General features: G+C 65.3%; 48 protein-coding genes (2 of these 48 cut by a window edge). 19 read left to right on the top strand and 29 right to left on the bottom strand.

All coding sequences use genetic code 11. From position 1 onward, the window contains the following. Positions 1 to 354: the final stretch of a class I SAM-dependent methyltransferase gene (locus tag ACXJMY_RS10125; protein WP_456619177.1), read on the top strand. It extends 444 nt beyond the left edge of the window; 354 of the gene's 798 nt are visible here — the last part of the coding sequence; its start codon lies off the left edge, out of view; the stop codon is at positions 352 to 354. A gap of 16 nt (positions 355 to 370) precedes the next feature. Here ACXJMY_RS10125 and ACXJMY_RS10120 read toward each other — a convergent pair whose 3' ends face one another. Then, a complete protein-coding gene (locus ACXJMY_RS10120; protein WP_456619176.1) occupies positions 371 to 1,204 on the bottom strand; it encodes a hypothetical protein in 834 nt (277 codons plus the stop codon). 77 nt (positions 1,205 to 1,281) lie between these two features. Next, a complete protein-coding gene (locus tag ACXJMY_RS10115; RefSeq protein WP_456619175.1) occupies positions 1,282 to 1,779 on the bottom strand; it encodes a hypothetical protein in 498 nt (165 codons plus the stop codon). Positions 1,780 to 2,240: 461 nt separating this feature from the next. On the opposite strand from ACXJMY_RS10115, the gene ACXJMY_RS10110 reads away from it, so the two are divergent. The 6 genes from ACXJMY_RS10110 (at position 2,241) to ACXJMY_RS10085 (ending at position 8,415) form a co-directional block, all read left to right on the top strand. Next, positions 2,241 to 2,474, top strand: coding sequence for a hypothetical protein (locus ACXJMY_RS10110; protein WP_008553259.1), 234 nt, complete (start codon positions 2,241 to 2,243; stop codon positions 2,472 to 2,474). 193 nt (positions 2,475 to 2,667) lie between these two features. Further along, on the top strand, positions 2,668 to 3,552 hold the full coding sequence (gene hpnC, locus ACXJMY_RS10105) for a squalene synthase HpnC (RefSeq protein ID WP_456619174.1): 885 nt from the start codon (positions 2,668 to 2,670) through the stop codon (positions 3,550 to 3,552). Then, positions 3,542 to 4,381, top strand: coding sequence for a presqualene diphosphate synthase HpnD (gene hpnD / locus ACXJMY_RS10100; protein WP_456619173.1), 840 nt, complete (start codon positions 3,542 to 3,544; stop codon positions 4,379 to 4,381). The genes hpnC and hpnD overlap by 11 nt, the downstream gene beginning before the upstream one ends. Then, a complete protein-coding gene (hpnE, locus tag ACXJMY_RS10095) occupies positions 4,381 to 5,637 on the top strand; it encodes a hydroxysqualene dehydroxylase HpnE (RefSeq protein ID WP_456619172.1) in 1,257 nt (418 codons plus the stop codon). Before hpnD ends, hpnE begins: the two co-directional genes overlap by 1 nt. A gap of 64 nt (positions 5,638 to 5,701) precedes the next feature. Next, positions 5,702 to 7,669, top strand: coding sequence for a squalene--hopene cyclase (gene shc, locus ACXJMY_RS10090; RefSeq protein ID WP_456619171.1), 1,968 nt, complete (start codon positions 5,702 to 5,704; stop codon positions 7,667 to 7,669). Beyond that, a complete protein-coding gene (locus tag ACXJMY_RS10085) occupies positions 7,666 to 8,415 on the top strand; it encodes a phosphorylase (protein ID WP_456619170.1) in 750 nt (249 codons plus the stop codon). The genes shc and ACXJMY_RS10085 overlap by 4 nt, the downstream gene beginning before the upstream one ends. Positions 8,416 to 8,526: 111 nt before the next feature. On the opposite strand, the gene pbfA is transcribed toward ACXJMY_RS10085, so the two are convergent. The 8 genes from pbfA to ispH all read right to left on the bottom strand — a co-directional run bounded on the left by pbfA (position 8,527) and on the right by ispH (position 18,495). Further along, on the bottom strand, positions 8,527 to 9,855 hold the full coding sequence (pbfA, locus tag ACXJMY_RS10080; RefSeq protein ID WP_456619169.1) for a (R)-1-hydroxy-2-aminoethylphosphonate ammonia-lyase: 1,329 nt from the start codon (positions 9,853 to 9,855) through the stop codon (positions 8,527 to 8,529). Between the two features lie 31 nt (positions 9,856 to 9,886). Then, positions 9,887 to 10,708 carry a phosphonoacetaldehyde hydrolase gene (gene phnX, locus ACXJMY_RS10075; RefSeq protein WP_456619168.1) on the bottom strand — a complete coding sequence of 274 codons (822 nt, stop codon included), beginning with the start codon at positions 10,706 to 10,708 and terminating at the stop codon, positions 9,887 to 9,889. Further along, positions 10,705 to 11,856, bottom strand: coding sequence for a TIGR03364 family FAD-dependent oxidoreductase (locus ACXJMY_RS10070; protein ID WP_456619167.1), 1,152 nt, complete (start codon positions 11,854 to 11,856; stop codon positions 10,705 to 10,707). The genes phnX and ACXJMY_RS10070 overlap by 4 nt, the downstream gene beginning before the upstream one ends. Further along, on the bottom strand, positions 11,853 to 13,571 hold the full coding sequence (locus ACXJMY_RS10065) for a putative 2-aminoethylphosphonate ABC transporter permease subunit (RefSeq protein WP_456619166.1): 1,719 nt from the start codon (positions 13,569 to 13,571) through the stop codon (positions 11,853 to 11,855). The genes ACXJMY_RS10070 and ACXJMY_RS10065 overlap by 4 nt, the downstream gene beginning before the upstream one ends. 15 nt (positions 13,572 to 13,586) lie before the next feature. Further along, positions 13,587 to 14,690 (bottom strand): putative 2-aminoethylphosphonate ABC transporter ATP-binding protein, encoded by a 1,104-nt coding sequence (locus ACXJMY_RS10060; RefSeq protein ID WP_456619165.1) that lies wholly within the window; start codon positions 14,688 to 14,690, stop codon positions 13,587 to 13,589. A gap of 113 nt (positions 14,691 to 14,803) precedes the next feature. Then, on the bottom strand, positions 14,804 to 15,841 hold the full coding sequence (locus ACXJMY_RS10055) for a putative 2-aminoethylphosphonate ABC transporter substrate-binding protein (RefSeq protein WP_456619164.1): 1,038 nt from the start codon (positions 15,839 to 15,841) through the stop codon (positions 14,804 to 14,806). 531 nt (positions 15,842 to 16,372) lie between these two features. Then, on the bottom strand, positions 16,373 to 17,533 hold the full coding sequence (gene hpnH, locus ACXJMY_RS10050) for an adenosyl-hopene transferase HpnH (RefSeq protein ID WP_456619163.1): 1,161 nt from the start codon (positions 17,531 to 17,533) through the stop codon (positions 16,373 to 16,375). Between the two features lie 35 nt (positions 17,534 to 17,568). Beyond that, positions 17,569 to 18,495 (bottom strand): 4-hydroxy-3-methylbut-2-enyl diphosphate reductase, encoded by a 927-nt coding sequence (gene ispH / locus ACXJMY_RS10045; RefSeq protein ID WP_456619162.1) that lies wholly within the window; start codon positions 18,493 to 18,495, stop codon positions 17,569 to 17,571. Between the two features lie 453 nt (positions 18,496 to 18,948). Here ispH and hpnN point away from each other — a divergent pair, with 453 nt between their 5' ends. Continuing rightward, positions 18,949 to 21,537, top strand: coding sequence for a hopanoid transporter HpnN (gene hpnN, locus ACXJMY_RS10040; RefSeq protein WP_456619161.1), 2,589 nt, complete (start codon positions 18,949 to 18,951; stop codon positions 21,535 to 21,537). Here the strand turns inward: hpnN and ACXJMY_RS10035 are convergent. Then, complete coding sequence (locus tag ACXJMY_RS10035) at positions 21,505 to 22,164, bottom strand: DUF2147 domain-containing protein (RefSeq protein WP_456619160.1); 660 nt, start codon at positions 22,162 to 22,164, stop codon at positions 21,505 to 21,507. The genes hpnN and ACXJMY_RS10035 overlap by 33 nt on opposite strands. Positions 22,165 to 22,305: 141 nt before the next feature. Between ACXJMY_RS10035 and hpnO the strand changes: the two genes are divergently transcribed. Both hpnO and ACXJMY_RS10025 read left to right on the top strand, forming a co-directional pair. Beyond that, entirely contained in the window at positions 22,306 to 23,697 is a 1,392-nt protein-coding gene (gene hpnO / locus ACXJMY_RS10030; protein ID WP_456619159.1) for an aminobacteriohopanetriol synthase HpnO, read from the top strand. 116 nt (positions 23,698 to 23,813) lie between these two features. Next, positions 23,814 to 24,218, top strand: a complete 405-nt coding sequence (locus tag ACXJMY_RS10025) for a GFA family protein (RefSeq protein WP_456619158.1) — start codon at positions 23,814 to 23,816, stop codon at positions 24,216 to 24,218. Between the two features lie 142 nt (positions 24,219 to 24,360). On the opposite strand, the gene ACXJMY_RS10020 is transcribed toward ACXJMY_RS10025, so the two are convergent. After that, positions 24,361 to 25,269: a cupin domain-containing protein gene (locus tag ACXJMY_RS10020; RefSeq protein WP_456619157.1), complete on the bottom strand. Its 909-nt coding sequence runs from the start codon at positions 25,267 to 25,269 to the stop codon at positions 24,361 to 24,363. 128 nt (positions 25,270 to 25,397) lie between these two features. Between ACXJMY_RS10020 and ACXJMY_RS10015 the strand changes: the two genes are divergently transcribed. Next, positions 25,398 to 25,778, top strand: a complete 381-nt coding sequence (locus ACXJMY_RS10015; RefSeq protein WP_456619156.1) for a nuclear transport factor 2 family protein — start codon at positions 25,398 to 25,400, stop codon at positions 25,776 to 25,778. A gap of 120 nt (positions 25,779 to 25,898) precedes the next feature. On the opposite strand, the gene ACXJMY_RS10010 is transcribed toward ACXJMY_RS10015, so the two are convergent. From ACXJMY_RS10010 to ACXJMY_RS09985, 6 genes are all read right to left on the bottom strand, one after another. Beyond that, positions 25,899 to 26,663: an anti-sigma factor family protein gene (locus ACXJMY_RS10010; RefSeq protein WP_456619155.1), complete on the bottom strand. Its 765-nt coding sequence runs from the start codon at positions 26,661 to 26,663 to the stop codon at positions 25,899 to 25,901. Further along, positions 26,660 to 27,208, bottom strand: a complete 549-nt coding sequence (locus ACXJMY_RS10005; RefSeq protein WP_456619154.1) for a sigma-70 family RNA polymerase sigma factor — start codon at positions 27,206 to 27,208, stop codon at positions 26,660 to 26,662. The genes ACXJMY_RS10010 and ACXJMY_RS10005 overlap by 4 nt, the downstream gene beginning before the upstream one ends. A gap of 127 nt (positions 27,209 to 27,335) precedes the next feature. Beyond that, positions 27,336 to 27,662, bottom strand: coding sequence for a cupredoxin domain-containing protein (locus ACXJMY_RS10000; RefSeq protein ID WP_456619153.1), 327 nt, complete (start codon positions 27,660 to 27,662; stop codon positions 27,336 to 27,338). A gap of 36 nt (positions 27,663 to 27,698) precedes the next feature. Then, a complete protein-coding gene (locus tag ACXJMY_RS09995) occupies positions 27,699 to 28,637 on the bottom strand; it encodes a metallophosphoesterase family protein (RefSeq protein WP_456619152.1) in 939 nt (312 codons plus the stop codon). A gap of 171 nt (positions 28,638 to 28,808) precedes the next feature. Continuing rightward, positions 28,809 to 29,699 (bottom strand): alpha/beta fold hydrolase, encoded by an 891-nt coding sequence (locus ACXJMY_RS09990; RefSeq protein WP_456619151.1) that lies wholly within the window; start codon positions 29,697 to 29,699, stop codon positions 28,809 to 28,811. A 110-nt stretch (positions 29,700 to 29,809) separates the two neighbouring features. Then, positions 29,810 to 31,429, bottom strand: a complete 1,620-nt coding sequence (locus ACXJMY_RS09985) for a GMC family oxidoreductase (protein WP_456619150.1) — start codon at positions 31,427 to 31,429, stop codon at positions 29,810 to 29,812. 174 nt (positions 31,430 to 31,603) lie between these two features. Between ACXJMY_RS09985 and ACXJMY_RS09980 the strand changes: the two genes are divergently transcribed. Continuing rightward, positions 31,604 to 32,776 carry a M20 aminoacylase family protein gene (locus ACXJMY_RS09980; protein WP_456619149.1) on the top strand — a complete coding sequence of 391 codons (1,173 nt, stop codon included), beginning with the start codon at positions 31,604 to 31,606 and terminating at the stop codon, positions 32,774 to 32,776. Positions 32,777 to 32,848: 72 nt separating this feature from the next. Here the strand turns inward: ACXJMY_RS09980 and ACXJMY_RS09975 are convergent, their stop codons facing one another. Both ACXJMY_RS09975 and ACXJMY_RS09970 read right to left on the bottom strand, forming a co-directional pair. Beyond that, positions 32,849 to 34,477, bottom strand: coding sequence for an inorganic phosphate transporter (locus tag ACXJMY_RS09975; protein WP_456619148.1), 1,629 nt, complete (start codon positions 34,475 to 34,477; stop codon positions 32,849 to 32,851). Between the two features lie 98 nt (positions 34,478 to 34,575). Next, positions 34,576 to 35,985: a UdgX family uracil-DNA binding protein gene (locus ACXJMY_RS09970; RefSeq protein WP_456619147.1), complete on the bottom strand. Its 1,410-nt coding sequence runs from the start codon at positions 35,983 to 35,985 to the stop codon at positions 34,576 to 34,578. A 166-nt stretch (positions 35,986 to 36,151) separates the two neighbouring features. Between ACXJMY_RS09970 and ACXJMY_RS09965 the strand changes: the two genes are divergently transcribed. From ACXJMY_RS09965 to ACXJMY_RS09955, 3 genes are read left to right on the top strand one after another with little or no spacing between them, the layout of a single operon-like run. Next, on the top strand, positions 36,152 to 36,922 hold the full coding sequence (locus ACXJMY_RS09965) for an ImuA family protein (protein WP_456619146.1): 771 nt from the start codon (positions 36,152 to 36,154) through the stop codon (positions 36,920 to 36,922). Beyond that, positions 36,822 to 38,468 carry a Y-family DNA polymerase gene (locus ACXJMY_RS09960; protein ID WP_456619145.1) on the top strand — a complete coding sequence of 549 codons (1,647 nt, stop codon included), beginning with the start codon at positions 36,822 to 36,824 and terminating at the stop codon, positions 38,466 to 38,468. The genes ACXJMY_RS09965 and ACXJMY_RS09960 overlap by 101 nt, the downstream gene beginning before the upstream one ends. Further along, on the top strand, positions 38,465 to 41,839 hold the full coding sequence (locus tag ACXJMY_RS09955) for an error-prone DNA polymerase (protein ID WP_456619144.1): 3,375 nt from the start codon (positions 38,465 to 38,467) through the stop codon (positions 41,837 to 41,839). Before ACXJMY_RS09960 ends, ACXJMY_RS09955 begins: the two co-directional genes overlap by 4 nt. 184 nt (positions 41,840 to 42,023) lie before the next feature. On the opposite strand, the gene ACXJMY_RS09950 is transcribed toward ACXJMY_RS09955, so the two are convergent. Continuing rightward, complete coding sequence (locus ACXJMY_RS09950; protein ID WP_027544123.1) at positions 42,024 to 42,311, bottom strand: hypothetical protein; 288 nt, start codon at positions 42,309 to 42,311, stop codon at positions 42,024 to 42,026. A gap of 54 nt (positions 42,312 to 42,365) precedes the next feature. Between ACXJMY_RS09950 and ACXJMY_RS09945 the strand changes: the two genes are divergently transcribed. The 3 genes from ACXJMY_RS09945 to ACXJMY_RS09935 all read left to right on the top strand — a co-directional run bounded on the left by ACXJMY_RS09945 (position 42,366) and on the right by ACXJMY_RS09935 (position 48,320). After that, positions 42,366 to 43,766 carry a CoA transferase gene (locus tag ACXJMY_RS09945; RefSeq protein ID WP_456619143.1) on the top strand — a complete coding sequence of 467 codons (1,401 nt, stop codon included), beginning with the start codon at positions 42,366 to 42,368 and terminating at the stop codon, positions 43,764 to 43,766. 156 nt (positions 43,767 to 43,922) lie between these two features. Continuing rightward, entirely contained in the window at positions 43,923 to 45,167 is a 1,245-nt protein-coding gene (locus tag ACXJMY_RS09940) for an efflux RND transporter periplasmic adaptor subunit (RefSeq protein WP_456619142.1), read from the top strand. Positions 45,168 to 45,203: 36 nt separating this feature from the next. Then, complete coding sequence (locus ACXJMY_RS09935) at positions 45,204 to 48,320, top strand: efflux RND transporter permease subunit (RefSeq protein WP_456619141.1); 3,117 nt, start codon at positions 45,204 to 45,206, stop codon at positions 48,318 to 48,320. A gap of 5 nt (positions 48,321 to 48,325) precedes the next feature. Here the strand turns inward: ACXJMY_RS09935 and ACXJMY_RS09930 are convergent, their stop codons facing one another. Then, positions 48,326 to 49,288, bottom strand: a complete 963-nt coding sequence (locus tag ACXJMY_RS09930) for an amidohydrolase family protein (RefSeq protein WP_456619140.1) — start codon at positions 49,286 to 49,288, stop codon at positions 48,326 to 48,328. A 204-nt stretch (positions 49,289 to 49,492) separates the two neighbouring features. On the opposite strand from ACXJMY_RS09930, the gene ACXJMY_RS09925 reads away from it, so the two are divergent. After that, positions 49,493 to 51,091: an FAD-binding oxidoreductase gene (locus ACXJMY_RS09925; protein WP_456619139.1), complete on the top strand. Its 1,599-nt coding sequence runs from the start codon at positions 49,493 to 49,495 to the stop codon at positions 51,089 to 51,091. Between the two features lie 52 nt (positions 51,092 to 51,143). On the opposite strand, the gene ACXJMY_RS09920 is transcribed toward ACXJMY_RS09925, so the two are convergent. The 7 genes from ACXJMY_RS09920 to ACXJMY_RS09890 form a co-directional block, all read right to left on the bottom strand. Then, positions 51,144 to 51,482, bottom strand: coding sequence for a hypothetical protein (locus ACXJMY_RS09920; protein WP_456619138.1), 339 nt, complete (start codon positions 51,480 to 51,482; stop codon positions 51,144 to 51,146). Further along, positions 51,460 to 52,560: a hypothetical protein gene (locus ACXJMY_RS09915; protein WP_456619137.1), complete on the bottom strand. Its 1,101-nt coding sequence runs from the start codon at positions 52,558 to 52,560 to the stop codon at positions 51,460 to 51,462. The genes ACXJMY_RS09920 and ACXJMY_RS09915 overlap by 23 nt, the downstream gene beginning before the upstream one ends. Next, positions 52,553 to 52,972, bottom strand: a complete 420-nt coding sequence (locus ACXJMY_RS09910; RefSeq protein ID WP_456619136.1) for a hypothetical protein — start codon at positions 52,970 to 52,972, stop codon at positions 52,553 to 52,555. The genes ACXJMY_RS09915 and ACXJMY_RS09910 overlap by 8 nt, the downstream gene beginning before the upstream one ends. Positions 52,973 to 53,006: 34 nt before the next feature. Then, the gene (locus ACXJMY_RS09905; protein ID WP_456619135.1) at positions 53,007 to 53,975 is read right to left on the bottom strand and encodes an alpha/beta fold hydrolase; all 969 of its coding nucleotides are present in this window, start codon (positions 53,973 to 53,975) and stop codon (positions 53,007 to 53,009) included. Between the two features lie 103 nt (positions 53,976 to 54,078). Then, complete coding sequence (locus ACXJMY_RS09900) at positions 54,079 to 55,476, bottom strand: TolC family outer membrane protein (protein WP_456619134.1); 1,398 nt, start codon at positions 55,474 to 55,476, stop codon at positions 54,079 to 54,081. A 247-nt stretch (positions 55,477 to 55,723) separates the two neighbouring features. Next, positions 55,724 to 56,503 carry an enoyl-CoA hydratase gene (locus tag ACXJMY_RS09895; RefSeq protein WP_456619133.1) on the bottom strand — a complete coding sequence of 260 codons (780 nt, stop codon included), beginning with the start codon at positions 56,501 to 56,503 and terminating at the stop codon, positions 55,724 to 55,726. A gap of 126 nt (positions 56,504 to 56,629) precedes the next feature. Further along, positions 56,630 to 57,105 carry the 3' portion of a hypothetical protein gene (locus tag ACXJMY_RS09890; protein WP_456619132.1) on the bottom strand. Its footprint extends 190 nt past the window's final position, so 476 of the gene's 666 nt are visible here — the last part of the coding sequence; its start codon lies off the right edge, out of view; the stop codon is at positions 56,630 to 56,632.

Raw genomic sequence — 57,105 nt, 5'->3', positions numbered from 1 at the left:
GAACTCGACGGCGTGCGCCTTGCGCTCGACCTCTGGCAGCGCTGGTACGAGCACGATGATCCGCAGGCGCTTCGCTTCGGCCGCAGGCAGAGCTCCATCCTTCGCGCGCACGGGTTCACGCCGGTCTGGGCCGGCGCAAGCTACGTCAATCACAGCGCCGACGCGGCGAGCCGCGCGGAGGCGGTCGCGGATGCCAGGCGGAGCCTTCTCGGCCTCGGGCCGCGGCTCGCGAGCAAGGCGCTCGCCACCGACGGCGAGATTCAGGCGGCGCTCGCCGGCTGGGACGCCTGGGGACGCGATCCGGATGCGGTGTATTTCAGATGCCGGTGCGAATGCGTCGCGCGCAAGGACTGATCCGGCGGGCTTCAGCCTAGGCCTCGATCCGGACGATCCCGTACGGATTGAACTTGAAGTCGTCCTCGGCGTAGTCCTGCTCGCGCGAGAGCGCAAGCTTGCGATCGCGCAGCGTCGCTTCGATGCCGCGCTCGGCCATGGCGTTGGCAATCTCCTCCATGAGCATCACCGCAGACCATTCGTTGCCGCGCGATTTAGCGACATAGATCTCCGGCAGGCCGACGAGGTGATAGCCGACAGTTTCGTTGTAGCGATCGCCGCCGAGCGGGCGCTTGGCGAACGCAAGACGGCACGCCTTGGCGACGGCAAGTGTCATGCCGAGGCCCTCGCTGGTCCTGGCGCCCTTGCGCGCCTGATCGGCGAGACTGCGCCACCGCTCGAGGCCGTGGGCGACGCCTGCGCTTTCGCCCTTCACGGCGGTGGCGCCGGCCTCGATCATCTCCTCGACGATGCGCAAGGCCGCCGCCGAATAGGCCACCGCCTTCTGCTGCTCCAGCGGCGGGCTCAGCAAATAGAGCACCGCTTTGTGGTTGGCCACGGCCGCTTCGTCCACGGCAGACCAGGCTTTCGGAAAGACGCGGTCCCAGCACACGCCGAACGACCGCTCCATGTGTGGATCGGGTGTGGCTTGCGAATAAATGCGGTCGATCTCGAAATTGAAATCCGCGATCGTCTTGGCCACCGCCTTCGGCGGATGCAGCAGGCTTTCGTCCTTGCCAAGGAAGCAGAGCACGTGACGCGGCTTTACCGACGAAGGCTGCATGCTCGTTCCCTTCTGGTCATTGGCGAAGGCGCGGCTGGCCGCCAAGAGTCCGGCGGCCTTGAGCAGGTGTCTGCGAATTGGGTCCATGTCCGCAACAATGTCAGCAAAAAGCCCCCGGCTCGCGAGAACCGGGGGCGTGTTCCTTTCGACGCGGGATAAGGCGATCAGCCCTTCGTCATCGTGATGCTGACGCCGCGGATCTCGCCCTTGGAGCTGATCTGCACCGTCTGCTTGGTGCCGTTGGTGCGCAGCGACAAATTGGCGGCAAAGCCGTTGGCCTCGACGAACACCTCGATCTGGCCGCCGCCAGCGGTGCCCTGGAGGTTGCCGAAGATGTTGCGGCTCGCCTCGCTCCAGTTGCCGGAGATGCGGTCGCCCTGGCTCGTCACGTCGCTGGTGAGGTCGAACTTGTAGCTGTCGCTGGCGCAGTGCAGGGCCTGCTTCAGGTTGAGGCCGCTGCCCGCAACCTTGTAGTCCGCCTTGCAACGGATGCGCTCGGTGGAGCCGTCGGACAGTGACACGGTGCCGGTACCCGTCCACGCGCCGTCGAAACCGGCAAACGGTCCGGCCGACTGAGCGTGGCTTGCCGAGACCGAGAAGAGCAGCGCAGCCCCAACGCCCGCCGCCTTGATCGCCTGTCCAGATCGCCCAAAGAATTTCATCTCAAATATCCCGTTTTGGAACGACGTCCGCTCAAGCCGGGGACGTCTCGCCACATCGAAGGTTTAGTGTTCCGAGCCCGTGTCAGGTTCAAAGCCTATCCGGCACAGAGGTCGGCATCGCGGGGCGCACCCGCCATGGTCTGCCCCGGGATTTCCCGTGTTTCGGCTTGTTTCCGGCGCAAAAGGCGGGACCGACAGATGCAGCTCTGCAACAGGTGCCCAGCAAAACGCGGCGTGCCAGAATTATGACGTAGTATCAATCTCTTACATCTGCCAAGGAAGATCGAGAGAAAGCCTGTTTTGGTCGGCGCGGCGCCAATTTGGCCGCATTTACCAGCGCTTGTGCCTTCTCCGAATGCCGTGCTTTCCGCGGCAACTCGCCACCAGGACAATCCGTTCCCGCCGTCCGCCCTGTGCTGTCCGGGATCGGTGCGATTCTGCCGTCAGAATGAAGGAATACAATGCGTAAGCTTCTCGTCGCTCTCACCCTGCTGTCGGCATCCCTTTCCACGGCGGCGTTCGCCCAGCAAGGGCGTGGCACGGACGCCGAGCAGAAAGCCTGCACGCGCGATGTGCAGAAGTTCTGCCGTCCGGTCATCGACCAGGGCGATTTCACCATCCTGGCCTGCCTCAAGGAGAACCGGGCCAAGATCTCGCAGGCCTGCGACCAGGTCCTGAAGAACCACAACCAGTAAGCTCGGCCGCTGGCCCACAAAAGGCGGATCCCGGGCCGCCTTTTCGGGCTCGATCCGGAAGGGCAGCCATCGAGAGACAGGATTGGTTTTGCGGCCGTATTCCCCTATATGGGGGCCGCGGCGGCATCGCCGGCATGAGCCCGCGCGAGCGAAAAAAGCCCTTCCTGTCCCAACGATTGTTAACCAGCCCTCGATGACCTCAGCGAGCGAATTGCGATCCGGCAAAGGCGACCGCGACGAGAATTTTCCCGTCGCGTCGTGGATCATTCATCCGCGTCATCGCGCGCTGATCCTGGCGTACTACAATTTCGTCCGCACCGCCGACGACATCGCCGACCACGCGACGCTGCCGGCCGACCAGAAGCTCGCCTATCTCGACCTGCTCGAAGCGGAGCTGCTCGGCAAGGGCGACACCCAGGCCGAGGCCGTCAGTCTGCGGCACGCGCTGGCCGAACGCGGCATGGCGCCACGCCATGCGCTCGATGTGCTCATCGCGTTCCGCATGGACGTCACCAAGCTGCGCTACGAAAATTGGGACGAGGTGATCCACTATTGCCGCTATTCGGCGATGCCGGTCGGCCGTTTCATGCTCGACGTCCACGGCGAGAGCACCTCGACCTGGGCCGCCTCGGACGCGCTTTGCGCGGCCCTTCAGATCAACAACCACCTCCAGGATTGCGGCAAGGATTTTCGCGAGCTCAATCGCGTCTACCTGCCGCGCGATGCGCTGGCCGCGAGCGGCGCCTCGGTCGAGCAGCTTGGCCTGACGCAGTCGCCACCGGCGATGCTGGCCTGCCTGCAGGCGCTCGCCGTGCGCAACGAAGCGCTTCTCAACGAGAGCAAGTCGCTCAGCGCGGAGGTCCGGGACTTCCGCCTCGGCGTCGACATCTCGGTGATCCAGGCCTATGCCGACCGCATCGTGCGCCTGCTCAAGGTGCGCGATCCGCTGCGCGAGCGGGTGCATCTCAACAAGTTCGAGCTCCTCGCCTTCAGCCTCGCCGGCATGATCGGCGAAGCCGGCCGCCGCGCGATCGGGCGCCGGGCCATTACCAAACCGGGGGCTGCTCATGACGCTTGAGGCGACCTCGCCCGGCGCCAATTATGGCTCGACCGCATCCGGCAGCTCGTTCTACGCCGCGATGCGCATCCTGCCGCGCGACCAGCGCGAGGCGATGTTCCAGATCTACAGCTTCTGCCGCCAGGTCGACGACATCGCCGATTCCGATGGACCGCGCGACGAGCGGCTCGCCGCGCTCCAGGTGTGGCGCGACGACATCGACGCGCTCTATCAGGGCCATCCGCCGGAGCGCCTGAAGGACTACGTTGGCTCGGTGAAGACGTTCGGGCTGAAGCGCGAGGATTTTCTGGCCATCGTCGACGGCATGGAGATGGACGTGCCGCAGGACATCCGCGCGCCCGACATGGCGACGCTCGATCTCTATTGCGATCGGGTCGCGAGCGCGGTGGGGCGGCTGTCGGTGCGGGTGTTCGGCCTGCCGGAAGAGGACGGCATCCTGCTCGCCCATCATCTCGGCCGCGCGCTCCAGCTCACCAACATCCTGCGCGACATCGACGAGGACGCCACGCTCGGGCGGCTCTATCTGCCGCGCGAAGCCCTGCTGCATGCCGGCATCACCTCGAACGAGCCGAACCGTGTGATCGCCGAGCGGGCGCTGTCGAAGGTCTGCCTGCCGCTGGCACAGCGCGCGAAGGTGCATTTCGAGAAGTCGGACGAGATCATGAACCGCAACAGGCGCCGCGCGGTGCGCGCGCCGCGGATGATGTCGAAATACTATCATGCCATTCTGGACCTCCTGATCGCGCGCGGCTTCAACGCACCGCGCGAGCCGGTGCGTGTGTCGAAGGTCACGCGCATCGCGATCCTGCTCCGCTACGCTCTCATCTGATGCAAAACACAGCTCACATCATCGGTGCCGGCATTTCCGGCCTCTCCGCCGCCGTGCGGCTCGCCAATGCCGGCTTCAAGGTCGCCGTGCACGAGGCGACGCACCAGGCCGGCGGCCGCTGCCGCTCCTATTTCGACGGCGCCACCAATCTCACCATCGACAACGGCAATCATCTGCTGCTGTCGGGCAACAGCCACGCGCGCGCCTATGCGCGCTCGATCGGCACCGAGGCGGGCCTGGTCGGGCCGGAGCGGGCGCAGTTTCCGTTCGTCGATCTCGCGACCGGGCAGCGCTGGCAGATCGATCTCGGCGACGGCCGTCTGCCGACCTGGGTGCTCGACGAAGCCCGTCGCGTTCCCGACACCGGGCTCACCGACTATCTGAAGCTGGCGCCGCTGATCTGGGCATCGGAGCAGACGCTGGTCGGCAAATCCATTCCCTGCGAGGGCGTTCTTTATCAGCGTCTGGTGCAGCCGCTGCTGCTCGCAGCGCTCAACGTCGATCCGCCCGAGGGCTCGGCCGGGCTTGCCGGCGCGATCGTGCGCGAGACGTTGCTTGCGGGCGGGCAGGCCTGCCGTCCCCTGATCGCGCGCGACGGTCTCAGCGCCGTGCTGATCGAGCCTGCCGTGCAATTCCTGACCGAGCGTGGTCACTCCGTTCAGCTCGGTCATGAGCTGCGGTCCTTCGTCACCAATGACGGCAAGGTCGGTGCGCTGAATTTCGGCGGCGAGGATTTGATCCAGCTTGGCGCCGGCGATGTCATCGTGATGGCGGTGCCGCCGCGCGCCGCAGCTAACCTGCTGCCGGGCCTGAAGACGCCGACCGAATTCCGCGCCATCGTCAACGCGCATTTCCGCATCGAACCGCCGCCGGGTTCGGCTCCGATCCTGGGCGTGATCGGCGGGACGGTCGAGTGGCTGTTCGCGTTCCCGAACCGGCTCTCCGTGACCATCAGCAATGGCGACCGCCTGGTCGACATGCCGCGCGAGGAACTCGCGCAGGCGATCTGGAACGACGTCTGCAAGGCGGGCGGTGTGTCCGGCGAGCTGCCGCCTTGGCAGATCGTGCGCGAGCGCCGCGCCACTTTTGCCGCCACGCCGGCGCAGAATGCCTTGCGTCCCGGCCCGGTCACCGCGCTGAAAAACCTGTTCCTTGCCGGCGACTGGACTGCTACGGGATTGCCTGCAACCATCGAGGGATCGGTCCGGTCCGGCGATCGCGCCGCCGATCTGGTTCTGGCCGCCAAGGGATCCTGAGAAGCGGCCCTGACGGGCATTGTCCCGGTCAATTCCAATCAAACTATCGGAGCAATCGAGCAAGATGGATTCCGTGAACGCGACCGCCCGCGAAGCCTTGGAATCGAAGATCCTGGAATCGAGCATTGCGTCAGCCACGCAAGGCGTCCTCGGCTTCCAGCAATCCGACGGCCATTGGGTGTTCGAGCTCGAGGCCGACTGCACGATCCCGGCCGAATATGTTCTCTTGCGCCATTATCTCGCCGAGCCGGTCGACACCGTGCTCGAAGCCAAGATCGGCAATTATCTCCGCCGCGTGCAGGGCGCCCATGGCGGCTGGCCGCTGGTGCATGACGGTGAGTTCGACATGAGCGCCAGCGTGAAGGCGTACTTCGCGCTGAAGATGATCGGGGACTCCATCGACGCGCCGCACATGGTGCGCGCGCGCGAGGCGATCCACGCCCGCGGCGGCGCCATTCACAGCAACGTCTTCACGCGCTTCATGCTGGCGATGTTCGGGGTCGTGACCTGGCGCGCGGTGCCGGTGCTGCCGATCGAGATCATGCTGCTGCCGTTCTGGTCGCCGTTCCACATCAACAAGATCTCCTACTGGGCGCGCACCACCATGGTGCCGCTGATGGTTATCGCCGCGCTCAAGCCGCGCGCGAAGAATCCGAAGGGCGTCGGCATCGACGAGCTGTTTCTCCAGGATCCGCGCTCGATCGGCATGACTGCGAAGGCGCCGCACCAGAGCATGGCCTGGTTCCTGCTGTTTCGTTCGCTCGATGCCATCTTGCGCGTGATCGAGCCGCTGTTTCCGAAGAGCCTGCGCCAGCGCGCCATCGATACGGCGCTCGCCTTCAGCGAGGAGCGGCTCAACGGCGAGGACGGCATGGGCGCGATCTATCCGCCGATGGCCAACCTCGTCATGATGTACGATGCGCTCGGCAAGGACGAGACCTATCCGCCGCGCGCGGTCACGCGCCGGGGCATCGACAGGCTGCTGGTGATCGGCGAGGAGGAGGCCTATTGCCAGCCTTGCGTCTCTCCGGTCTGGGATACGACGCTGACCGCCCACGCGCTGCTGGAAGCCGGCGGCGACAAGGCGGTGCCCGCGGCCAAGCAGGGCCTCGACTGGCTGATCCCGAAGCAGGAGCTCGAGGTGAAGGGCGACTGGGCGGTGAAGCGGCCCGATGTGCGTCCGGGCGGCTGGGCCTTCCAGTACAACAACGCGTACTATCCCGATCTCGACGACACCGCGGTGGTGGTGATGTCGATGGACCGCATGCGCCGGGAGCACGGCGCGACCGGCTATGACGCCGCGATCGACCGCGCCCGGGAGTGGATACTGGGCATGCAGAGCGACGACGGCGGCTGGGCTGCCTTCGACGTCAACAACCTCGAATATTACCTGAACAACATCCCGTTCTCCGACCACGGCGCGCTGCTCGATCCGCCGACGGAAGACGTCACCGCCCGCTGCATCTCCATGCTGGCCCAGCTCGGCGAGACCGCGAAGACCAGCAAGCACGTCGCCGACGGGGTCGCCTATCTCAGGAAGACCCAGCACCCGGAGGGGTCCTGGTACGGCCGCTGGGGCATGAACTTCATCTATGGAACCTGGTCGGTGCTCTGCGCCCTCAACATGGCCGGCGTCCGCCACGACGACCCGATGATTCGCAAGGCCGCCGACTGGCTGGCCTCGATCCAGAACCCGGACGGCGGCTGGGGCGAGGACGCGGTCAGCTACCGCCTGGACTACAAGGGCTGGGAAGCCGCCCCCTCGACCGCCTCGCAAACGGCATGGGCCTTGCTTGCCCTGATGGCGGCAGGCGAGGTTGATCACCCGGCCGTCGCCCGCGGGGTGGAGTACCTGATTGCAACACAGAACGAAAAAGGACTGTGGGACGAGCAGCGGTACACCGCCACAGGCTTTCCCCGTGTATTCTATCTACGGTATCATGGTTACTCGAAGTTCTTCCCGCTGTGGGCGCTGGCGCGGTATCGGAACTTGCGGGACACCAACAGCAGGGTGGTAGGGGTCGGAATGTGACTTTGGGGACGGGGGACTATGTTACCGCGGGCAATGCGATTGATCCGCGGCCGATATTGATTGTGACCGGTCTGGTTCAGGAGGCCCGCATCGCGGCCGGGCCTGGCATGGCGGTCATCTGTTCGTCCAGCAGCCCGACCCAGTTACGGGCGCTTCTGACGGTGGTGGATCCCGAAACGATTCGTGGCGTGATCTCCTTCGGCGTGGCCGGCGGGCTCGACCCGACGCTGCGTTCGGGCGACGTCGTGGTGGCGACCGAGGTGCTCGCGGGCGACGCCCGCTGGGGCGCCGGCCTGTCGCTCAGCGACGACCTCATCGACAAGCTGACCTCCGGCCGCCGCCGGGTCGTGCGCGGCAGCCTCGCCGGCGCCGAGGAGGTGGTCACCGGGCGCTCCTGCAAGGCGGCGCTGCATTCGGAGACTGGAGCTGCGGCCGTCGACATGGAGAGCCACATCGCGGCTGCCTACGCCGCCGAGGCCGGCTTACCGTTCGCCGCGGTCCGCGTCATCAGCGACCCCGCCCACCGCGCGCTGCCGGYGCTCGCCCGCGCCGCCATCAAGCCGAACGGCCAGATCGACCTCGCGGCCGTCCTGCGCGGCATCGTGCGCAATCCGACAGCGCTGCATGGACTGGTCTCGACCGGCATCGACTTCAACCGCGCGCTGCGCAGCTTGCGCGGCTGCCGCGACTTCCTGATCGGCACCGAGCTCGCGGAGAGCGAGGCGCTGGTGTCGAAGGCGGCCTGAGCGTCGTCTTCGATCCAATCAAGAAAAGGTCCGGTCGCGCGACCGGGCCTTTTTCGTTTTGATGTTCGTAGCCCGGATGGGGCGTCGCGAAGCGTGCGCATAGCGATCTGCTCACAAGGCTGACATCGCCTCTTCGAGGATATCGAGCGCCCGGTCGAGTTCATCGCGCGAGATCGTCAGCGGCGGGCATAGCGTGACCACGTTGCCGCCGCCGAGCTTGAAGCTCAGGCCCGCCTCCAGGCAGCGATACAAGAGGCGCTCCGCGAGCGCGTTGGCCTCGGCCTCGTCGCGGCGGCCGATCTCGACGCCGAGATAGAGACCTGCGCCGCGCACCTCGGAGATCAGGGGGTACCGGTCTGCCATCGATCGCAGCCGTTCGAGGGCGTGCGCGCCGAGGACGCGCGCTGCCGCAAGCAGCCCTTCCTCCGCGATCACATCGAGCGTGGCAAGGGCTGCAGCGCAGCCGACCGGGCTCTTCTCGTGGGTGTAGTGGCCGAGCGCTCCCTCGGGCACCACGTCGAGATCGGCCCGTGCCACGATGGCCGCCATCGGCATGATGCCGCCGCCCAGTCCCTTGCCCAGCACGAGAATGTCGGGCGCAGTTTCGGCCTGCTCGCAGACGAACATGGTCCCGGTGCGGCCGAGGCAGCTCGGCACCTCATCGAAGATCAGGAGCGCCCCGTGCCGATCGCAGCTCGCGCGCACGCGGGGCCAGAAGCCGGGCGGCGGCAGTTCGACCGTGGTCCAACGCATCGGCTCGGCGATCACGGCCGCGACGTCGCCCTGCACCTCGAGGACATAATCGATGTAGTCGGCGAGGCGCTCATGCGCGCGGCCGTCCTGTCCGAAGAAGCGCGCGGCCAGTCCCGGCGGCGGCACATGCTCCGTGCCCGGCAGCAGCGGGCCGGCGCCGCGCCGAAACAGGGCTTCGCCGCCGACCGAGACCGCGTCGAGATTGGCGCCGTGGAAAGCATCCCACATGGACAGCGTCTTGTGTCGCCCCGTTGCGTAGCGGGCGAGCTTCAGTGCCATGCCGATTGCAGCTGACCCGCTGGGTGCCAGCAGCACCTTCTCCAGGGGCGCCGGCGTGAGTTCGGCGAGGCGCCGGGCGAGGTCGATGGCGGACTTGTTGGTGTAGCGGCGCGGGCAGAAGGGCAGGGTATCGAGTTGCGACTTGATGGCCGCCACCACGCGAGGATGACCGTAGCCGACCTGATGCACACTGTTGCCGTGGAAATCGAGGATGCGCCGCCCCTGGAGATCGACGATGTGGCTGCCTTCGGCGGCGGTGGCCACGTTCAGGCACGGCGTTGACAGCGACTGTCGCAGGAACCAGCGCTCGTCCTCGTCGAGGCAACTTTGGGTCTCTGCGTCGAGGTGGCGCTTCTGAAACGATCGCCGCTCCGCCGACAAATTGACGTCGCCCTCAGAGGCGCTCATGCCGGACTCGCTTATCTCAGACACGCTCATGTCAGACTCCTGGCCGCTCTCCGCGGGCCAGCCGGCCCTCGATCGCAGCGATCACCGGGATGATGTCGGCGACGCCGTCGATCACGTAATGGGCGCCGGCGCCTTCCAGCCGCTCGACTGCGGCCGCGCGCCGCTCGGCGAAGGCTTTCGGCGGCAACGCCGCCGTGTCGGCGAGCGACAACCCGAACACGTTGCCGGTGACGGCAACGCCGACGGTCCAGCAGCCGCCGTTGAGACCTTCCTTGATACCGACCTCGGTGTCGTCGACCTTGACGCAGCTCCAGGCCGGCCAGACGGCGAGCTCCAGAAAGGCCTTGTAGAGCATGAAGGGCGTGGGTCGGCCGTCGGGCGTGTCCCCGGTGCAAACGATGCTGTCAGGCGAATAGCCCTGCGCCGCCGCAACCGGAATGACCTCGGCCATGATCTCGCGCGTGTAGCCCGTGCTCGAGCCGATCTTCAGGCCGCGGCGCCGCAGGCCGGCGACAGCCTCGGCCACGCCCGGGATCACGTCGGCGTAGCGGGCGGCGACCTCGACATTCATCGGCACGAACACGGCGTAGAGCGCATCGATGTCGGCTTCGATAGGCTCGCGCCCATGCCTGTCGCGCCACGCGGCGGCGATCCGGGGCAAGCGCAGGAGGGCGGCGATGTGCGGGCGCTTGGCCATGCCCATCGGCCCGCGCGCCTCGTCGACGGTGATCGTCACTCCGAAGCGCGCGAATGCCTCGACGAACACGCCCATCGGCGCCAGCGAGCCGTGATCCACCGTCGTGCCGGCCCAGTCGAACACGACGGCCCGGACGTGCTGGAATTTATCGGTCATGTCGTTCGGCTCCCGGACGTCAATTCGTCAATCACTTCCTCGGCGATCGCAAACGAGGTGCTGGCGCCAGTGCCGCTGGTGATCATGACGAGGCGCACAGTTTCAGATGGGCGGTCGATCAGCATCAGCCGGTCGGACGCCGAGGCGTAGGTGCCGATCCAGCGCTCGCGGATGACAGGTGTTGGCCAGGCCATAACCTGCCGGAATTCGTCCATGATCAACTCGTCCACCGTATCCGGACCGAATGGGTCCGGCGTCGCGTCGTAGTGGTGGGAATCGCCGACGACGAGCGAGCCATCCTCGCTCTGCACGGCGATCAGATGCACACCGTTGGCCAGATGCTGGCCCTGCTCGGATTCGAGCCGCTGCTTCAGTGCGGCGGTCTCCGGCAGTTCGGCGTAGCCGAGATAACGCACGAGGCCGAGGTCCGACATCACGGCCGCGTTGAAGCGCGGCATCGCGCTCGCCGATGCGACCCGCAGCATGTGCAGCTTGCATCGGACGAGGCCGTAGCTCGCCAGGCGTTCCGGATAGAGGCTCAGGAAATCGTCGCCGGGGCAGACCACGCAGAGCCGGGCCCTGACCGGCCCTCGTGTGGTGTCGATGACCGGCGGTGTCACCGCCTTGGCCAGCGTCTGATACAGGAAGGTGACGCCGTGCACTTCGGCCAGCCAGCGCGCCAGTGCCGGCACCGCGATGCGCGACTCCACCCGCAAATCGTGCGGGCTCGCCAGCACGGCTAGCAGATCGTCGGTCCGCAGCATCGGGAAACGACGGCCCGCATCAGCCGGGCTCAGAAGCTCGCAACCCTCGCCCATCTCGGTGGTGCGGAACGCCTCGAGCACGGCCACGGCTTCCGGTCGTCGCACCGCGACCGCCAGTCCGACATGCTCGATCCTGATGCCCGCGGCCGGGGCCACTTCGGCCCAGACCTGCCGCGACCGCATCGCCCGCTGCCAGCACTGGCCGCGCTGCTGCCCGGTGACGGTGACGAAGCCGAAATTGCGGATCGAGGCGCCGTTCGCCCTCGCATCGCGCTCGATGACCACGACCCGCAAGCCCCGGCGCACGCCCGCAAGCGCATGGGCGAGACCGCAGATGCCGCCCCCGATAACGGCCAGATCGAATTCGTCTCCTGACACGCTCACCGCTTCCTCCACATCTGCGCGCGCGCAAGATAGCCCTGTGTGAGTAACATGTAGATGGCTCGTGTGACGGCGGAGGTGGCGAACACGACCATGGCCATGGCCGCCGCCGGAGCCACGTCGCCAGCGTCATCCATATTGAGCACGGCGATGGCCGCAAGTGTCGTGTGCGGCGCGTAGATGAAGACCACCGCGGAGACTGTCGTCATCGCGTTCACGAACAGATACATGGCAATATCCAGCACGGCCGGCAGGCAAACCGGCAAGGTCACTCGCATGAAGGTACGCCAGAACGGCACCCTGAGCGATGCCGAAACGGTCTCGAATTCCTGGTCGATCTGCTTGAGCGCCGTCACCGCGGTCAGGTGCGAGACGGAGTAGAAATGCGAGATGGTGCAGATGACGAGGATGGCCATCGTGCCGTAGATGAAGTTCAGCGGATTGGCCGGGTTGTTGAAGAAGAAGATGTAGCCGAGGCCGAGCACCAGCCCGGGAACGGCCAAAGGAAGCAGCGCGAGAAACTGCACGAAACCGCGAATGGTGCGAAAGCGCGGGGTCTTCTCGACGAGATAGGCGCCGGCAAAGATCACCGCAGTCCCGAACAGCGCGGTCAGGCCGGCCATGACGAGTGAGTTGAAATAGCTGCGCCAGCCGCCGCCATCCATCATGTCGAAGTCGAAGTTCTTGAAGCTGGGCGTCAGATTGTAGGGCCAGAACGTCGCGATCGAGGCGAAGAAGGACACGCCGAGAAAGACCAGGATCGCGAACGCGATCAGCGAGCAGATCGCCAGCATCGCGCGATCGATCGTGGCGTCGGGCCTGGGCGCATACGGTACGGCGCGCGCGGAGAGCAGCGCCAACTGGCGTCGCTGCATGAGCTGATCGACGACGAAGGCCAACCCCGCGGGCAACAGCAGGATCAAGCCGACCACTGCGCCCATCCGGAAATTCTGCTGCCCGACCACCTGCTTGTAGATGTCGGTCGCGAGCACGTTGAACTTGCCCCCGATGACCTTCGGCACGCCGAAATCGGTGATCACCAGGGTAAAGACGACGAAGACCGCACTGATCAGGCCATAGCGCGCGCCCGGAATGGTCACCGTCCAGAAGGTGCGGCGCGGACTTGCCCGCAGCACTTCCGCCGCCTCATACAGACGCGCGTCCGAAATCGCCAGCGCCGTGGTGATGATGATGAGCGCGTGCGGGAAGGTCCAGAACACCTCGCCCATGACGATGCCGATCGGACCATAGATCGACGCGCCGAACAGCATCCATTTGACGAGGCCCTGGTTCCCGAACAGGTAGACAAGGCTGATCGCGGGCAGCAACGAGGGTGCGAGAATCGGGATCTGCGCGATGATGCGGAACAGCCCCCGTCCAGGCATGCAGGTGCGGGTGAGTCCGTAGGCGTAGACGAAGGCGAGCAGAACGCAGATGACCGTGCTCAGCAGCGACACCCAGACCGAATGCCAGATCGAATCGGCGAGCGTTGGATTGGCGAAATAGGCCTGGAAATTGGCGAGGCCTATGAAGCTGCCATCAGCCGCCTGGAAGCTCTTGGACAGCAGCGCCCAGAGCGGCAGCAACACGGTGACGATCAACCAGAGGCCGAGCGCCACGACCGCGCCGCGCATGATCCAGTCGTCGCGCCCCAGCTTCTGCCGCAGCGGCGCGATCGCGGCGGCACGGTTCGGCAGAATCAGCGTCTCGGTCGCCATCGCTGGTTTCCCGTGTCAGGCCGTCGCGGAGCGCGGCTGGGCAAATACGCGTAACCGCTTCGGCGGCAGCGCGACCTCGATGGTCGCGCCCGAGGAAATGCCGAGGTCGCGCACGGCGTTGATCGAAAAGTCGGCCGAGAAGTTCAGGCTCGTGCCGCTCGCATGCAATGTCGTTGCGAAATGATTGCCGATGAATTCCATGACGCCGACCTGGACCGACAGGCGATTGTCCGAATGCTCGCCGATGTCGCGCACCACCACGTCCTCCGGCCGAAGGCAGACCGTGACGGCCGCGCCTTCGCCGAGCTGTACCTCCTCGCTGAAGTCGAGCACGGCACCCCTGACATTCGCGCGCTTGCTGGTGACGAGGCGTCCCTCCAGAAAGTTCATCTTGCCGACGAAGTCGGCGACGAAAGCGGTCGCGGGTCGGCCGTAGATCTCGTCGGGCGTGCCCACCTGCTCGATCCTGCCATTGCTCATCACCACGATCCGGTCGGACATGGTGAGAGCCTCCTCCTGGTCGTGGGTCACCATGATCGTGGTCAGCTTGAGACGTTGCTGCAGGTCGCGGATCTCGCCGCGCAGCCGCGCCCGGACGCGCGCGTCGAGCGCGGATAGTGGTTCGTCCAGCAGCAGAAGGCCGGGCGATAGCGCCAGCGCCCGGGCGAGCGCGACGCGCTGCTGCTGCCCGCCTGAGAGCTGGGCCGGATATTTGCCGGCTTGCTCGGGCAGGCCGACAAGTTCGAGAAGCTCCTTGACCCGTCTGTCGATCTCGACGCGAGGCGTGCCGGCCGACACCAGGCCGTAGGCCACATTGTCCTTGATCGTCAGGTTCGGGAACAAGGCATAGGACTGGAACACGATGCCGAAGTCGCGCTTGGCGACCGGCAACGTCGAGATGTCCCGCCCGCCTTGATGGATCGACCCGGCGGTCTGCACGTCCAGTCCGGAGATGGCGCGCAACAGCGTGGTCTTGCCGCAGCCGGATGGCCCGAGGAACGAGACGAACTCCCCGGGCATGATGTCGAGGTCGATAGTGTCGAGCGCGGTGAACGCACCAAACTTTTTCGAGAGGTTGCGGATGCGGAGATAGGGCACCGTCGTCGGCGTGCTGTCCATTGTACTGTCCCGCATTGACCGGCGGCGCCCATGCACCGCCGGCTTGGTCGCTCCTGGGATCCCCGGCAGGATCCTCGGTTCAGGTCCCAGTTCAGGTTCTTCAGTTCAGTTCGTCAGTTCTTGGGCTCGGACTTGCCGTCGTAGCGCTTGCTCCACTCCGCCAGGATCTTGTCGCGGTTCTCGGCGGCCCAGGCAAAGTCGTTCTTGATCAGCATCTTGTTGATGTCACCCTGGATGAACTCCATGGAGCTTGCGATGCCGGGCAACGCGACGATGGCGAAGTTCTCGGCGTAGAGCTTGTTGGCCTCCGCCGTCGCGGCCCAGTCGGCAAGCTTCTTCGCCGCCTCGGACTCCTTGGTGGTCTTCATGATCCCGATAGCTTCCATATCCCAGCCGAGGCCTTCCTTGGGCAGGACAATGCTGATGGGCGCTCCACCCTTCTTGGTCTTGTTGGCGCGATACTCGAACGAGAGGCCTATCGTGTACTCGCCGGCGGCGGCCTGTCGGCACGGCTTCGAGCCGGAATGCGTATAGGCCGCGATGTTCTTGTGAAGATCGTCCATGTACTTCCAGCCCTCGTCCCAGCCGAACATCTGGAGCCAGGCGGAGACCATCAGAAAACCGGTCCCCGAGGAGGCCGGGTTCGGCATGGCGATTTGTCCCTGATAGACCGGCTTGGTCAGATCGGCCCAGGAGGCGGGCTCCGGCAGGTTCTTCTTGCTGGATTCCACGGTGTTGACGCAAAAGGCCGATGCCCAGACGTCCATGCCCACCCACTCCGGCGAGGCAGCGGGATCGCGCATCTTGGCGTCGACCTTGTCGAGACCCGCCGGCGCGTAAGGCATCAGCATGCCTTCCTTCTGCAGCAGCATCAGCGAGGTTGCGGCAAGACCCATGACCACATCGGCCTTGGGGCTTGCCTTTTCCGCGAGGAGCTTCGCGGTGATGATGCCGGTGGAGTCGCGGACCCAGAGGATGTTGATGCCCGGATTGGCCTTCTCGAACGCGGCCTTGTAGGGCTTGATCTGATCGGCCTCCAGCGCCGTGTAAACGGTGAGGTCGGCCGCGCGAGCTGCAGTGCTGAGGCAGAACATAGCCGCGGTGATCGACACAACAGCGCATCGCAGACCGCTTGTCGTGCACAGGTTCATGTCGGGCTCCATCGATGTTGGCCACGGGCTGGCACCGTCCGGGCAGGGAACCGATATTGTTAGATGACATTTCCGTGACGTACATGTCGGATTTTGTGCACGGCGCGCCTCGATCGCGGTGTCTCTGCACACATTGAGTGCAATGTCCCCAATGCAAGCGTCTGCTTCGAGCTTCTTCAGCGACTCCGCTTGGCGTGAGCAATGATGCGCGTTTGCCGCTGATTGTGTTGCGGTCGTCGTGGCTTAGCCGAATGGACATTGCTCCGTCCGGCCGGCGCGCTTCTACTTTGCATGGGGTTGTTTGTCGCTTTTTTGCGGGAAGGCTCCTGAGGCTGCTGCGCCGGCGGGGAGGGACCGTTGTCTACACACCGCTGGCGCTTGGACAAAAAAGAAAGGCCCGGTCGTGCGACCAGGCCTTTCTCGTATCAGTGTCCGTAGCCCGGATGGAGCGGAGCGCAATCCGGGGCCTTGCAACGCGGACGGACCGTCCCGGATTTCGCTACGCTCCATCCGGGCTACAAGTCTCCGCGCTTACGCGGCCGTCGAAGCCTTCCGCGCTGCCTTCTCCTGCGCGGCGGCGGCCTCGTCCTTGCGAATCTCCGACAGGCGCTTCTGCACTTCCGCCGAGAAGATGTACTGCGCCGGGCGCTGCTTGGACATGTCGATCTCGGGCGCCATCGGACCGGTGGTCCTGATGCCGCGCAGCGACACCCACATCGCCTTGAGCGGGTTGTTGAGGGCTGCGGTCGCCGCCGTCGGCTCGTAGCCGCAATGGGCCATGCAGTCGGCGCACTTCTCGTACTTGCCGGTGCCGTAGGTCTCCCAGTCGGTGGTGTCCATCAGCTCCTTGAAGGTCTTGGCATAGCCTTCGCCGAGCAGATAGCAGGGCTTCTGCCAGCCGAAGATGTTGCGCGCGGGCATGCCCCACGGCGTGCACTCGTATTCCTGGTTGCCGGCGAGGAAGTCGAGGAACAGGCCGGAATGCATGAAGTTCCACTTCTTGCCCTTGCCCATCGCAAAGACGTCGCGGAACAGCTTCTTGGTCTTGGTGCGGTTGAGGAAGTGCTCCTGGTCCGGCGCACGCTCATAGGCGTAGCCCGGCGACATCGAGACGCCGACACCGAGCTCGACGGTGAGGTCGAGGAACTTTGCGATCTCCTCGGCCGGATGGCCGTCGAAGATGGTGGCGTTGACGTTGACGGTGAAGCCGCGCGCCTTGGCCGCCTTGATCGCGGAGACGGCGCGGTCGAACACGCCCTTCTGCGACACGGCCTTGTCGTGATGGTCCTTCAGGCCGTCGAGATGCACGGAGAAGAACAGATACGGGGAGGGCGTGAACAAATCGAGCTTCTTCTCGAGCAGCAGCGCGTTGGTGCAGAGCGAGACGAACTTCTTGCGCTCGACGAGGCCGCGCACGATCTCGCCGATCTCCTTGTGGATCAGCGGCTCGCCGCCGGGAATCGCCACCATCGGCGCGCCGCATTCGTCGGCCGCGTCCCAGCACTCCTGCGCCGTCATGCGGCGGTTGAGGATCGCATCCGGATAGTCGATCTTGCCGCAGCCGACGCAGGCGAGGTTGCAGCGGAACAGCGGCTCCAGCATCAGCACGAGCGGATAGCGTTTGCGGCCAAGCAGTTTCTGCTTGAGCAAATAGCCGCCGATACGCATTTCCTTGAAGAAGGGGATAGCCATTACAAGTTTCTTTCTGGGCTTGGAATTCAGGTAGGTCAGCTCGCAGCCAGTTGGGCCGGAAGCCGGAATTCGATGTTTTCCTCGCGGCCCGGGAGCACCGAGACCGTCACGGGTCCGATCCGCCGCAGAGCTTCGATCACGTCATCCACCAGCACCTCGGGCGCCGAGGCGCCGGCCGTGAGGCCGACGGTCCTGGCACCTTTCAACCACTCCGGATTGAGCTTGCTGCCATCCGCGATCAAATAACTCGCGACGCCGGCTTCGGTGCCGATTTCGCGGAGCCGGTTCGAGTTCGAGCTATTGGCAGCGCCCACCACCAAGATCACGTCGACCAGCTTGCTCAAGTCCCTTACCGCAGATTGGCGGTTCTGTGTCGCATAGCAGATATCCCGGATGTCGGGGCCTTGAATATCTGTAAATCTGGCCTGAAGCGCCGCGATAATGTCCCTGGTGTCATCGACCGACAGCGTGGTCTGGGTGATGTAGGCCACTGGCGTATCCGCAGGCAGCGTCAGCGCCTTAACCTCTTCGACGCTCTGGACCAGCAGCACGGGCCCTGGAACCTGGCCCATCGTGCCCTCGACCTCGGGATGGCCGGCATGGCCGATCAGGATCAGCGTGCGGCCCTTGGTGATGTAGCGCTTCCCCTGATTGTGAACTTTCGTGACCAGCGGGCAGGTGGCATTCAGCACCGGAAGGTCGCGGGCGGCGGCCTCCTCCTCGACGCTGCGGGCGACACCATGGGCGCTGAAGACGGTCACGGCCTTGGGCGGAACCTCGGACAGTTCCTCGACAAAGATCGCGCCCTTGTTCTTCAGGCTCTCGACGACGTATTTGTTGTGCACGATCTCATGGCGCACGTAGACGGGCGGGCCGTACTTCTCCAGCGCCCGTTCCACGATCTCGATCGCACGCACCACGCCCGCGCAAAAGCCGCGCGGCTGCGCCAGATAAACTTCCATTGGACGCCCATCACGCAAGTTGCATCAATCCGCTTCTTAAGTCCCCAGCGGCACCCCGATACTGACCAGTGAGCTGCAATATCCGCACCACTGGTTTCGCGCACGCGGTAGCCGCCCACCCATTCGGGGCTCCAGCGTATGGAGGCACAGGACTTTGTGTCAAAAAATCGGCAACAAGGAAAGCCGGAATGCACGTGGAGTTCCGTCTCGGGAGGCTTGGCGGTATTATAGTAAACCGGGCCGGAGCGACATTTGTGCCCATCCCTTCGTCACTTTCCTGCCTCAACTCCCCGGCTATACCGGCCATCCCGCATGATTTTGCCACGCTCTCCCGCCGTTTACTTCGAACCTTGTTCCGGCGAGTGCCACTCAAAACAGCAATAGGTTTCGCCTGGGAACTCCGTTAAACAGCGGGCGTTTTTCGGCAAGCTGTTAACAGCAGAAAGAAAAGAAGTGCTGCAAAGCGTAGTCGTTGCCATCGTCAGGGCCTGCACCCGGTTTGCCACCCTCGTCGTCGTTCTCGGGCTCCTGCTGGCAGTGGGAGCGGGCTATTACACGTCCCAGCACTTCGCCATCAACACCGACATCAATTCGCTGATTGCCCAGAATCTGGACTGGCGGCAGCGCGACCAGCAGTTCGACCGCGCCTTCGACCGCGATGCCACGATCACGGCGGTCGTCGAGGCCAGGACACCGGAGATGGCGTCCGCCGCGGCGGACGCGCTGTTTGCCAAGCTGAAGGACGACAAGACCAACTTCCAGTCGATGCAGCAGCTCGGCACCGGCGAATTCTTCGAGAAGAACGGCCTGCTGTTCCTGCCGACCGAGGAGGTCGCCAAGGCCACCAGCCAGTTCGAGRCAGCCGCCCCCCTGATCGAGATCATGGCCGGCGATCCCTCGATCCGAGGCCTGACCGGCGCGCTGGAGACCGGGCTTGCCGGCGTCAAGCGCGGCCAGGTCAAGCTCGACAATACCGCGCGTCCCTTCAACCAGATCGCGCAGACGGTCGAGACCGTGCTCAACAAGGGCAAAGCGAGCTTCTCCTGGCGCGAGCTGGTCAGCGACGAGCCGCTGACGGATTCGGACAAGCGCGCCTTCATCGAGTTCAAGCCGATCCTGGACTACAACGCGCTCGAGCCCGGCAAGGGCGCCACCGACGCGATCCGCAAGGCTGCGGCCGAGCTGGATTTCCCGACCAAATACCAGGCGCGGGTGCGGCTGACCGGTCCGGTGCCGATCGCCAATGAGGAATACGCCACCGTCCAGGAGGGCGCCGTCGTCAACGGCGTCGGCACCGTCCTCGTCGTGCTGCTGATCCTGTGGCTGGCGCTGCATTCGGCGAAGATCATCTTCGCGGTGTTCATCAATCTCTTCGTCGGGCTTGCGATCACGACCGCCGCCGGTCTGATGATGGTGGGCTCGTTCAATTTGCTGTCGATCGCGTTCGCGGTGCTGTTCGTCGGCCTCGGCGTCGATTTCGGCATCCAGTACAGCGTTCGCTATCGTTCGGAGCGCTACAAGCACAACGATCTGACCGGCGCGCTGGTGCTGGCCGCCAAGCGCTCGGCGGTGCCGCTGTCGCTCGCGGCGATGGCGACCGCGGCCGGCTTCCTCTGCTTCATGCCGACCGACTACAAGGGCATCGCGGAGCTCGGCCAGATCGCCGGTGTCGGCATGCTGGTCGCGTTCCTGTCCTCGATCACCATCCTGCCGGCAATGCTGAAGCTGCTGAACCCGCCCGGCGAGAAGGAGCCGGTCGGCTACGCCTTCCTGGCGCCGCTCGATCACTTCCTGGAGAAGCACCGTGTGCTGGTCGTCGGCGGCACGCTGCTGCTGGCGCTCGCCGGCCTGCCGCTGCTCTACTTCATGAAGTTCGATTTCAACCCGATGAACCTGCGCAACCCGAAGGCGGAGTCGATCGCGACCTTCCTCGATCTGCGCAAGGACCCGAACACCGGCGCCAACGCCATCAACGTGATGGTCACGTCCGAGGAGCAGGCGAGGCAGGTCGAGGCGAAGCTGGAGAAGGTGCCCGAGGTGCTGCGGGTGATGTCGCTCAACAGCTTCGTGCCGGAGGATCAGGCGCCGAAGCTGAAGCTGCTCGCGCAGGGTGCCAAGGTGCTGAACCCCGCGCTCAATCCGGACCAGATCGACGCGGCGCCGACGGACCAGGAGAACGTCGAGGCGCTGAAATCCTCGGTCGACAATCTGCGCAGGACCGCGGGCGACGCGAAGGGCCCGGGCGCAGTCGCCTCGCGCCGCCTCGCCGACGCGCTCGGCAAGCTCGCCAATGCGGACGAAGCCACGCGCAACAAGGCGCAGGACGTGTTCGTCACGCCGATGAAGATCGTGTTCGACCAGCTCAGGAACGCTCTGCTGGCCGAGCCGGTCACCCTGAAGTCGCTGCCATCAGATCTCGTCAACGCCTGGAAGAGCAAGGACGGCATCATCCGCGTCGAAGCGTTGCCGAAGGGCGATCCCAACGACAACGACACGCTGCGCAAATTTGCGGCGGCGGTGCTCAAGGCCGAGCCGACCGCGATCGGCGGGCCGGTCTCGATCCTCAAATCGGGCGACACCGTGGTGAAGGCGTTCATCCACGCCGGCATCTATGCGCTATTGGTGATCGGCCTGTTGCTGTGGATCACGCTGCGCCGGTTCGTCGACGTGCTGATGACGCTGGTGCCGCTCCTGGTTGCGGGCGCGGTGACGCTCGAGATCTGCGTGCTGATCGGCCTGCCGCTCAATTTCGCCAACATCGTCGCGTTCCCGCTGCTGCTCGGCGTCGGCGTCGCCTTCAAGATCTACTATGTCGTGGCCTGGCGCTCCGGCAGAACAAACTTGCTTCAGACCAGCCTGACGCGCGCGATCTTCTTCAGCGCGCTGACGACGGCGACCGCGTTCGGCAGCCTGTGGCTGTCGAGCCATCCCGGCACCTCCAGCATGGGCAAGCTGCTGGCGCTCTCGCTGGTGACGACGCTCGCCGCCGTGCTGCTGTTCCAGCCGGCCCTAATGGGCAAACCCCGCAATCTCAGGGAGTAGGCAGATGTCGCCGACGGGGTCGGCGGCGTTCTTCTGACCGGGCTTGGCGGTGGTGGCGGTCTTCGGGGCTGCGGGGGCAGGGGCCGGTGCTGTGGCGCCGGTCGTACCGCCTGTGGTGCCACCTGTGGTGCCTTGGGCTTTCGGCGCCGCGCCGGTGGGCTTCGGCGCGCCCCCCTTGGCCATGGCGTTGGCGGTGCTCAAAGGAATCGGCGGGCCGACGCGGGTCCAGGTCTCGCCACCGCAGAGGAAGCCCAGGACGCAGCCCTTGATTTCGAGCTGGTCGGTGCCGACGGGCGTGATGGTCGCGCTGTAGAGCTGGCCGTCCTTGGCGTTGTAGACCTGCCCTTCCCACTGATCGACGCCGGGCTTCTTCTTCATGTCGATCAGGGTCGCCATGCCTAGCGTCGGCCTGGTCTTTTTCGACGCATCCGGATTGTATTCATCGCGGCCGCCGGGCTGCTTTTCCCAGGAAACCGCGCCCCACATGCTGCCATTGCATTGGGCGACACGAATGTTGGCGACGGCGTCGGCAACCCGCCAGTCGCCGGTCGGATCGGCGGCGAGCGCCGGGGTCAGGCCGGTGAATCCGCCAGCCAGTATTAGTCCGGTGTAAAGGGCTAAACGCATGATAGTTCCTTGGCAGTGCAACATGGTTTAAAGCTGTGCTTGCGAAGATGGTCCGAAAAAGGGCAAAAGGCCGCACAGACCGTTTTCAGCAACGGTCCGTTTTCAGTTGACGAGACGGCCCTCAACCGAAGTATGTAGCGGATGCACAGCCCAAATCCAGATATGTCTCAGCTGTTCGCGGACCGCCAGGCCCAGCGCAGCGCCCTGCATAATCGGCACCTGAACGAGCAGTTCGTTCGGGTCCTGAAGACGATCGGCTACGATGTCGGCTTCCAGAAGGGGCAGGGGCAGTATCTCTACGATCGCGATGGTGCCCGCTATCTCGACCTCTTGTCCGGTTTTGGTGTGTTCGCGATCGGGCGCAACCATCCGGTGATGCGCGATGCGCTCAAGAGCGTGCTCGATGCCGACCTGCCCAATCTCGTCCAGTTCGACGTCTCGGTGCTCGCAGGCGTGCTCGCCGAGCGGCTCCTGAAATACGTCCCCTATCTCGACAAGGCGTTCTTCGCCAATTCCGGCGCGGAATGCGTCGAGGCGGCGATCAAGTTCGCGCGCGGGGCCACCGGCCGGCCGGGCATCGTCTATTGCGCCCACGGCTATCACGGCCTGACCTACGGCGCGCTGTCGCTGACCGGCGATTCGAACTTCCGCACCGGCTTCGAGCCATTGCTGCCGGGCTGCACCTCGATTCCGTTCAACGACCTTGCCGCGCTTGAAAAGGCGCTGGCGTCGCGCGAGGTCGCGGCCTTCGTCGTCGAGCCGATCCAGGGCAAGGGCGTCAACATGCCCACGGACGAGTTCCTGCCGGGCGCGGCCGCGCTCTGCAAGAAATACGGCACGCTGTTCGTCGCCGACGAGATCCAGACCGGCATGGGCCGCACCGGCCGCTTCCTCGCGGTCGAGCACTGGAACGTCGAGCCCGACATGGTGCTGCTGTCGAAGTCGCTGTCGGGCGGCCACGTGCCGGTCGGTGCGGTGCTGACGCGCAAGAGCATCTTCGACAAGATTTTTAATCAGATGGACCGCGCCGTGGTGCACGGTTCGACCTTCTCCAAGAACGACCTCGCGATGGCTGCGGGCATTGCCACGCTCGATGTCATGGAATCCGAGAAGCTGATCGAGTCCGCCGCCAAGCGCGGCGCCGAGCTGCGACTGGCGCTGACGCGCATGGTGCCCGGCTACGAGCTGATGAAGGAAGTGCGCGGCAAGGGCCTGATGATCGGCATCGAGTTCGGGCCGCCGAAGTCGCTGCGGCTCCGGGCCTCCTGGAACGTGCTGGAGGCCGCCAACAAGGGCCTGTTCTGCCAGCTCATCACCGTGCCGCTGTTCAAGGATCACAAGATCCTCACACAAGTCGCCGGCCACGGCAGCCACACCATCAAGCTCTTGCCGCCGCTCACCATCACCGAAGAGGACTGCGGCTGGATCGAGCGCGCCTTCGACGACGTCATCGCCGGCAGCCACAAGGTCCCCGGCGCGATCTGGTCGCTCGGCAAGACGCTGGTCGACAACGCGGTGCGGCGGTCGGCGTAAGGTCTCCGCCGCGGCCTGGTGTCGCGACCTGCGGCCTGCTGAAGCAGTCCGCCTTCTGAAACTCGAAATCGGCACCTACTTTTCCGGCATTGACCTGACCGGGAGAGGAGTCGGCGATGCCTGTGACTGGCGGCTGTCATTGCGGTGCGATCCGCTATGAAGTGAACGGCGACATGATGGTGCACGCGCTCTGCCATTGCGTGGACTGCCGTCGCCACTCCGGGGCACCGATGGTCGGGTGGGCGATGTATCCGCTCGAAGCGGTCAAGGTGGTCCGCGGCGAAGCGAAGATCTATCACTCCTCCGAGCATGGACGCCGCCACTTCTGCGCCGATTGCGGCACGGGGCTGTTCTACGTCAACGAAAACCTGATGCCGGGCATCATCGACATCCAGAGCGGCACGTATGATGACCCCGATGCCGTTCCGGCGATGATGCACATCCAGGTCGCCGAGCGGATTGGTTGGATGGAGCGGGCCCACGAACTGCCCGTCTTCGAACGATTTCCTCCGCTCGAATGACGGCGTGGAGGCATCGTACGACTGCTCAGGCCGCCTTCGAGGGCTCCGGGGGACACGTCGAGCGGAATCAGGAATTCTTCGCGCAGAACTTCGCATGGGTGCATAGGCTGAGCTTCCTGGCCATCGTCATGTTCTCCTCAAGTCACGAGCCGTTGCTTCTGTACTGACCCGGCGATTGTCCGTGGAGACGGCTGAACGCTTTCGAAAACGCAGGCCCGGACTCATAGCCGACGGCAAGTGCGATCTCTTCAATGGAGCTGCGGGTCTCACGTAGGGCTTTTGCCGCCAAGTTCATCCGCCAGCGCGCGAGATAGGCGCGCGGCGGCTCACCGATCAAATGGGTGAACCTGCGCGCGAAGGTGGCGCGAGACAGACGCGCATGATCAGCCAATGCCGCGACAGTCCAGTTTTCCTCGGGCTGCTCATGGATTAGCCGCAAGGCGCGGGCGACGGCCGGATCGCGCATTGCACCGAACCAGTCCGCCGCACCTTCGCCCTGGTTGTCCGCCCATGCCCGCAGGAGCAAAACAAGTGCGCTATCGAGCAGGCGCGATGCGATGATATCGGCCGCCGTTCGAGCAGCGTGCGCTTCGACGCGAAGCAACTCCAGCACAAGCCGTAATGGCTCGTTCGCCTCGACCTGTTGCGCGGTGAGGTGAATGAGGGGCGGCATCAATGATACCATCGGATGCGGTGCCGCCTCGACGGTCTGATATTTTGCGCATAGTAGCGTCGTTGTATCCGGCGCGGAGACGCTTCGGTGGGATGGTCCCGCGGACAGCGCCTCGCGAATGGGAACGATCGCGGCATCCGACGGGTCGCTCAGGGCGTGGCCCACACCGCTCGTCACCAGGACGACATCGCCGCGCGAAAGCCGAATGGCGTCCTCACGGCCGGCCAGCCTCAGCCAGCAGCCGCCCGCGAGAACGACGTGAATGGCGGAGCTTCGCTGCGGATCGACACCGATACCCCAGGGGCGATGCAACACCGCCGTTCCGAGGAAGGCGCCGCCGGTGCGATACGGCGCCAACATGTCCGATATGGCATCCAAGCGTCCGCTCCAGCGTCCCGATCGGGTCTGTTTGAGACGATCGGACATGATTTTGCAAGTCGCGCACATCGACGGCGCCGACGCGCCGGCCCAGAACGGATGACAGCAATTTCACTGGAGACGAACTCATGAGTGGGACTTCGGCCAACAAGGCCATCGTACGCGACTTCCTGGAAAGGGCTATCAACCAGGGAAATTTCGACGCTGCCGCGATCCATTTCGGGCTGCGCTATGTCCAGCACAACCCCATGATCGCGGATGGCGTCGAGGGCATCCAGAAACATCTGTCCGAATTGCGCCGGCAGTTTCCGGAATTGCGCGCCGAGGTGAAGCGCATCGTTGCCGAGCGCGATCTCGTCGTCGCACACGTTCACGCGCAGCGCACGCCCACCGACCCCGGCCTTGCCATCGTCGACATCTTCCGGCTGGAGGATGGCAAGCTGGTGGAGCATTGGGAGGTGCGGCAACCCGTGCCCGATGCGGCCGTGCACGGCAACGGGATGTTTTAACGGCATCGAGCGCGGGCGACCGGGTCGTGCTCACCCGGCAGCCCGAGCGGCCGCGATGGCGTGTGGCGCTGCCTTGACACCGTCATTGCCTGGCTTCGGCCGCAACGACGGCGGAGCGCGCTACCCCTCCACATTCGCCTTCATCGCCGTCTCGAACTTGTCGACGAACTCGGCGAGCTCGTCGGCGCCGAGATCGCTGACGGCCCAGAAGTTCAGGCCGCGATTGCCCCAGCGGCGGCAGTTGAAGCCCTGCATGGTCTGGGTCTTCGGCGAACGATGCTCGACACTCGCGGTCTGCGACACGAACAGGTTGATGACGTGCTGCCGGCGCCGGTAGACCACCGCGCCGATGGCGCGGGCGTCGATATAGTCGAGCCGGCCGCCGACCAGCGTAAAACCCTGCGCGGTGAGATCGATCACCGGCGGCGCCACGTCGAGCTTGCCGTTGAACCAGGGTTTGACGGTGTGCTGGTCGGTCGAGATCACGTCGGTCAGATGGCCCGCCTGAAGCGAGCGCAGATGGGCGGAGACGACTTCGGACAGGATGCGCTGCTGGTCGTCCTGGCGCAGCACGACGGCGACGACCCCGCTGGCGGCGAGCGCCGAGACCGCGGAGCCCATCGCGAAGCCGCGCAGCACGGAGCGGCGGCTGGGCTGGCGCTGCGGTTGTGGCAGCGATGCCTCGATCCGGGCGCGCAGGCTTGCCGGCGCGGTGTAGCGCAGGTTGGTATCGGCGAGCGCGCGCTGCATCTCGCGTTGCGCCGCAAGCTCCGCGGCGCAGGCCGGGCAGCTTGCGATATGCGCCTCGACCTCGCGCGCGTGGCCGGCATCGAGCTCGTTGTCGAGCAGCGCATGAAGCAGGATCTTTGCTTCGTCGCAGGTCATTTCGAGTGCTCCTCTTCCGCCATCCAGGCCGCGCGCAGCATGGCGCGGGCGCGTGCGAGGCGGGACATCACGGTGCCGACGGGGGCGCCGACGGCCTCGGCGATTTCACGATAGGACAGGTTGCTGATCTCCCGCAGCACGAAGGTTTCCTTGAACGGTTCGGCGAGCGCATCGATCAGCTTGCGAATGGCGCCGGCGTCGCGGCTGCGCAGCACTTCGGTTTCAGGGCTCGCCTCGGTCTCCTGCCATATCGGCGTCTGCTCGGCGGCGCCCGGCATATCCTCGATCGCTGTGTGCGAATGCGCGCGCCTGGCATATTCTGCGTTGCAGACGTTGCGCAGGATCGCGAACAGCCAGGGCTTCATCGCCGGCCCCCGATAGCTGTCGAAATGCTTCAGCGCGCGCAGATAGCATTCCTGCACGGCGTCCTCGGCATCGGAGGCGTCGCGCAGCAAATAGCGCGCGAGCGTGTAGACGTCGTCGAGATAAGGCAGCGTCGCTTCGCGGAAGCGCTGCGCCTTCTGCACATCGTCGGTGACGGGCATCGCCTCTCGCTTTGCCTCTTGGTCTGCTGGCGGCTTCGTTTCGTCCCTATGCGTGACTGAAGGCGCACGAGCCCGGCCGGCGTGGGACCACCGGCCGGGCAAGACGTTGATGCCTTGGTTTGAGATGTTACTCAACCTTGATCATCCCCGTCATGTGCGGATGCAACGAACAAAAATATTTGTAGTCGCCCGCATTGGTGAAGGTGAACGAGAATTTGTCGTCGGTGTCGAGCGTCTTGGACCTGAACTTGCCGGCCGACACGATGGTGTGGGGAATGTCGTCCCGGTTGGTCCAGGTCACGGTGGTGCCGGCCTTGATCTTGAGCTCGGCCGGCTGGAACACGAAATTGTCGATATGCACCTCCGTGTCGTCGGCGGCGCGGGCAGTCGTGACGGGCAGCAGGATGGCCGCGGCCAAAGCGACACCGAAGTCGCGGCGATTGAGTGTCTTCATTGTCAGCTTCCGATCAACCCTGAATTCAGCCTTGAATCAACCTTGGAGCGGCGTGTCGATGATCGCGAGCCGCTGCTCGTTCTGCTTGAAGTTGATGCTGGCAACGCCGAGCATGGAGCGCAGCCTTGCGTCCTCGACCTTCATCGGTCCGGGCGAGGGGGCCGTCCCGGGCGCCGGCTGCGGGAAGGCGGTCGAGCGCGCCGTATGGAAGGTGAGGTTGCCCTCGACCTTCTGCATGACCTGGTGGATGTGGCCGTTCAGCACGGTGACCGAGCCAAAGCCCTTGACGTATTCGAGCGCGCGGCCGCCGTCCTCGGTGCCCCAGCCCCATTCCGGATAGACGGTCCAGAGCGGGATGTGCGCGAACAGCACGATCGGCGTCGATTTCGACTTGCCGCGCAGATCGTCCTCCAGCCAGGCGAGCTGCTCGGCGCCGAGATTGCCGAGCCCGCCGGCCTTGAGGTCGACGACGTTGACGAGGCCGATGAAGTGCACGCCGCCGGCATCGAAGGAATACCAGCCCTGGCCCTTGGTGCCGCGGCCGTAGCGATCACGATAGAATTTCACCTCCTCGTCGAGGAAGTCATGCTCGCCCGGCACGTAGTGCACATCGAGCTTGCTCTGCGAGATGATGCGCTCGGCATTGTCGAACTCGGCGGCCTTCGAAAGGTGGGTGATGTCGCCGGTGTGGATCATGAACGACGGCTTGGCCGGCATCGCGTTGATCTTGTTGATGGCTTCCTCCAGCGTGCCGAGCGCGTTGGGATTGGCCGGCTTGTCGAAGCCGACATGGCTGTCGCTGATCTGGAGGAAGGTCATGCCGGGTGCGGTCGCGGCCTGCGCGGAATCGATGATGCCGAGCGAGCGCGGCACCCCGCCCGTGATGGTCCAGAGCACCCCGGTGCCGGCCCAGGTCATGCATTCCAGCACCTTGCGGCGGTTCAAGCCGTCGTCGCCGTGATCGTGTCCGCTCATCGCGCAGCTCCTCGTGCCCGGAATTGGGCTTCGGGGAGGTGATTGGGGGAGGGGCGGGTTTATTCGCGGGTGGCGATGACGTTTTCGTGAGGGGGGTAGCCCGTATGGAGCGAAGCGGAATACGGGGCCAGATTTGCGACAGTTCCCGGATTGCGCTTCGCTCCATCCGGGCTACAGACCGGAGTTCGCGAACTCCCGCACGGCCTCCACCACGCGTGCCGGCACTTCCTGCGCCACGCAGTGTCCGGCGTCCTCAAAGACCAGCGTGCCGACGCGCGGAATCAGCGACACGGCGCGCGACGCCATCGCCTTGTAGATCGGCCCGGACTTCGCGGCAGTCGTGATGCGCACGGGGCAATCGATCTCGGCGAGCCCTCCAAACGGGTTACCGCGGGCATCGCCAACGTAAACCTGCTCGATCGCCTCGTAGATCGGACGCAGCATCGCGGATTCGATCTCGGGCGTGCAGGAGAGTCGGACCCGGCCATCGTCGAGCGGCACGAAGCCATGCCTCACATAGGCCCACAGCGACGTCTCGGTCCAATCGGCAAACGTCGGCGCCGTGCGGTAGCGCTCGAAGACGGCATCAGCGCTGTCGAACTCGGCCCGCCGGCGCAGTGTGCCCTGCACGAGGGACAAGGACTCTTCGCTCAATCCTCCGGGCCGCGCCGCGCGCGGGTCCATGACGGTCGGTTCCATCACGAACAGGCGTGTGAAGCGTCCGGGCAGTAGCTTTGCCGCAAGCAGAAGATCGGTCGCACCGGCGCTGTGGCCGATGCCGTAGACGTCGCGCAGGTCGAGCGCATTGATCACCCGGCAGACGTCCTCGGCGTAGTCGAGAAAATGATAGGAGCCCGGCTTGTGGCTCGCGCCATGGCCGCGGCGGTCGAGCGCATAGACGGTGTAGGCCGATGCAAGCTCGCGCGCGACCTCCTCCCAGACATCGGCGACGAAACCGGTGCCGTGCACGAGCAGGGCAGGCGGCTTCCCGCTCTCGCCCCATTGCAGCATGGCGATCTCTGCGTCGGCCGGGCCGATTGGAAAGCGGTGCGGATTGATCATGAGTACAGAGGTGATGCGTCGCAGCCCGGATGGAGCGTAGCGTAATCCGGGGCCAGCATTGCGGCAACTTCCCGGATTGCGCTTCGCTCCATCCGGGCTACGGGGGTCGTTTACTTCGCATCCTCCAGGATCATGCTCGCGCCCTTCTCGGCGATCATCGCCGTCGGCGTGTTGGTATTGCCCGACGTGATCGTCGGCATGATCGAGGCATCGACGATGCGCAGGCCGCTGAGGCCGTAGAAGCGCAGGCGCTCGTCGACCACCGCCATCGGGTCATTCGCCGCGCCCATCTTCGCCGTGCCGACCGGATGGAAGATGGTGGTGCCGATGTCGCCGGCGGCCTTCGCGAGCGACGCATCGTCGTCGCCGACGGAGGGGCCGGGCAGATATTCGCTCGGGCGGTACTTTGCGAGCGCCTTCTGCTGCATCAGCCGGCGGGTGGTGCGGATGGCGTCGGCGCCGACCTGGCGGTCGTCGTCGGTCGACAGATAATTCGGCGCGATGATCGGCTTCTCGTCCGGGCTCGCCGAGCGCAGCCGCACGGTGCCGCGCGAGGTCGGCTGCAGATTGCAGGCGCTCACCGTGATCGCGGGGAAGCGGTGCAGGGGATCGCCGAACTTGTCGAGCGACAGCGGCTGCACGTGGAACTGGATGTTGGCGCGCGCGCGCGTTGGATCGGAACGCGTGAAGATGCCGAGCTGCGACGGCGCCATGGTCAGCGGACCGCGGCGTCGGAAGGCGTAATCGAGCCCCATCAGGCCGCGGCGGAACAGATTGTAATAGGTCTCGTTGAGCGTGCGCACGCCCTCCACCTTGTAGATCGCGCGCTGCTGGAGATGGTCCTGGAGATTGCGGCCGATACCGGGCTTGTCCATCACGATGTCGATGCCGAGCGGCGACAGCCAGTCGGCGGGCCCGATGCCGGAGCGATGCAGCACCTGCACCGAGCCGATCGAGCCGGCCGAGAGGATCACCTCGCGCCTGGCGCGCGCCTCGATGATCTCGCCGTTCTGGATGAAGCGCACGCCGGCGGCGCGGCCCTGCTCGATGATCAGGCGATCGACCAGCACGTGCTTCTCGAGCCGCAGATTGGGGCGGTTCAGCGCCGGCTTGAGAAAGCCGCGCGCCGACGACCAGCGCCGGCCGCGCTTCTGGTTGACGTGGAAATAGCTGGTGCCTTCGTTGTCGCCGGTGTTGAAATCCGGAATGCGCTTGATGCCCATCTCCTCGGCGGCATCGCCCACCGCATCGAGAACGGCCCATGACAGCCGCGGTGCCTCGATGCGCCAGCCGCCGCCGGCGCCGTGATGCTCGCTTGGCCCAAGGAAGTGATCCTCGAGCCGCTTGAACAGCGGCAGCACGTCGCCATAGCTCCAGCCGGTCATGCCGAGCTGGCGCCAGTGATCGTAATCGGCGGCCTGTCCGCGCATCGAGATCATGGCGTTGATCGCCGAGGAGCCGCCGATCACCTTGCCGCGGGGATAGGCGAGCGAGCGGCCGTTCAGGCCCGGCTCGGCCTCGGTCTTGAACATCCAGTCCGAGCGCGGATTGCCGATCGCGAAGAGATAGCCGACCGGGATGTGGAACCAGATCCAGTTGTCGTTGCCGCCGGCCTCGAGGATGAGGACTCGGTTCTTGGGATCGGCCGAGAGTCGGTTGGCGAGAATGCAGCCCGCTGTGCCGGCCCCGACGACAATGTAGTCAAACTCACCTTCAAGCCGCCTTGGCATTCTGCTTCCACCCGGATGGTCACTTAACGTTCCGTCCTAATAGGCAGACGCGGGGGACCGGGACAAGCCCGGCCATGTCGCGCGTACAGGGCACCCTTCGATCCGCGACGGTTAGGTGGACCGGCGCTTGCATGGTAGACAGTCCTGTATTCCCAACAAAGCTTGAGACCCTCCATGCCCATCGTGAACCGCGTCGCCGACCTTCAACCAGACATCCAGGCCTGGCGGCGGGATATCCACCAGCACCCCGAGCTGCTCTATGATGTCCATCGCACCGCAGCATTCGTCGCGGACCGTCTGCGCGAGTTCGGCTGCGATGAGGTCGTCACCGGCCTCGGCCAGACCGGCGTGGTCGGCGTGATCAAGGGCAACAAGCCGGCCGGCGAGGGCCTCAAGACCATCGGCCTGCGCGCCGACATGGACGCGCTACCGGTGGAGGAGCAGACCAACCTGCCTTACGCCTCGAAGAATCCGGGCAAGATGCACGCCTGCGGCCATGACGGCCACACGGCGATGCTGCTGGGCGCCGCGCGCTATCTGGCCGAGACCCGCAATTTCGCCGGCGATGCAGTGGTGATCTTCCAGCCCGCCGAGGAGGGCGGCGCCGGCGGCGCGGCCATGGTCAAGGACGGGCTGATGGAGCGCTTCGGCATCGAGCAGGTCTATGGCATGCACAACGGCCCCGGCATCCCGGTCGGCTCGTTCGCGATCCGGCCGGGCCCGATCATGGCGGCGACCGACGAGGTCGACATCATGATCGAGGGCCTCGGCGGCCATGCCGCGCGTCCGCACAAATGCGTGGATTCCGTGCTGGTTGGTGCGCAGGTGATCACCGCGTTGCAGTCGATCGTCGCGCGCAGCGTCGATCCGCTGGAATCGGCCGTGATCTCGATCTGCGAATTTCACGCCGGCAACGCCCGCAACGTCATTCCGCAAACCGCGACGCTGCGGGGTACAATCCGCACGTTGTCGCCGGAGGTGCGCAAGCTGGTCGAGAAGCGCGTGCACGAAGTGGTGGCGGGCGTGGCACAGATCACCGGCGCCAAGATCGACCTGCACTACAAGCGCAATTATCCGGTGGTGGTCAATCACGCCGCGGAGACCGAGGTGGCGAAGCGCATCGCCAAGCAGGTCGCGGGCGACGCCAACGTGCACGAGATGCCGCCGCTGATGGGCGGCGAGGATTTCGCCTACATGCTCGAAGCCCGTCCCGGCGCCTTCATCTTCTGCGGCAACGGCGACAGCGCCGGCCTGCATCACCCCGCCTATAATTTCAACGACGAGGCGATCGTGTTCGGCACGTCCTACTGGGTCAAGCTGGTCGAGGAATCACTCGCCGCGTCATAAGGCCGAGCTCGAAGCACAAACGAAAAGGGCCCGTGCATCGCACGGGCCCTTTGTCTTTGCGGAATGATCGGCTCAGAAGATCCGCGAGAAGATCACGTAGAGCGTGGCCGACAGCGCGATCGCGCAGGGCAGCGTCAGCACCCAGGCCATCAGCAGGTTGCGGATGGTCGCCAATTGCAGGCCCGAGCCGTTGGCCGCCATGGTGCCGGCGACGCCCGACGACAGCACATGCGTGGTCGAGACCGGGAGGCCGAACACGTCGGCGGCGCCGATGGTGGCGGCAGCCACGAGCTCGGCCGACGCGCCCTGCGCATAGGTGAGATGGGTCTTGCCGATCTTCTCACCGACGGTGATGACGATGCGCTTCCAGCCGACCATGGTGCCGAGGCCGAGCGCGATCGCAACCGCAACCTTCACCCAGGTCGGGATGAACTTGGTGGCGGCATCGAGCGAGCCCTTGTAGGCGTTCAAGGTCGCGACCTCTTCCTTGTTGAGGTCGTTTTCCTTGTCCTTCATCAGGAAGCGGATCGCCTCCGAAGTCAGGTACATGTCGTTGCGGGTGTTGCCGACGGCTTCCGCCGGCACCTTGGTCAGCGAGCCATACTTGGCGACCTGGTCGCCGACGTCCTTCACCAGCACGGCGAGCGAGGGATAGGTGCCCTCGTTGATGTGGTGCAGCGCGATGTACTGCGTCACCGCCGGACGGGGATCGCCGATGATGCTGTGGCCGGCGCCCTTCGCCGAGATCACCTTGGCAGCGGCGTCCGAGGTCTTCTGGAACTGGGCGACCTGGGATTCCGGCAGCGCGCGGTTGAGCGCGTAGGCCGTCGGGACGGTGCCGATCAGGATCAGCATGATCAGGCCCATGCCCTTCTGGCCGTCGTTGGAGCCGTGCGCGAAGCTGACGCCGGTGCAGGTTGCGATCAGCAGGCCACGGATCCAGAGCGGCGGCGCCTTGTTGCCTTCGGGCGCCGAGTACAGAGCCGGGTTGCGCACAATGAACTTGAGCAGCAGCAGCAGCACGGCGGCGCAGATGAAGCCGAACAGCGGCGACAGCAGCAGTGCGTAGCCGATCTCGGTGGCCTTGCTCCAGTCCACGCCCGAGGTGCCGTCGCGGCCGCGCATGACGGCATTGGCGATGCCGACGCCGATGATCGAGCCGATCAGCGTGTGCGAGGAGGAGGCGGGAAGCCCGAAGAACCAGGTGCCGAGGTTCCAGATGATCGCGGCAATCAAGAGCGCGAACACCATGGCGAAGCCGGCGCTGGAGCCGACCTGCAGGATCAGCTCGACCGGCAGCAGCGAGACGATGCCGAAGGCGACCGCGCCGGAGGAGAGGAGCACGCCGAGGAAGTTGAAGAAGCCCGACCACATCACCGCGACTTCGGCCGGCAGCGAATGGGTGTAGATCACGGTCGCCACCGCGTTGGCGGTGTCGTGGAAGCCGTTGACGAACTCGAAGCCGAGCGCGATCAGCAGCGCGACGAACAGGAGGATGTAGGGCAGGAAGGTGGTCACCTTCGTGCCGGTCGCATTGACGTCGACATAGATGCTGTAGGCGACGAACAGCAGGCCTGCGGCGAGGACGCCGAAGAACAGGATCATCGTCAGCGGATTGAAACCCTTGTCGAGATTGGGCCGCGAAGCCGGCTGGACAGGCGTTGGATCGCTTATTGCTCGGTCGAATGCTACGTCGGTCATGTCTGGACGCCCCTTAACCATTTGGAAGGGCTATTGTCCGCGATGGATTTGAAGTCTGGATGACAACCGCTGCGTGAAAGGCGTTTTCCCGCCAGTATTCAGGCGGCGCGCGCGGATTTCCTCTGCAAGTTGGCGGCGATCTTCAGGTCTTCGACAAAGCGCTGATATTCCAGCACTTTGGCCGCCGGATCTGGCAGCCGGAGCAGATAGGACGGGTGCACCGTCACCAGCGCCTTGCGGCCGTCGGGAAGGTCGATCAGCCGGCCGCGGGTCTTGCCGATCGGGGTGATCTTGCCGAACACGCTTTGCGCGGCGGTGGCGCCCATCGCGACGATGAGCTCGGGCTGGATTGCCGAAACTTCCCGCTCATACCATTGCCGGCAGGCCCGGATCTCCGGCGTCGCCGGCTTCTGGTGCAGGCGGATTTTTCCGCGCGGCACGAATTTGAAATGTTTCACCGCGTTGGTGACATAGACCTTCTTGCGGTCGACACCGGCTTCCTCCAGCGCGCGGTCGAGCATCTGGCCAGCCGGGCCGACGAAGGGATGGCCGGCGAGGTCTTCCTTGTCGCCGGGCTGTTCGCCAACCAGCATGATGGTTGCGTCTTTCGGCCCCTCGCCGAACACGGTTTGCGTCGCGTCCTTGTAGAGCGGGCAGGCACGGCAATGCGCGGCCTCCTCGCGGAGCGCTTCGAGATCGTCGGCGGCTGCCTTGTGTCCCATGATGGCTTCCGGACGTGGGGAGATCCGTCCGCCGGTCCAGCGTTCGGCATCGGCGAGCAGAGGTCCAAGTATCGATCCAAGTATCGATGCGTCCTGGAGGTTCCTCCGGCGCTTCGCCGGCGCGTCAGTCGTCGTCAGCCGGTTGGGCTGGAAATGGCGCCGCCAGGTTTCCTCCAAATGGCCTGGGGCCGGCCACTCCGTCCGGCTGATCCCGGGCGTGAAGGAGATCGCGTGACCGTCCCAATGGGCACAAACGTCAGGCGTGAGGATCGACCAGGGCATATCGGCAAAACGACGCGCGAAGAACGGCGCGGCGAATGCGACGATGTGATGCTCCGGCTCGAACCAGGCGGCGTAATGCGCCTTCTGCTCGCGCCCGATCTCGCGGAAGCGGACGAGGTCGCGCATCCGCTGCGCATCGCGCTGCACGCTGCCAGCCATCGCGGTTGCTTGCGCCACGTCGGGATCGGTCATCGTTGCGAGCAGGTCGTGATCGGCCTTCAACCGCCACAGCAGGCGATAGAGCCGCGCAAAGCGCTCCTCGTCGCGATGCAGGATCGCGACACGGGCAAGCTCGATGAAATTGGCCGGCACACTGAACGTGCTCTCGGTCTCGATCGGCGGAAGGTTCGGTGCTTCGGACAGGCCGGGCGGCACCTGGTCTTTCGTCTGGCCCTGCACGTGCCACGTCACGTCCGCCGGCGCGACGTGATGCAGCGCGAATGCGCGTGCGGCTTTACGCCAGCCGTCGAAATCGGTCTCGCTGTCCAGGGTGATGAGGTACATGGAACTCGAATCCTCTTGATTCCGCTCATGAATTCGAAGGCGCGCCAATTCGATTGACTCCAAGGGCGCCGTTAGCTTTATATTAGAACATATCATGAACAAATGAGCCAGCCGCTGGTTCTCTTTTTGAGAGCCGCCGGCAATCACCTCTGAAGGAGCGGCGAGCATGAGCGCACGCATCAGCGCGCTTGCGACCTTGCGCAGCCAGATCGAGACCGAGGTCGTGCATCATCGCGATCGCGTTGCGCTCGGCCACGGCGAGGCCGACGAGGCACTTCAGGGCGGGCTCGCGCGGGCTGTGATCCACGAAGTGTTTTGCGAGGGCCGCCAGGGCGCGGCCGCGACCGGGTTTGTCACGGGACTTGCGGGCCGTGTGACGGCGCGCAAACCGCTGTTGTGGGTGCGTCAGGATTTTTCGGAAGTTGAAACAGGCGCGCTGTCGATGAGCGGGCTCGCCGAGCTCGGCCTCGATCCGGGCCGCGTGGTGATGGTGCGCGCCGCCGATGTGGAGAGCGCGCTGCGCACCTCGGCCGATGCGCTCGCCTGCGACGCGCTGGGCGCCGTCGTGCTCGAGCTCTGGGGCGAGACGCGGCAGTTCGATCTCGTGGCGAGCCGCAAGCTGACGCTCGCCGCGCAGTCCTCCGGCGTCACCGGTCTGCTGCTGCGGATGGCCGCGCAACCTTTGCCCTCGACTGCCGAGACCAGATGGATGCTGCGCGCGGCGCATTCGCCGCCGGGGGCGATGTGGAGTGCCTGGGGCGCGCCGCGCTTCGATGCCGAGCTCGTTCGCAATCGTCATGGCCCGTGCGGCCGATGGATCATGGAATGGAAATGTGATGAGTGCCAGTTCTCTGAACCGCCGGCGTATCCTCAGCCTGTGGCTGCCGCGCCTGCCCATCGACCGGATCCAGCGTTTTTTCAACGGCGCGCTGGGTAAGACCAAAGCGTTTTCAAGCGAAGTGGGTACCGGTTCGCGTGAAGAAAACGCGTCAAAACAAAAAGATGAGCCAAGCGTTGTCGTCATCAAGGACAACAATGCGCTGGTGATCCATGCGCTCGACGATGCCGCGTCGCATTTGGGTCTGCATATCGGCCAGCCCTTGGCCAATGCCCGGGCGATGTGCCCGGACTTGCGGGTGTTCGACGCCGATGTCGTGGCCGATGCAAAGACGCTCAGCGACATCGCCGACTGGTGCGACCGTTTCACGCCGCTGGTGGCGCTCGATCCGCCGCACGGGCTGTTCCTCGACATCACCGGCTGCGCCCATCTGTTCGGCGGCGAGGCTGCGCTGTTGCAGACGCTGGTTCGTGCGCTTGCCCGGCAGGGCTTTGCCGTCAGCGCGGCGATTGCGGGCACCTCGGTCTGTGCGCGCACGCTGACGCGGCAGGCCTCCGGCACCATCGTTACCGATGGCGGGGAGGCGGCGGCGATCAGCCGGCTTCCGGTATCCGCGCTCGGCGCGGGCGAGGCCATCACCACCGGCTTGCGCCGTGCCGGCCTGAAAACCATCGGCGATGTCGCCTCGCGCAGCTCCCATGAGATCACGGCGCGGTTTGGCGCGGGGTTCTCCACGCTGCTCGCGCATGCGCTGGGGCAGGGCGATGCGCCGATCAACCCGCGAAAACCGCTGCCCGATTACATCGTGGAAAAACGCTTCGCCGAGCCGATCGCGACCGACACCCTGATCGCGATGACGCTGTCGCGGCTCGCCGACACGCTGATCGCGTCGATGGAGAAGCAGGGCAAGGGCGCCCGGCGTCTCGAAGCCGCCTTCTTCCGCACCGACGGCGTGGTGCGCGCGATCATGGTCGAAACCGGCCGGCCGGTGACACGCAGCGCAGTGATCGACCGGCTGTTCCGCGAGCGGCTCGATGCGCTCGCCGATCCGCTCGATCCCGGCTTCGGCTTCGACATGGTGCGGCTGTCGGCGAGCCGCACCGAGATCGTGGTGCAGGAGCAGCGCGATCTCGACGCCCATGTCCACGACAATGACGAGCTCGCCGCACTGATCGACCGCATCGCCGCGCGCATCGGCGGAAAGCGCGTCGTCGTGCACCTGCCGCAGGACACGCATATCCCGGAGCGTGCGGTGCTGGCCGTATCAGCGCAGCACCACCTCGCCGCCGCCATGCAGGCCGAATGGCCGGCGCGCGCCGAGAGCGAGCCGCCGCTGCGCCCGCTCAGGCTGTTCGACAAGCCGGAGCCGGTCAAGGTGCCGTTCGCGACCGTGCCGGACGGTCCGCCGCATCAATTCACCTGGCGGCGCGCGCTGCATGCGGTGGTGCGGGTGGAAGGGCCCGAGCGCATCGCCATGGAATGGTGGCGCCAGGACGGCAAGCAGCTGACGCGGGATTATTTCCGCATCGAGGATGCCGAGGGCCTGCGCTTCTGGATCTTTCGCGACGGTCTTTACGACGAACTCGTCGATGACGAAGGCAAGCCTGTTCCCCCTCAATGGTATGTGCACGGTCTCTTCGCATGACGACATCGACCTATGCCGAGATCGGCATCACCACGAATTTCTCCTTCCTGCGCGGCGGATCGGACCCGCGCGCCTATGTGCACCAGGCGAGCATTCTGGGCATCCCTGCGATCGGGATTGCCGACCACAATACCCTCGCCGGCGTGGTGCGTGCCTACAAGGAGCTCGACAATGCGGACGTGTTGAACAAGCCGAAGCTGCTCATCGGCGCACGCATCGTCTTCATCGACGGCACGCCCGATATCCTGGTCTATCCACGCGACCGCGCGGCTTACGGACGGCTGTGCCAGCTTCTCACCAGGGGCAAGCGCGGCGACGACATCACGCGGATCGAGAAGGGCGAATGTCATCTCTGTTTCGGCGATCTCCTGGAATTTGCGCGGGGCCAGCTCCTGGTCCTGACATTGCCGTATCGGTTTGATGCGGCGAAGGCGCAGGCCATTCTCACCAGGCTGAAGGCGAGCGAAGCCGACGGGGTGTGGCTGGCGGCGAGCCTGATCTATCGTGGCGACGACCGGCGCCGCCTGGCGCGGCTCGATGATCTCGCGACGGCGGCAAAGGTACCGCTGCTCGCGACCAACGAGGTGCTCTATCACCATCCCGCGCGCCGTCCGCTCCAGGACGTGTTGACCTGCATCCGGGAAAAGACCACGATCGAGGCGGTCGGACGGAGGCTGGAGGCCAATGCCGAGCGGTTTCTGAAAACGCCCCAGGAGATGTCGCGGCTGTTCCGCGATTTCCCCGAGGCGGTCGCGGAGACGATGCGTTTTGCAAACAAGATCGAGTTCACGCTCGACCAGCTCAAATACCAGTATCCGGACGAGCCGGTGCCGCCGGGCAAGACGGCGCAAGGCCATCTGGAGGACCTGACCCGGGCGGGCGTACAGAAATATTTCGGCGGCAACATCGACGACAAGCTTCGCGCGACCCTGAAGAAGGAGCTCGCGCTGATCGCCGAGCTGAAATACGCGCATTATTTCCTCACCGTGCACGACATCGTCCACTACGCGCGCAGCCAGAACATTTTGTGCCAGGGCCGCGGCTCGGCGGCGAACTCGGCCGTCTGCTACGTGCTCGGCATCACCTCGGTCGATCCGACCAAGGTCGATCTGCTGTTCGAGCGTTTCATCTCCAAGGAGCGGCTGGAGCCGCCGGACATCGACGTCGATTTCGAGCATTCGCGGCGCGAGGAGGTGATGCAATATGTCTATCGCCGCTATGGCCGCCATCGCGCCGCGATCATCGCGACCATCATCCATTATCGCCCGCGCAGCGCCATCCGCGACGTCGGCAAGGCGCTGGGCCTGACCGAGGACGTCACCGCCGCGCTCGCCGACACCGTCTGGGGAAGCTGGGGCAAGGGCCTCAACGACATGCAGGTCAGGCAGGCCGGGCTCGATCCGCAAAATCCCATGATCAATCTCGCGGTCGAGCTTGCGACCGAGCTGATCGAATTCCCGCGCCATCTCTCCCAGCATGTCGGCGGCTATGTGCTGACGCAAGACCGGCTCGACACCTATGTGCCGATCGGCAACGCCGCGATGGAGGACCGCACCTTCATCGAATGGGACAAGGACGACGTCGACGCGCTCAACATGATGAAGGTCGACGTGCTGGCGCTGGGCATGCTGACCTGCATCCGCAAATGCTTTGACCTGATCGACCAGCACAAGGGCCGGCGCTTTGTGCTGGCGAGCGTCCCGCAGGACGATCCCAAGGTCTACGACATGCTGTGCCGTGGGGAATCGCTTGGCGTATTCCAGGTCGAGAGCCGCGCCCAGATGAACATGCTGCCGCGGCTGAAGCCGCGGACATTCTATGATCTCGTGATCGAGGTCGCGATCGTGCGTCCGGGACCGATCCAGGGCGACATGGTGCATCCTTACTTGCGGCGGCGGAACGGCCAGGAGAAAGTGAGCTACCCCTCGCCATCGCCCGAACATGGTCCCGCGGACGAGCTTTACAAGGTTCTGCACAAGACGAAGGGCGTGCCTTTGTTCCAGGAGCAGGCGATGCGCATCGCGATCGAGGCGGCAAAATTCACCTCCGAGGAGGCCAACGGCCTGCGCCGCTCGATGGCGACCTTCCGCAATGTCGGCACCATCGGCAAATACGAGGACAAGCTGGTCGGCAACATGGTCGCACGCGGTTACGACCCCAACTTCGCCAGAAGTTGTTTCGACCAGATCAAGGGTTTTGGCAGCTACGGCTTCCCGGAAAGCCACGCGGCAAGCTTCGCGCAGCTCGTCTACATCTCGTCATGGCTGAAACATCATCATCCCGATGCCTTCTGCTGCGGCCTGTTGAATTCGCAGCCGATGGGCTTTTACGCGCCGGCGCAGATCGTCGGCGACGCCCGCAAAAACGATGTCGAGGTGCGCGACATCGACGTGTCCCACAGCTTTGCGCAGAACACGCTGGAAAACACCGGCGATCGGTATTGCGCCGTGCGCCTCGGCTTCCGCCAGATCGACGGCTTTCACTGGCTCGATCCGGATGAGGAGAGGCTCAGGGAAGATCAGGCAAAACGGCAGGGCGTGGGATATGCCGGTCAGGAAGACTGGGCCGACCGCATCGTCGCCGCCCGCAACCGCCGGCCCTTCACCTCGCTGGAGGACTTCGCTCGCGACACCGGGCTGCCCAAGCGCGCGCTGATCCTGCTCGCGGACGCCGACGCGTTCCGCTCGCTCGGGCTCGATCGCCGCGAGGCGCTGTGGCAGGTGCGGCGGCTGCCCGACGATTTGCCGCTGCCGCTGTTCGAGGCGGCCACCGCGCGCGAGCAGCCGGACGAGCACGCAAAACCGCTCCCGGTGATGCCGCGCGCCGAGCAGGTGGTCGCGGATTACCAGACCATCCGGCTTTCACTCAAAGGCCACCCGATGGAATTTTTGCGCGAGATGTTGACGCGCGAGCGGGTGGTGGCCTGCAAGGACATCAGTCATGAGAACGAGCGGCGTCGCGTCCGCTGCGCCGGCGTGGTGCTGGTGCGGCAGCGGCCGGGCAGCGCCAGCGGCGTCGTGTTCATGACGCTGGAGGACGAAACCGGCATCGCCAATGTCGTGGTGTGGCCCAAGATCATGGAGCAGTACCGCAAGGAGGTGATGGGCGCGCGCCTCATCCAGGTCGAGGGCTATATCCAGAGCAGCCCCGAAAAGGTGACGCATCTCATCGCCCAGCGCATGATCGACCGCTCGCACGATCTGATCGGCCTCGCCAATGACGCGCTGAGCCGCAAGCATCCGGGTCCCGCCGGCGCCGACCTGATCGAGCCGCTCAACGACGACCGCCGCGACCACGCCGATGCCCCCGCCCAGAAAATCCGCCACCCCCGCAACGTCCGCATCCTGCCGCCGTCGCGGGATTTCCATTGAGGCCTCTCAACCATCCCCGATGTCGTCCTGGCGAAGGCCAGGACCCATAACCACAGGGTGGAGTTTGGCGAAGACTCTCAGTTGTGCGGCTGGTCGCGTGTACAACAACAACCCGTCGGGGTAATGGGTCCTGGCTTTCGCCAGGACGACACCGAGTGTGTGGTCGATTGCGCCGCTCCCGCCTTCACTCCGGCGCAGCCCCAACCGGCGGGCCGCCGGGCGGGCGGTGCAGGTAAGTCAGCGAGACGTAGGCGCCGGCCCAGGAGCCGAGCGCCGCGAAAGCGACATAGAAGGCGTTTTCGGTGTAGCTGATCACCGCGTAGGAGGAGAGCATGTACCAGACCGCGCTCCAGTTCGCCGCCGGCACGCGCTTGCGCGCGATCACGGCGGAGGTGAACATGACATAGACCGCGTCGGTGGCCGCCGTTGCGATGAACACGGCGCCGGCGGTGAGGGGATCGATGGCGGCCATTGCGTTCCTCTGTGTGCTGATGGAAGGTCGCAAAGCTAAGGGAGAGAAGCGGACATGCAAAGCCCCGCCGGCATTCTCAGCGATATCTGGACCTCCGTCGGCGGCGATCCTGCCGCGCTCGGCAATGTGCGGTTGACGGGCGAGGAGCCGCAGGTCCCATCCTCGTTTCGCGTTGCCGTTGCCGGGCAAGCGACGATCGCCGCCGCCGGCCTTGCCGCTGCCGAAATCTGGAGGATGCGCGGCGGCGAGGTGCAGGACGTCAGCGTCGACATCCGCCACGCCGTCGTCGAATGCCGCTCCGAGCGCTATCTGCGCGTCGACGACAAGCCGCCGCCGCCGGCGTGGGACGCCATTGCCGGCGTCTACCGGACCGGCGACAACCGCTTCGTCCGCTGCCACACCAATTTCCCGCATCACCGCGACGCCGTCTGCAAGGTGCTCGGCTGCGAGCCGGAGCGCGAGAAGGTGCAGGCCGCGCTGATGCAATGGAAGGGCGAGGATTTTGAAACTGCGGCTTACGCCGCCGGCGGTGTCGTTGCCCTGATGCGCTCTTACGACGAATGGTCGGCGCTGCCGCAGGCGCGAGCGCTGACCGAACTGCCGCTGCTCTCGATCGAGAAGATCGGCGAGGCTCCGCCGAAGCCGTGGCCAAAAGGCGATCGTCCGCTCTCGGGCCTCCGCGTGCTCGATCTTTCCCGCGTGATCGCAGGCCCGGTCGCCGGCCGCACGCTCGCCGCGCACGGCGCGGACGTGCTGCTTGTGTCAGGGCCCGAGCTGCCCGCCATTCCCTGGCTCACCATCGATACCGGACGCGGCAAACTCACCACGTTCATTGAGCTCAAGAGCGAGGCGGGGCAGGCGCAATTGCGCGAGCTTCTGAAACAGGCCGACATCTTCTCGCAGGGCTATCGCCCACGCGCGCTCGCCGCCCTCGGCTTCGCGCCGGAGCAGGCAGCCAGCATCAATCCCGGCATCGTCTACGTCACGCTGTCGGCCTATGGCCATGCCGGCCCGTGGGCGAAGCGGCGCGGCTTCGACTCGCTGGTGCAGACCACGACCGGCTTCAACCACGCCGAGGGACGGGCCGCCGGCATTGACGGGCCGAAGGAACTGCCGGCACAAATGCTCGATCACGCCACCGGCTATCTGATGGCGTTCGGCGCGATGATGGCCAGGGCGCGCCAGGCCCGCGAAGGCGGCAGCTGGCACGTGCGCGTGTCGCTGGCCCAGACCGGACGCTGGCTGTGGAATCTCGGCCGGCTCGAAGGCGGCCTGAACACCCCGGATATTACGGGCGAGGCTGTACATGCTGCGTTCATCGAGAGCATGCCATCTGGCTTCGGCGCCTTGAAGGCGGTGCGCCATTCGGCGCTGCTGTCGAAGACGCCGGCACGATGGAGCCGTCCGGCGATGCCGCTCGGAAGTCATCCGGCACAGTGGCCGGCTCGAAGCTGACACGGGGCTTACTTGGAGCTGACGCGTCGCAAAATTTTAACGCAAACCGCAAGGCGATCGGCACTTTTTAGGTTGTTTGCAATCTCAATTCGGCACTATTAGCGCGACCGATGTGGCAGTCATTTGCCGAGATCGTCGCAGACCTGACCGGGCCCCATGGTAGTTGAAAATACCGAGCGATTGCAGGTGTTTACAAAACAACGGATGATCACATCCGTAGTTCTACTGGCGCTCGCCGGCGCCGGGGCCTATGGCTTCCTGCGTGCCGGGGCCAAGGAGAAGAGCCACTCCGAAGTCTCCAGCCAGTCGCGCAGGAATGCGCAGAATTTCACGCCGACGCCGTCCGAATGGGCGACGCTGAGGATCGAGCCGGTCAAGGCCAAGACCTTCCGGGCCGAATATGTCACCGAGGGCAAGGTCGCGGTCGACGAGGACCGCTCGACGCCGGTGTTCTCGCCCTATGCGGGACGGGTGACCAAGTTGCTCGCCAAGCCGGGTGAGAGCCTGAAGCAGGGTCAACCGCTGTTCACAATCGAAGCCGCCGACACCGTGCAGGCGCAGAACGATTTCATCACGGCGATGACCTCGCAGAACAAGGCGAAGTCGGCGGTCGATCTCGCCGACATCCAGTTCAAACGCGCCAAGGATCTCTACGAAGGCCACGCCATTCCGCTGAAAGATTATCAGCAGGCCGAAGCGACCCAGGTCCAGGCGCAGAACGACATGCGCTCCTCGGCGACGGCGCTGGAGGCCGCGCGCAACAAGCTGCGCATCCTCGGCTTCACCGACGAGACCATCAAGGCGTTCCAGGACAAGGGCACCATCAATCCGGAGGTCACGATCTACTCGCCGATCGCCGGTACGGTCGTGCAGCGCAAGATCGGTCCGGGCCAGTACGTCAATTCCGGCGCCAGCGATCCGGTCTTCGTGATCGGCGATCTCTCCTCGGTCTGGCTCACCGCCTTCGTGCGCGAAAGCGACGCCGCCTCCGTGTGCATCGGGCAGGACATCACCGTCAACGTGATGGCGCTGCCCGGCCATCCGCTGACCGCCAAGATCAACTACGTCGCCACGGCAATCGACCCCAGCACCCGCCGTCTCCTCGTCCGCGCCACCATCGACAACAAGGACGGACTGCTCAAGCCGGAGATGTTCGCCAACGTCACGATCTACTCCGCAGGCGACCGCGCGGCACCCGCGGTGCCGAAGCAGGCGCTGATCTACGAAGCCGACCAGGTCCGCATCTGGGTCGCGCGCGAGGACAAGTCGGTCGAGCTGCGCCAGATCAAGATCGGGCTCATCAATGGCAACCTCGTCGAGGTGACCAGCAACCTGCAACCCGGCGAGCAGGTCGTCACCAAGGGCAGCCTGTTCATCGACCGCGCGGCGTCCGGCAGCTGATCGACGACCCAAAAAACAAGACAACTGAAGACCTGAATGGATCGCCTCGTCGCCCTTGCCGTCAACCGGCGCTTCCTGATGGTCGGGATGTTCGTCGCCGTGCTGATCGGCGGCCTGATCGCGTTCAACCAGCTCAACATCGAGGCCTATCCCGACCCGACCCCGCCGATGGTCGACATCGTGACGCAGAGCCCCGGGCTGTCGGCGGAGGAGATCGAGCGCTACATCACGATCCCGATCGAGACCCAGGTCGCAGGTCTGAAGAACCTCACGACCATCCGCACCATCTCGCTCTACGGCCTCTCCGACATCAAGCTCCAGTTCTCCTTCGCCTACACCTATGACGAGGCGCAGCAGCAGGTCTTGAACCGCCTGGCGCAGCTCGCGCCGCTGCCGGGCAATGTGCAGCCGCAGATCTCGCCGCTCAGCCCGATCGGCGAAATCTTCCGCTACCGCCTCGTCGGTCCGCCGAACTACAGCGTGCTCGACCTCAAGACCATCCAGGACTGGATCCTCCAGCGCCGCTTCCGCGCCGTGCCCGGCGTCATCGACGTCACCGGCTGGGGCGGCAAGAGCAAGACCTACGAGCTCCAGGTCGACTTCAACAAGCTCGTCGCCAACGGCCTGACGCTGCCGCAATTGCTCCAGGCGGTCAGCAATTCCAACGTCAATGTCGGGGGCAACACCGTCAATATCGGCCAGCAATCGGCCGTGGTCCGCGGCGTCGGCCTGATCCGTTCCATCGACGACCTCGCCAACACCATGGTCTCGCAGACCAACGGCAATCCGGTGCTGGTCAAGGACGTCGCCACCGTCACTGTCGGTCAAAAACCCCGTCTCGGCATTGCCGGCCTCGACGATTCCGACGACATCGTGCAGGGCATCGTCCTGATGCGCCGCGGTGAGCAGAGCTCGCCAACCATCAAGCGCGTCCACCAGCTCGTTCAAACCATCAACAACTCCAGCATCCTGCCGCCCGGCGTGCGCATCGAGCGCATCTACGATCGCGGGGACCTGATTGAGCTCACCACCCACACCGTGCTGCACAACATGGTGGTCGGCATCCTCCTGATCGTGCTGTTGCAATGGATGTTCCTCGGGGATCTGCGCAGCGCGCTGATCGTCGGCGCCACGATTCCGTTCGCGCTGTTCTTTGCCGTGATCATCCTGGTGTTGCGCGGGGAATCGGCAAACCTCCTGTCGGTCGGTGCGATCGATTTCGGCCTCATCGTCGACGCCACCGTCATCATGGTGGAAGCCATCTTCCGCCGCCTGACGCAGACCACGCCGGTGTCGGAAACCGAGCATATGTCGAACGAGACGCTGTTCGGCATGAAGAGCCACGCCATCCTCAGCGCCGCCGCCGACGTGTCGCGCTCGATCTTCTTTGCCGCGGCGATCATCATCGCGGCGTTCCTGCCGCTGTTCACGCTGTCCGGCGTCGAGGGCAACATCTTCGGGCCGATGGCGCGGACCTATGCCTATGCGCTCGCCGGCGGGCTGCTTGCGACATTCACGGTCACCCCGGCGCTGTCCGCGATCATCCTGCCCGCGCATGTCGAGGAGACCGAGACGAAGGTCATGCTGATCCTGCACCGGATCTACATGCCGGTGCTGAATTGGGCGGTCGCCAACCGCGGCATCATGCTCGGCGGCGCCGTCGGTCTCGTGCTGATGACGGTGGCGCTCAGCCGGCTGCTCGGCCTCGAATTCCTGCCGAAGCTGGAAGAGGGCAATCTCTGGATCCGTGCCACGCTGCCGCCGACCATCTCGCTCCAGGAAGGCAACACCTACGTCAACGAGATGCGCAAGCTGATCCGCGCCCGGCCCGAAGTGGAATCCGTGGTGTCGCAGCACGGCCGCCCCGACGACGGCACCGACGCGGCCGGCTTCTTCAACGCCGAGTTCTTCGCGCCACTGAAGCCCGCGAGCCAGTGGCCCGGCACCCACGACAAGGAGGAGCTGACCGCGCAACTGCTGAAGCAGCTCGACGACCGCTTCCCCGGCGTCGAATTCAACTTCTCGCAGTACCTCCAGGACAACGTCTCCGAAGCCGTCTCCGGCGTGAAGGGCGAGAATTCGATCAAGCTGTTCGGCAGCGATCTCCAGGCGCTCACCGATACCGCCAACAAGATCAAGTCGGTGCTGGCGACGGTGCAGGGCGTGACCGACCTCGCGGTGTTCACCTCGCTCGGGCAGCCGACCATCCAGATCGACATCGACCGCGCCAAGGCCGCGCGCTATGGGCTCGCGCCCGGCGACATCAACGCCACCATCAAGGTCGCGATCGGCGGCGACACCGCGGGCGACATCTATGAGGCGGGAAGCGACCGTCATTTCCCGATCATCGTCCGCCTTGCGCCGGAATTCCGCAGGAGCGCGGAGGCGATCCAGAACCTGAGGATCGGCGCGCCCGGACCGAACGGCACCGTCACGCAGATTCCCCTGAGCGAGGTCGCCAGCATCAGCCTCGTCTCCGGTGCGGCCTACATCTATCGCGAGCAGCAGGAGCGCTATCTGCCGATCAAATTCTCGGTGCGCGAGCGCGACCTCGGCAGCGCGATCCGCGAGGCGCAGCAGAAGATCGCCGCCCAGGTGCAGTTGCCGCCCGGTGCGCACATGGACTGGGTCGGTGAGTTCGGCAACCTTCAGGACGCGATCCGGCGCTTGTCGGTCGTGGTGCCGATCTCGCTGGCGCTGATCGGCGTCCTGCTCTGGTTCAATTTCGGCTCGATGACCGACACGCTGCTCGCCATGAGCGTGATTCCGATGGCGATCTTCGGCGGCGTGCTGGGTCTCCTGATCACCGGCACGGCGTTCAGCGTCTCGGCGGCGATCGGCTTCATCGCGCTGTTCGGCATCGCCGTGATGGACGGCATCATCATCCTGTCGCAGTTCAACCAGCTGATCGACGAAGGCATGGATCGCGTGAGCGCGGTGATCCGCACCGGCGAATTGCAGCTTCGGCCCGTGCTGATGACCTGCGTCGTCGCCGGTGTCGGCCTGCTGCCGGCCGCGCTGTCGGAGGGCATCGGCTCGCAGGTGCAGAAGCCGCTCGCGGTCGTCGTCGTCACCGGCATGATGCTGGCGCCGGTCGTGATCCTGGTGACGCTGCCGGTGCTGATCTCCTTCTTCTCCCGCCGCGCGCGATAAGGCCRTCAGAATCCGTAGAGTCGCGCCGGATTGTCGACCAGGATCTTCCTGCGCACATCCGCATCCGGCGCCCACACCGGGAGCTGGTTGAGCAGCCGGCCGTCGTCGATCGGGTAGAACGGCGCGATGTCGGTGGCCTTGCGTCCGGGCACCTGGGCGGAATCCGGATGCGGCCAGTCGGTGCCCCAGACGATACGGTCCGCATTCGCCGCGATCAGCGCCCGCGCATAGGGCACCATGTCCTGGTAGTCCGGCGCGAGCTTTGACGAGCGATAGGCGCCGGAAATCTTCACATAGGCCTTGCCGGATTTGACGAGCGCGACCAGGTCGGCAAATCCCGGCTGCTCCACTCCGAGCGGGGCCTCGAGGCCGCCGAAATGGTCGAACACGGCCGGCACCGGTGCGGCGAGGACGAGGTCCTTGATCGCCGTGATCATCGGCAGCGTCGTGTAGAGCTGCACGTGCCAGCCGCGCGCCGTCATGCGTTCCACGGCGGCGGTGAAGCGGGCGCGTCCGACATTGGGGTCGCCGATGCCGTCGGTCGCGAGATTGATGCGGATGCCGCGAAAACCCTCCTGCTGCATCGCATCGAGCTGGGCCTCCGTGGTCTTGTCGTCGATCACGGCCACCCCGCGCGCGGTCGCGCCACGCGCCTTCATGCCGAACAAGCTGGAGGAATTGTCGGTGCCGTAGACGCTCGGCGTCACGATCACCACGCGCTCGATATGCAATGCCTTGTGCAGCGCGGCCATCTCCTCCGGCGAGGCCGGCTCCGGCGTATAGACGCGCCCGGCGAAGAACGGAAACCTTTCGGGATCGCCGTGGATATGCGTGTGGCAGTCGCAGGCATGGGCCGGCATGTCGAAATTGACCGGCGTCGCGGGCTGCGACGCCTTGGCGTGGGCTTTGTTGGTCATGGCTACTCCGGCGGCGAGGGAGGCAAGCAGGACGCTGCGTCGGTTGAGCACGGGTTCTCTCCCTGCATCATTGTTCTGTCGTGGCAGAATATCACGTCCCCGGGGGGCATCTTCGTCCGGCCGCTGCATGGCTGGTGAGCGCTGCCAGGAGCTCTTCAGGGATCGTCGGCGAGAGCAGGGCATTGAACCGGCGCGTATCCGGTTTGACTAATGATCCGCGCACCCGGATCATCGCCGTCCCACCGGAATCACCTTATGCAAAAATCCTTTGGCAAATTCAAAGCAGGCTTATCGGCCGCGGCCGTCCTGGTCGCCCTGTTCGGCGTCTACGGCTTCCGCAAGCTCCAGGCGCTGGCGGCCGATCCGACCGGGCCGAAGGATTGCCGGGCCGCGGACGATATCGGCGAAAAAGGCAAGATCGACCTGGACAAGGTGAGGGCGATTGCCCCGCTCCAGGGCGTAAAATGGTCGCAGCTCGGCGGCAGCATCAATGATGCGAGTTGTCTCAACCGCACCGAGATCTACGGCGTGGTCGAGGTGCACAGCGTCGACGATATCGCCAGGACGCTGGCCTTTGCCCGCGACAACAAGCTGCCGGTGACGACGGCCGGCGTGCGCCATTCCATGGGCGGGCAGGCATTCCGCAAGGGCGGCATCGTGCTGGACATGCGCGGCTTCAACCGCATCGCGCTCAACGAGGCGGCGCACAGCGTCACCGTACAGCCCGGCGCGACGTGGCACGACATCCAGATCGCGCTGCATCCGCGCTTTGCGGTGCGCGCCATGCAGTCGACCGACATCTTCAGCGTCGGCGGCTCGATCTCGGTCAATGCCCACGGCATGGATCATCAGGCCGGCGCGCTGGCCCGCTCGATCAAGGCTATGAAGGTGATGCTCGCCGACGGTTCGATCAAGAATGTCTCTTCAACCGAGAATACGGAGCTGTTCAACCTCGTGGTCGGCGGCTACGGCCTGTTCGGCGTCATCGTCGAGGCCGAGCTCGATATTGCCGACAACACGGTCTACCAGACCGGGCGGCGCGTGCTGGACTACAAGACCTTTCCCGCGCTGTTCGCCGGCGAGATCGAGAAGGACGGCAATATCGGCCTGATGTACGGACATCTGTCGACCGCGCCGAGCAGCTTCCTCCAGGAAATGCTGCTCTACACTTACACCAAAGCCGACGGCGCCGACTTCAAGCGCCAGCCGCTCGGCGAGGTCAGCGGCACCAAGCTGCGGCGGCTGACCATCAACCTGTCCAAGCAGGGTCCGTTCTTCCAGGAGCTGAAATGGCTCTCGGAGAAGCACATCGAACACCGCATGGAGACCTGCACGGTGACGCGGGCGCAGGCGATCGCCTCGGGCGAAGCCTGCCTCGTCAGCCGCAACGATCCCATGCACGATTCCGTGCCCTACCTGCGCAACGCATTGCCGGAGGAAACCGACATCCTCCACGAATACTTCATCCCGCGCAAAAACTTCACGGCCTTCGTCGACGGCATGCGCAAGATCATGCTCGCCAACAACACCAATTTGCTCAACGCCTCGGTCCGCATCGTGCACAAGGAGGACAACTTCCTGACCTATGCGCCGGAGCCGGCGTTCTCGCTGGTGCTCTACATCAACCAGCCGACGGACGATGAGGGCAACCGCCGCATGAAGAAGACGACAGAAGAGCTGATCGACCTCACCATCGCCAATCAGGGCCGCTTCTTCCTGCCGTATCAGCTCTATTACTCGCGCGACCAGCTCAAGAAGTCCTATCCGCAGATCGACGACTTCTTCGCCGCCAAGCGCAAATACGATCCGGCCGGGCTGTTCACCAATACGATGTACCAGAAATACGCGTCGTAAGGTGCGCTCCCTCTCCCGCAAGCGGGAGAGGTGAAGCAAGCCGGCGGCGGCGTCAGCTTCGCTTCGGCGCGAGCCCGTTGCAGCCGCCGGCCTGCTCGGCATCGAGCACGAGCAGGGCGCCCGCCGTGTACAGCCGGCTGACGAAGTCGGCGGCATCGGAGCGTGCGATCGTAACGTAGCCGCTCGACGCCAGCACCCGGCCATTGGCCCTGGCGACAGCGGCGATGGCCTCAGCCTGCGGGCCGATCACGGCAAGCGAGCGGCCCGGCGAGGCGCCGAAGGTGAGCACGACGACGAGTGTGAGCCAGCCGGCGACGACGAGCGTGACCGCAATTGCGATCCTGCCGAGCGGCCGCAATCCTGTTCGGCTAATAGTCGTAGAAGTGCTCAAGGCTCACTCCCTTCGCCGTCAACGCGCGCTTGATCTCGACCAGGCGGTCGATCCTAGCCCTGAGGCCGGCCCGGCGGAAGCCCGGCCTGGCATCGAGATCGAGCGAAAACAGCGCCGTGGTATCGGCGATGTCGAGCTTCGCATCCTTCGGCGCGATCACGGTGATGAGGATGTCGTGATTGCCGGCGATCTCGGCCAGGCGATGGCCGCCGTCGAGAAGCTTGCCCAGGATTTCCGTCAGCGCCTTGTAGCGCGGCGCCTGCACCAGCTGCCAATCCGCCGACAGCGCACGGACCGGTGTGATGCGCGGCTCGGCCGCCAGCACGTCCGGCGGCAATGTCGCCACCACGAACATGATATCGCGCGGCTCGTCGTCATTGGCAGCGTCGAGCGCGGACTGGATCGCATGCGCATAGCCGATCTTGAGAAAATATTCGCTGCCGAGCGCGAAGTCGCGCTCCCATGTGCGCAGCCGGCTCGGCGTCGGCGCCGGGATCGCCCCGAGACCGTCGAGCTTGTCGCGGAACGGATATTTGAACCAGGGCACGGTGTAGAGGAAGGCGGCGTAGTCCTGGAGCACCGCACGGGCATATTCATCCTGCGGCGTCAGCCTGTCGCCGCGGATCCATTCGAAGACGCGGCCGACCGTGTTTTCGTAAAGTCCCTTGATCGCGTATTCGGTGGAGTAGCTGATCCCGATGACGTAGATCATCATCTTGACGTCGAAGCGGGACTCCGTGGCCGGCGGCACGGCGCGGTTGATGGTGCAGAAGCTCTGCCAGAAGCCGAGGATGTGGCGGAGATAGCCGAACTGGCTTTCGCTGGAATGATCGAGGAAGCGGCCGAAGTCCTCGAAGGAATAGACGATGTACCACTCCGGGAAGGTGAAATAGGTGTTGTCCGGCGGACGGCGATAGCCCTTCTCCGTGATCGGTGGCAGCGCCACCGGCGCTGTTGCGGATGATGCCGCCTGCGCGGCGGGCTGGCAGGTCCCCTCGATATAGGCGAGGGGCACCAGGATCGCGAAGGCGATCAGCGCGATCAGCGCCAGGACGATGCGGCGCAGGCGCTTAAGCATGGGCAGGGCGCGTGCGCGGTGCCAGCAGAAAGCCGATCAGGATGGCGACGCCGCCCAGGCCCAGATGCGGCGCGTTGGCGAAGATGCGCGTTGCGAGCGGCAGGTTGAGCACGCCGTTGATGAGGATGCCGAAGTCGAGATAGCCGCTCCCGGTGAGCAGGCCGAGCACGCCGTCGGCGAAATAGAACGCGCCGAACAGCTGGAAGAACAGCTCGGAGGCGCGCCGCGAGGACAGCGCCGCGGTCAGCGCCCAGAGCGCGGAGACGAGATGCAGGCCGTCGGCATACCAGGTGCGGCGGAATAGGCCGAAGATCATGTCGTTCTGGTCGATGAAGGCGGGGATGTAGCCGGTCAGGATCACGAATCCGAGCAGCGCGGCGTAGCCAAAGGCGCACAATCTGATGATGTCCATGGTCCCTCCGGTCGCGTCTCGAATCTCGCCAAGTCTAGAGTGTTGCGAGGGCCTTGAGCAGGGTATCGTTGAAGATTTGGGAATCCTCGATCTGCGGAATGTGACCGAGCCCGGGTAGCAGGGTTAAGTGCGCCTGCGGCAGCAACACGTTCAAATCGCGCCCCTGTTCGAGCGGCGTCACCGTATCCAGCTCGCCCCAGAGGATGGCGACGGGTTGTTTCAGGCGTGCATAGGCGCTGCGGTCCGCGCTTTGGGCGGCGCGATCGGAGCCCACGAAATAATACAGCCAATCAGCAATGTCGGATGTGCTGTTCTGCCGGGAGAGCGGGCGCTGGAGGATCTCGACATATTCGGGTAGCGCGCGATCCTTTTTCGCGATCAGCGACTTCAGCAGCATCTTCGTCGCGAAGGGATTGGTGACGGTGAGCGACACCAGCACTTCGCGCAGCCATTTTGGATGCAGCAGCGCCGGCGCATCCGACGGCGTGGCCGTCAGCCCGAGCGCCGCATCGACCAGCACGAGCGCGCGGGCTCGATCCGGAAAGCGCAGCACAAGCTCGGTTGCAGCTCCTGCGCCGAAGGAATGGCCGACGATGATGGCAGGCCGCGCGTTGAGCCGCGCCAGCACGTCGTTCACCCGTTCGGCCTGGTCTTGTCGCGTGTAGTTGCCCGGACGATCGGAGAAGCCAAAGGGCGGGAGGTCCAACGCGATGACGTGGTACCCGGCGGCTGCGAGCGCGTCGGTCGTCGCCCGCCACAACTCGCTCCAGGCGGCGGTGCCGTGAAACAGCACGACGGGCGTGCCTGTCGCCGGTCCCTTCTCCTGCACGAAGACGTCGCCGGAGCGCGTTGCAACCAGGTGCCCGGTCGACGGTGCGAGATCGCCGCGGCCAGCCGTTTCACGAGCCGCCGCCGCAATTCGAAACGCAGCGACCGCGGCGACGATCAGCAACAAGACAACAAGGCCCAGCTTGGCTGCGCCGCGAAGAATTTTGGCGATCAAATGGTCCTCGGCAGACCGACGCGAATATCTGGCTGCCACTCTAGCGGAGGTTGACCAGCGGGACAGTAGCAAGGACCAACGCGCTGCCGGTGCAGTTAATGAATCACTGCCCCGACGGCGTGCGCAGGCCGTGCCAGGCGTCGCGGACCTGCTGGTAGTGCACCTCGGGCAGATAGTCCGGCGTGTTCAGGCTCAAGGTCTTGACGTCGAGATGGCCGACGGCGCTGAGCAGCGTGTAGGAGGCGATGACGCGGTCGCGCAGCGCGCCGATCAGGCGGGCCTTGGCCTGGATCAGGTCGGCCTGCGAGTTCAGCACGTCGACCGTCGTGCGCTGCCCGCCCGCGGCCTCGCGCTGCACGCCCTGGAGCGCGACCGTTGCCGCCTTCACCTCGGACTCCGAGGCCGAGACCGCGATCTTGGCGCCCTCATTGGCAACCCAGGCGCTGGTCGCCGCCGTGCGCGCCTGGTTGCGGACCTGGTCGAGCACGAGCCGGCTCTGCGCCGTGATTTCCTTGGCCTGCCGGGTCTGCGCCGCCGCCTGGCCGCCGTCATAGATCGGCACGGTGACATTGGCGACGACCGAGGCCTGGTCCTCGGCGAAGGTCCCGAGCGTCGGGTCGTTGTTGCGGCTCTTGCTGGCGCTGCCCTGGACGCTGGCGCTCGGCAGCAGCGCGCCTTCGGCGACGCGGATGTTGGTGGAGGCGACGTCGACGTCGAAGCCTGCCGCCATCACCGCCGGATGCTGGCGGATCGCCATGGTCAGCGCATCGTCGCGACTCTTCGGCAGATAGCGGTCGACGACCTCGGCGGGCCGAAGCTGCGACGGGGCATTGCCGATCACCTGGGCGTAGGTCGCCTGGCTCACCGCGAGCGCGACTTCGGCGGCATTGAGGTCGGCAAGCCCGCGGCTGAGCCGCGCCTCGGCCTGGGCGCTGTCGGTCGGCGTGACGTCGCCGGCGTTGAGGCGGCGCTGGGTCACGGCAAGCGTCTCGCGCAGGAAGGCGACGTTGGAGCGCTGCGCCTCGACCAGCGACTGGTTGGCCAGCACGTTGGTGTAGGCGGTCACCGCGTCGAGCAGCACGCCCTGGCCGACATTGCGCAGCGCCTCGCGGCCCGACTGCACCTGGAGCTCGGCGGCGCGCACGTTGTTGGCGGTGCGGAAGCCGTTGAACAGGGTCTGCGTCACGGTGACGCCGATGATCCATGGCTTCAGATTCGCGGTCTGGATGGTGTTGTCGGGCAGCAGATTGCGCACCGATTGCAGGCCGGCGCTGAGGCTTGCCACGATCTGCGGCCGGTAGCCGGCGAGCGCCTGCGGCACGTTCTCGTCGGTGGCGCGCTGCCGCGCACGCTCGGCATTGAGCTGCGGGTTGGTCTGGTAGGCCTTGGCCAGCGCCTCGGGCAGGGCTTCCGCCCATGCCGCAGCGGGCAGCGCGCAAGCGAGCGCCAGCGCGGTCCATGTCGTCAACACAGGACCCACGCCCGATCGATACCGCGTCATCACGCGGCCAGCTCTGGCGGCACGCCCAATCATGTAATCCCGCAAAATCCCGGCTGTCCGCCCCCGCCGACGGTGGCCCTCTTAACTGTTTAACCAGCGCGGGTCCCGCAGGCAAACTGCCGCGGGGAAAACCCCCATCTATTCCGTGCTTGTTGCAGCTTCGTCACAGGAATGCTGCGGCGAGGCGTCAGAGCCTTACAGCAGCCTTACCAGCTTGTCCTGCCAGCTTGTCTTGCGGGCGCTTGCCTCACCGGTTCTTGTTCACCGGCTTGCGCTTCTCGATGAACGCGGCCATGCCCTCGGAGCGGTCTTCCAGCGCGAAGGTCGAGTGGAACAGGTTGCGCTCGACGCTCATGCCCTCGGCGAGCGTGGTCTCGAAGGCGCGGTTGACCGCTTCCTTGGCCATCGCGACCGCGGGCCGCGACATCGCGGCGATCTTCTCGGCCGCCGCCATCACCTCGTCCATGAGCGTGTCCGCGGGCACGATGCGGCTGACCAGGCCGCTTCGCTCGGCTTCGGCTGCATCCATCATGCGGCCGGTGAGGCAGAGGTCCATCGCCTTGGACTTGCCGATCGCGCGCGTCAGGCGCTGGGTGCCGCCGATGCCCGGGATGGTGCCGAGCGTGATTTCGGGCTGGCCGAATTTGGCGGTGTCGGCGGCGATGATGAAATCGCACATCATGGCGAGCTCGCAGCCGCCGCCAAGCGCATAGCCCGCGACCGCGGCAATGGTCGGCTTGCGGCAGCGCGCGATCCGGTCGCCGCCGATCGCGGCAAAGTCCTCGGAGAACATGTCGATGAAGCCCTTCGGCTGCATCTCCTTGATGTCGGCGCCGGCGGCAAAGGCCTTCTCGCTGCCGGTCACGACGATGCAGCCGATCGCGTCATCGGCCTCCAGATCGTCGACGGCCGCCGCGATCTCGCGGAAGACGCCGAAGGAGAGCGCATTGAGCATCTTCGGCCGGTTCAGCTTGATGATGCCGACCGCGCCTTTGCCTTCGACGATGATGTGTTCGAACGTGCTCATGCTCCACCCACGCATTTGATTGAGCGGGCAATCTGCCCGCTGGCGCGGTGGGCTTCAAGAGGGCCGAACGCCCCGCAGGGACGCGCGAGCCGCGCGCCCCGAGGGAACTGGTTGTCAGGCCGTCAATCAGGCCATGAACATGCGTGCGGCGGAGGCCAGCGTCAGCACCGTGCCGACGCCGATGAAGATCTTGCCGATCAGGGAGCTCTGGTCCCAGGCCGAGTTCTGCTGGCTGCTCGCCATCACCGGCGCCGGCCGCGGCTGCGCGTCGGTTGCGGCAACGACCGCGGGCCGGGCGGACGGATTGTCCTGTTGCAGGGCGGCGCGATCGATATCGTTGAGCTGGTCGGGCGCGACCACCTGGCTCTCGGCGCCGGAGGTGGCGGTATTATCGGCCGCGGCCTGCAAATTGTCGTTGGCGCGGCCGGTCATCGCGGAGGCCGCCGCCGCGGTCGCCGTGTCGGCGGCCGCGAGCTGCGCATTGGCATTGGCGACTACCGGCGGCATCTGGCTGGAGGCCGGCGCGTCGTTAGCGGCCTTGGCGTCGTCGGCCTTTGCCGTCACGTCCTTGTCCGCCTTGCCGTCGGAGGATTTCTGCGCCG

Source organism: Bradyrhizobium sp. P5_C12 (assembly GCF_054049735.1).
This window is presented reverse-complemented; position numbering and strand designations above follow the sequence as displayed.

What these genes read in the sequence shown, in the direction of transcription:
- phnX (WP_456619168.1), bottom strand. Translation starts at nt 10,708, where the DNA reads ATGACCGATAAATTCCAGCACGTCCGGGCCGTCGTGTTCGACTGGGCC.
- ACXJMY_RS09945 (WP_456619143.1), top strand. Translation starts at nt 42,366, where the DNA reads ATGCAAAGCCCCGCCGGCATTCTCAGCGATATCTGGACCTCCGTCGGC.
- ACXJMY_RS10110 (WP_008553259.1), top strand. Translation starts at nt 2,241, where the DNA reads ATGCGTAAGCTTCTCGTCGCTCTCACCCTGCTGTCGGCATCCCTTTCC.
- ACXJMY_RS09980 (WP_456619149.1), top strand. Translation starts at nt 31,604, where the DNA reads ATGCCCATCGTGAACCGCGTCGCCGACCTTCAACCAGACATCCAGGCC.
- ACXJMY_RS09990 (WP_456619151.1), bottom strand. Translation starts at nt 29,699, where the DNA reads ATGATCAATCCGCACCGCTTTCCAATCGGCCCGGCCGACGCAGAGATC.
- hpnC (WP_456619174.1), top strand. Translation starts at nt 2,668, where the DNA reads ATGACCTCAGCGAGCGAATTGCGATCCGGCAAAGGCGACCGCGACGAG.
- ACXJMY_RS09985 (WP_456619150.1), bottom strand. Translation starts at nt 31,429, where the DNA reads ATGCCAAGGCGGCTTGAAGGTGAGTTTGACTACATTGTCGTCGGGGCC.
- shc (WP_456619171.1), top strand. Translation starts at nt 5,702, where the DNA reads ATGGATTCCGTGAACGCGACCGCCCGCGAAGCCTTGGAATCGAAGATC.
- ACXJMY_RS10115 (WP_456619175.1), bottom strand. Translation starts at nt 1,779, where the DNA reads ATGAAATTCTTTGGGCGATCTGGACAGGCGATCAAGGCGGCGGGCGTT.
- ACXJMY_RS09975 (WP_456619148.1), bottom strand. Translation starts at nt 34,477, where the DNA reads ATGACCGACGTAGCATTCGACCGAGCAATAAGCGATCCAACGCCTGTC.
- ACXJMY_RS09970 (WP_456619147.1), bottom strand. Translation starts at nt 35,985, where the DNA reads ATGTACCTCATCACCCTGGACAGCGAGACCGATTTCGACGGCTGGCGT.
- ACXJMY_RS10000 (WP_456619153.1), bottom strand. Translation starts at nt 27,662, where the DNA reads ATGAAGACACTCAATCGCCGCGACTTCGGTGTCGCTTTGGCCGCGGCC.
- ACXJMY_RS10035 (WP_456619160.1), bottom strand. Translation starts at nt 22,164, where the DNA reads ATGCGTTTAGCCCTTTACACCGGACTAATACTGGCTGGCGGATTCACC.
- hpnE (WP_456619172.1), top strand. Translation starts at nt 4,381, where the DNA reads ATGCAAAACACAGCTCACATCATCGGTGCCGGCATTTCCGGCCTCTCC.
- hpnD (WP_456619173.1), top strand. Translation starts at nt 3,542, where the DNA reads ATGACGCTTGAGGCGACCTCGCCCGGCGCCAATTATGGCTCGACCGCA.
- ACXJMY_RS09925 (WP_456619139.1), top strand. Translation starts at nt 49,493, where the DNA reads ATGCAAAAATCCTTTGGCAAATTCAAAGCAGGCTTATCGGCCGCGGCC.
- ACXJMY_RS09935 (WP_456619141.1), top strand. Translation starts at nt 45,204, where the DNA reads ATGGATCGCCTCGTCGCCCTTGCCGTCAACCGGCGCTTCCTGATGGTC.
- ACXJMY_RS10025 (WP_456619158.1), top strand. Translation starts at nt 23,814, where the DNA reads ATGCCTGTGACTGGCGGCTGTCATTGCGGTGCGATCCGCTATGAAGTG.
- ACXJMY_RS09940 (WP_456619142.1), top strand. Translation starts at nt 43,923, where the DNA reads ATGGTAGTTGAAAATACCGAGCGATTGCAGGTGTTTACAAAACAACGG.
- ACXJMY_RS10120 (WP_456619176.1), bottom strand. Translation starts at nt 1,204, where the DNA reads ATGGACCCAATTCGCAGACACCTGCTCAAGGCCGCCGGACTCTTGGCG.
- ACXJMY_RS09950 (WP_027544123.1), bottom strand. Translation starts at nt 42,311, where the DNA reads ATGGCCGCCATCGATCCCCTCACCGCCGGCGCCGTGTTCATCGCAACG.
- ispH (WP_456619162.1), bottom strand. Translation starts at nt 18,495, where the DNA reads ATGGAAGTTTATCTGGCGCAGCCGCGCGGCTTTTGCGCGGGCGTGGTG.
- ACXJMY_RS09995 (WP_456619152.1), bottom strand. Translation starts at nt 28,637, where the DNA reads ATGAGCGGACACGATCACGGCGACGACGGCTTGAACCGCCGCAAGGTG.
- ACXJMY_RS10010 (WP_456619155.1), bottom strand. Translation starts at nt 26,663, where the DNA reads ATGACCTGCGACGAAGCAAAGATCCTGCTTCATGCGCTGCTCGACAAC.
- ACXJMY_RS09895 (WP_456619133.1), bottom strand. Translation starts at nt 56,503, where the DNA reads ATGAGCACGTTCGAACACATCATCGTCGAAGGCAAAGGCGCGGTCGGC.
- ACXJMY_RS09910 (WP_456619136.1), bottom strand. Translation starts at nt 52,972, where the DNA reads ATGGACATCATCAGATTGTGCGCCTTTGGCTACGCCGCGCTGCTCGGA.
- pbfA (WP_456619169.1), bottom strand. Translation starts at nt 9,855, where the DNA reads ATGAGCGCCTCTGAGGGCGACGTCAATTTGTCGGCGGAGCGGCGATCG.
- ACXJMY_RS10015 (WP_456619156.1), top strand. Translation starts at nt 25,398, where the DNA reads ATGAGTGGGACTTCGGCCAACAAGGCCATCGTACGCGACTTCCTGGAA.
- ACXJMY_RS10060 (WP_456619165.1), bottom strand. Translation starts at nt 14,690, where the DNA reads ATGGACAGCACGCCGACGACGGTGCCCTATCTCCGCATCCGCAACCTC.
- ACXJMY_RS10065 (WP_456619166.1), bottom strand. Translation starts at nt 13,571, where the DNA reads ATGGCGACCGAGACGCTGATTCTGCCGAACCGTGCCGCCGCGATCGCG.
- ACXJMY_RS10005 (WP_456619154.1), bottom strand. Translation starts at nt 27,208, where the DNA reads ATGCCCGTCACCGACGATGTGCAGAAGGCGCAGCGCTTCCGCGAAGCG.
- hpnH (WP_456619163.1), bottom strand. Translation starts at nt 17,533, where the DNA reads ATGGCTATCCCCTTCTTCAAGGAAATGCGTATCGGCGGCTATTTGCTC.
- hpnO (WP_456619159.1), top strand. Translation starts at nt 22,306, where the DNA reads ATGCACAGCCCAAATCCAGATATGTCTCAGCTGTTCGCGGACCGCCAG.
- ACXJMY_RS09900 (WP_456619134.1), bottom strand. Translation starts at nt 55,476, where the DNA reads ATGACGCGGTATCGATCGGGCGTGGGTCCTGTGTTGACGACATGGACC.
- ACXJMY_RS09960 (WP_456619145.1), top strand. Translation starts at nt 36,822, where the DNA reads ATGAGTGCCAGTTCTCTGAACCGCCGGCGTATCCTCAGCCTGTGGCTG.
- ACXJMY_RS09915 (WP_456619137.1), bottom strand. Translation starts at nt 52,560, where the DNA reads ATGCTTAAGCGCCTGCGCCGCATCGTCCTGGCGCTGATCGCGCTGATC.
- ACXJMY_RS09965 (WP_456619146.1), top strand. Translation starts at nt 36,152, where the DNA reads ATGAGCGCACGCATCAGCGCGCTTGCGACCTTGCGCAGCCAGATCGAG.
- ACXJMY_RS10055 (WP_456619164.1), bottom strand. Translation starts at nt 15,841, where the DNA reads ATGAACCTGTGCACGACAAGCGGTCTGCGATGCGCTGTTGTGTCGATC.
- ACXJMY_RS09955 (WP_456619144.1), top strand. Translation starts at nt 38,465, where the DNA reads ATGACGACATCGACCTATGCCGAGATCGGCATCACCACGAATTTCTCC.